At 58.1% G+C, this 57,671-nt stretch carries 53 protein-coding genes (2 of these 53 running past the window's edge); 20 read left to right on the forward strand and 33 right to left on the reverse strand.

The genetic code is table 11. The features are described from left to right. The 15 genes from FIL88_RS03420 to FIL88_RS03490 all read right to left on the reverse strand — a co-directional run. A protein-coding gene (locus FIL88_RS03420; protein ID WP_142852397.1) for a DegT/DnrJ/EryC1/StrS family aminotransferase crosses the window boundary here: on the reverse strand, positions 1–483 show its start. It extends 723 nt beyond the left edge of the window; only the first 483 of its 1,206 coding nucleotides appear in the window; its start codon is at positions 481–483; the stop codon falls past the left edge of the window. Between the two features lie 20 nt (positions 484–503). Beyond that, positions 504–1,628, reverse strand: coding sequence for a CDP-glucose 4,6-dehydratase (gene rfbG / locus FIL88_RS03425; RefSeq protein WP_142852398.1), 1,125 nt, complete (start codon positions 1,626–1,628; stop codon positions 504–506). An 8-nt stretch (positions 1,629–1,636) separates the two neighbouring features. Further along, positions 1,637–2,443, reverse strand: a complete 807-nt coding sequence (gene rfbF / locus FIL88_RS03430) for a glucose-1-phosphate cytidylyltransferase (RefSeq protein ID WP_142852399.1) — start codon at positions 2,441–2,443, stop codon at positions 1,637–1,639. 115 nt (positions 2,444–2,558) lie between these two features. After that, positions 2,559–4,211, reverse strand: a complete 1,653-nt coding sequence (locus FIL88_RS03435; RefSeq protein WP_142852400.1) for a DUF2029 domain-containing protein — start codon at positions 4,209–4,211, stop codon at positions 2,559–2,561. Further along, positions 4,208–4,636 (reverse strand): GtrA family protein, encoded by a 429-nt coding sequence (locus FIL88_RS03440; RefSeq protein ID WP_142852401.1) that lies wholly within the window; start codon positions 4,634–4,636, stop codon positions 4,208–4,210. The genes FIL88_RS03435 and FIL88_RS03440 overlap by 4 nt, the downstream gene beginning before the upstream one ends. Further along, entirely contained in the window at positions 4,633–5,862 is a 1,230-nt protein-coding gene (locus FIL88_RS03445; RefSeq protein ID WP_142852402.1) for a glycosyltransferase family 4 protein, read from the reverse strand. Before FIL88_RS03445 ends, FIL88_RS03440 begins: the two co-directional genes overlap by 4 nt. 5 nt (positions 5,863–5,867) lie before the next feature. Next, positions 5,868–7,961 carry a polysaccharide biosynthesis protein gene (locus tag FIL88_RS03450; RefSeq protein WP_185960828.1) on the reverse strand — a complete coding sequence of 698 codons (2,094 nt, stop codon included), beginning with the start codon at positions 7,959–7,961 and terminating at the stop codon, positions 5,868–5,870. 644 nt (positions 7,962–8,605) lie between these two features. Then, positions 8,606–9,463, reverse strand: coding sequence for a sulfotransferase family protein (locus FIL88_RS03455; RefSeq protein WP_142852404.1), 858 nt, complete (start codon positions 9,461–9,463; stop codon positions 8,606–8,608). Between the two features lie 12 nt (positions 9,464–9,475). Continuing rightward, positions 9,476–10,639 (reverse strand): glycosyltransferase family 4 protein, encoded by a 1,164-nt coding sequence (locus FIL88_RS03460; RefSeq protein WP_142852405.1) that lies wholly within the window; start codon positions 10,637–10,639, stop codon positions 9,476–9,478. Positions 10,640–10,655: 16 nt separating this feature from the next. Next, positions 10,656–11,885 (reverse strand): polysaccharide biosynthesis/export family protein, encoded by a 1,230-nt coding sequence (locus FIL88_RS03465; RefSeq protein ID WP_185960829.1) that lies wholly within the window; start codon positions 11,883–11,885, stop codon positions 10,656–10,658. Further along, a complete protein-coding gene (locus FIL88_RS03470) occupies positions 11,882–13,093 on the reverse strand; it encodes an O-antigen ligase family protein (protein ID WP_185960830.1) in 1,212 nt (403 codons plus the stop codon). The genes FIL88_RS03465 and FIL88_RS03470 overlap by 4 nt, the downstream gene beginning before the upstream one ends. Positions 13,094–13,209: 116 nt before the next feature. After that, on the reverse strand, positions 13,210–14,565 hold the full coding sequence (locus tag FIL88_RS03475) for a lipopolysaccharide biosynthesis protein (RefSeq protein ID WP_142852408.1): 1,356 nt from the start codon (positions 14,563–14,565) through the stop codon (positions 13,210–13,212). Further along, entirely contained in the window at positions 14,562–16,010 is a 1,449-nt protein-coding gene (locus FIL88_RS03480) for a pectate lyase family protein (protein WP_185960831.1), read from the reverse strand. Before FIL88_RS03480 ends, FIL88_RS03475 begins: the two co-directional genes overlap by 4 nt. Next, positions 15,970–17,841, reverse strand: coding sequence for a GumC family protein (locus FIL88_RS03485; protein ID WP_142852410.1), 1,872 nt, complete (start codon positions 17,839–17,841; stop codon positions 15,970–15,972). Before FIL88_RS03485 ends, FIL88_RS03480 begins: the two co-directional genes overlap by 41 nt. 171 nt (positions 17,842–18,012) lie before the next feature. Continuing rightward, positions 18,013–19,164: a glycosyltransferase gene (locus tag FIL88_RS03490; RefSeq protein ID WP_185960832.1), complete on the reverse strand. Its 1,152-nt coding sequence runs from the start codon at positions 19,162–19,164 to the stop codon at positions 18,013–18,015. A 199-nt stretch (positions 19,165–19,363) separates the two neighbouring features. On the opposite strand from FIL88_RS03490, the gene FIL88_RS03495 reads away from it, so the two are divergent. From FIL88_RS03495 to FIL88_RS03515, 5 genes are read left to right on the forward strand one after another with little or no spacing between them, the layout of a single operon-like run. Further along, positions 19,364–19,975, forward strand: coding sequence for a sugar transferase (locus FIL88_RS03495; protein ID WP_142852412.1), 612 nt, complete (start codon positions 19,364–19,366; stop codon positions 19,973–19,975). Then, positions 19,972–20,889, forward strand: a complete 918-nt coding sequence (locus FIL88_RS03500; RefSeq protein WP_142852413.1) for a methionyl-tRNA formyltransferase — start codon at positions 19,972–19,974, stop codon at positions 20,887–20,889. Before FIL88_RS03495 ends, FIL88_RS03500 begins: the two co-directional genes overlap by 4 nt. Further along, complete coding sequence (locus tag FIL88_RS03505; protein WP_142852414.1) at positions 20,886–21,590, forward strand: PIG-L deacetylase family protein; 705 nt, start codon at positions 20,886–20,888, stop codon at positions 21,588–21,590. Before FIL88_RS03500 ends, FIL88_RS03505 begins: the two co-directional genes overlap by 4 nt. 10 nt (positions 21,591–21,600) lie before the next feature. Then, positions 21,601–22,764 carry a DegT/DnrJ/EryC1/StrS aminotransferase family protein gene (locus FIL88_RS03510; protein ID WP_142852415.1) on the forward strand — a complete coding sequence of 388 codons (1,164 nt, stop codon included), beginning with the start codon at positions 21,601–21,603 and terminating at the stop codon, positions 22,762–22,764. A gap of 24 nt (positions 22,765–22,788) precedes the next feature. Next, positions 22,789–23,580 (forward strand): metallophosphoesterase, encoded by a 792-nt coding sequence (locus FIL88_RS03515; protein ID WP_142852416.1) that lies wholly within the window; start codon positions 22,789–22,791, stop codon positions 23,578–23,580. A 300-nt stretch (positions 23,581–23,880) separates the two neighbouring features. Here the strand turns inward: FIL88_RS03515 and FIL88_RS03520 are convergent, their stop codons facing one another. From FIL88_RS03520 to FIL88_RS03540, 5 genes are all read right to left on the reverse strand, one after another. After that, positions 23,881–24,735 (reverse strand): ferredoxin--NADP reductase, encoded by an 855-nt coding sequence (locus FIL88_RS03520; RefSeq protein ID WP_142852417.1) that lies wholly within the window; start codon positions 24,733–24,735, stop codon positions 23,881–23,883. Between the two features lie 68 nt (positions 24,736–24,803). Next, positions 24,804–25,214: a DUF934 domain-containing protein gene (locus FIL88_RS03525; RefSeq protein ID WP_142852418.1), complete on the reverse strand. Its 411-nt coding sequence runs from the start codon at positions 25,212–25,214 to the stop codon at positions 24,804–24,806. Next, entirely contained in the window at positions 25,211–25,951 is a 741-nt protein-coding gene (locus FIL88_RS03530) for a phosphoadenylyl-sulfate reductase (RefSeq protein WP_142852419.1), read from the reverse strand. Before FIL88_RS03530 ends, FIL88_RS03525 begins: the two co-directional genes overlap by 4 nt. Beyond that, positions 25,941–27,611, reverse strand: coding sequence for a nitrite/sulfite reductase (locus FIL88_RS03535; RefSeq protein WP_142852420.1), 1,671 nt, complete (start codon positions 27,609–27,611; stop codon positions 25,941–25,943). The genes FIL88_RS03530 and FIL88_RS03535 overlap by 11 nt, the downstream gene beginning before the upstream one ends. Next, positions 27,604–27,930, reverse strand: coding sequence for a DUF2849 domain-containing protein (locus FIL88_RS03540; RefSeq protein WP_142852421.1), 327 nt, complete (start codon positions 27,928–27,930; stop codon positions 27,604–27,606). Before FIL88_RS03540 ends, FIL88_RS03535 begins: the two co-directional genes overlap by 8 nt. A gap of 140 nt (positions 27,931–28,070) precedes the next feature. On the opposite strand from FIL88_RS03540, the gene FIL88_RS03545 reads away from it, so the two are divergent. After that, positions 28,071–28,532 (forward strand): Lrp/AsnC family transcriptional regulator, encoded by a 462-nt coding sequence (locus FIL88_RS03545; protein WP_142853437.1) that lies wholly within the window; start codon positions 28,071–28,073, stop codon positions 28,530–28,532. A gap of 91 nt (positions 28,533–28,623) precedes the next feature. Here the strand turns inward: FIL88_RS03545 and FIL88_RS03550 are convergent, their stop codons facing one another. Continuing rightward, positions 28,624–29,799 carry a cytochrome P450 gene (locus FIL88_RS03550; protein WP_142852422.1) on the reverse strand — a complete coding sequence of 392 codons (1,176 nt, stop codon included), beginning with the start codon at positions 29,797–29,799 and terminating at the stop codon, positions 28,624–28,626. 58 nt (positions 29,800–29,857) lie between these two features. Here FIL88_RS03550 and FIL88_RS03555 point away from each other — a divergent pair, with 58 nt between their 5' ends. The 5 genes from FIL88_RS03555 (at position 29,858) to FIL88_RS03575 (ending at position 36,236) form a co-directional block, all read left to right on the forward strand. After that, positions 29,858–31,600 (forward strand): sensor histidine kinase, encoded by a 1,743-nt coding sequence (locus FIL88_RS03555; protein WP_142852423.1) that lies wholly within the window; start codon positions 29,858–29,860, stop codon positions 31,598–31,600. After that, positions 31,597–32,838 carry a sigma-54-dependent transcriptional regulator gene (locus FIL88_RS03560; protein WP_142852424.1) on the forward strand — a complete coding sequence of 414 codons (1,242 nt, stop codon included), beginning with the start codon at positions 31,597–31,599 and terminating at the stop codon, positions 32,836–32,838. Before FIL88_RS03555 ends, FIL88_RS03560 begins: the two co-directional genes overlap by 4 nt. 231 nt (positions 32,839–33,069) lie before the next feature. Further along, positions 33,070–34,071 (forward strand): DctP family TRAP transporter solute-binding subunit, encoded by a 1,002-nt coding sequence (locus tag FIL88_RS03565; protein WP_142852425.1) that lies wholly within the window; start codon positions 33,070–33,072, stop codon positions 34,069–34,071. Positions 34,072–34,181: 110 nt separating this feature from the next. Beyond that, positions 34,182–34,841 carry a TRAP transporter small permease gene (locus FIL88_RS03570; protein ID WP_142852426.1) on the forward strand — a complete coding sequence of 220 codons (660 nt, stop codon included), beginning with the start codon at positions 34,182–34,184 and terminating at the stop codon, positions 34,839–34,841. 3 nt (positions 34,842–34,844) lie between these two features. After that, positions 34,845–36,236: a TRAP transporter large permease gene (locus tag FIL88_RS03575; RefSeq protein WP_142852427.1), complete on the forward strand. Its 1,392-nt coding sequence runs from the start codon at positions 34,845–34,847 to the stop codon at positions 36,234–36,236. A gap of 112 nt (positions 36,237–36,348) precedes the next feature. Here the strand turns inward: FIL88_RS03575 and FIL88_RS03580 are convergent, their stop codons facing one another. The 7 genes from FIL88_RS03580 to FIL88_RS03610 all read right to left on the reverse strand — a co-directional run bounded on the left by FIL88_RS03580 (position 36,349) and on the right by FIL88_RS03610 (position 43,278). Then, entirely contained in the window at positions 36,349–36,552 is a 204-nt protein-coding gene (locus FIL88_RS03580) for a YgaP family membrane protein (protein ID WP_142852428.1), read from the reverse strand. A 76-nt stretch (positions 36,553–36,628) separates the two neighbouring features. Beyond that, positions 36,629–37,288, reverse strand: a complete 660-nt coding sequence (locus tag FIL88_RS03585) for a Crp/Fnr family transcriptional regulator (protein WP_142852429.1) — start codon at positions 37,286–37,288, stop codon at positions 36,629–36,631. 25 nt (positions 37,289–37,313) lie between these two features. Then, on the reverse strand, positions 37,314–38,186 hold the full coding sequence (gene mmsB, locus FIL88_RS03590; protein WP_142852430.1) for a 3-hydroxyisobutyrate dehydrogenase: 873 nt from the start codon (positions 38,184–38,186) through the stop codon (positions 37,314–37,316). 10 nt (positions 38,187–38,196) lie between these two features. Next, positions 38,197–39,225 carry an enoyl-CoA hydratase/isomerase family protein gene (locus FIL88_RS03595; protein WP_142852431.1) on the reverse strand — a complete coding sequence of 343 codons (1,029 nt, stop codon included), beginning with the start codon at positions 39,223–39,225 and terminating at the stop codon, positions 38,197–38,199. Next, complete coding sequence (locus FIL88_RS03600; RefSeq protein WP_142852432.1) at positions 39,225–40,376, reverse strand: acyl-CoA dehydrogenase family protein; 1,152 nt, start codon at positions 40,374–40,376, stop codon at positions 39,225–39,227. The genes FIL88_RS03595 and FIL88_RS03600 overlap by 1 nt, the downstream gene beginning before the upstream one ends. Positions 40,377–40,514: 138 nt before the next feature. Further along, the gene (locus FIL88_RS03605; RefSeq protein ID WP_142852433.1) at positions 40,515–41,648 is read right to left on the reverse strand and encodes a carboxylate-amine ligase; all 1,134 of its coding nucleotides are present in this window, start codon (positions 41,646–41,648) and stop codon (positions 40,515–40,517) included. 130 nt (positions 41,649–41,778) lie between these two features. Further along, positions 41,779–43,278: a CoA-acylating methylmalonate-semialdehyde dehydrogenase gene (locus tag FIL88_RS03610; protein WP_142852434.1), complete on the reverse strand. Its 1,500-nt coding sequence runs from the start codon at positions 43,276–43,278 to the stop codon at positions 41,779–41,781. Between the two features lie 185 nt (positions 43,279–43,463). Here FIL88_RS03610 and FIL88_RS03615 point away from each other — a divergent pair, with 185 nt between their 5' ends. From FIL88_RS03615 to coaD, 3 genes are all read left to right on the forward strand, one after another. Further along, a complete protein-coding gene (locus FIL88_RS03615; RefSeq protein ID WP_246066599.1) occupies positions 43,464–44,360 on the forward strand; it encodes a LysR family transcriptional regulator in 897 nt (298 codons plus the stop codon). Between the two features lie 92 nt (positions 44,361–44,452). Beyond that, positions 44,453–44,887, forward strand: a complete 435-nt coding sequence (locus FIL88_RS03620; protein ID WP_142852436.1) for a CBS domain-containing protein — start codon at positions 44,453–44,455, stop codon at positions 44,885–44,887. A 148-nt stretch (positions 44,888–45,035) separates the two neighbouring features. Beyond that, the gene (gene coaD / locus FIL88_RS03625) at positions 45,036–45,527 is read left to right on the forward strand and encodes a pantetheine-phosphate adenylyltransferase (protein WP_142852437.1); all 492 of its coding nucleotides are present in this window, start codon (positions 45,036–45,038) and stop codon (positions 45,525–45,527) included. 4 nt (positions 45,528–45,531) lie between these two features. Here the strand turns inward: coaD and FIL88_RS03630 are convergent, their stop codons facing one another. Genes FIL88_RS03630 through iolD form a run of 4 tightly spaced genes read right to left on the reverse strand, consistent with a single transcriptional unit; the run spans position 45,532 to position 50,072 of the window. Then, the gene (locus FIL88_RS03630; RefSeq protein ID WP_142852438.1) at positions 45,532–46,362 is read right to left on the reverse strand and encodes a class II fructose-bisphosphate aldolase; all 831 of its coding nucleotides are present in this window, start codon (positions 46,360–46,362) and stop codon (positions 45,532–45,534) included. Then, entirely contained in the window at positions 46,359–47,201 is an 843-nt protein-coding gene (locus FIL88_RS03635) for a 5-deoxy-glucuronate isomerase (RefSeq protein ID WP_142852439.1), read from the reverse strand. Before FIL88_RS03635 ends, FIL88_RS03630 begins: the two co-directional genes overlap by 4 nt. A gap of 10 nt (positions 47,202–47,211) precedes the next feature. Next, positions 47,212–48,192: a 5-dehydro-2-deoxygluconokinase gene (iolC, locus tag FIL88_RS03640; protein WP_142852440.1), complete on the reverse strand. Its 981-nt coding sequence runs from the start codon at positions 48,190–48,192 to the stop codon at positions 47,212–47,214. Then, the gene (gene iolD, locus FIL88_RS03645; protein ID WP_142852441.1) at positions 48,192–50,072 is read right to left on the reverse strand and encodes a 3D-(3,5/4)-trihydroxycyclohexane-1,2-dione acylhydrolase (decyclizing); all 1,881 of its coding nucleotides are present in this window, start codon (positions 50,070–50,072) and stop codon (positions 48,192–48,194) included. The genes iolC and iolD overlap by 1 nt, the downstream gene beginning before the upstream one ends. Positions 50,073–50,187: 115 nt before the next feature. Here iolD and FIL88_RS03650 point away from each other — a divergent pair, with 115 nt between their 5' ends. From FIL88_RS03650 to FIL88_RS03665, 4 genes are all read left to right on the forward strand, one after another. Next, complete coding sequence (locus tag FIL88_RS03650) at positions 50,188–51,291, forward strand: Gfo/Idh/MocA family protein (RefSeq protein ID WP_142852442.1); 1,104 nt, start codon at positions 50,188–50,190, stop codon at positions 51,289–51,291. 20 nt (positions 51,292–51,311) lie between these two features. Further along, positions 51,312–52,205: a TIM barrel protein gene (locus FIL88_RS03655; RefSeq protein WP_142852443.1), complete on the forward strand. Its 894-nt coding sequence runs from the start codon at positions 51,312–51,314 to the stop codon at positions 52,203–52,205. 12 nt (positions 52,206–52,217) lie between these two features. Beyond that, positions 52,218–53,351, forward strand: coding sequence for a Gfo/Idh/MocA family protein (locus tag FIL88_RS03660; protein ID WP_142852444.1), 1,134 nt, complete (start codon positions 52,218–52,220; stop codon positions 53,349–53,351). A 179-nt stretch (positions 53,352–53,530) separates the two neighbouring features. Beyond that, entirely contained in the window at positions 53,531–54,901 is a 1,371-nt protein-coding gene (locus FIL88_RS03665; RefSeq protein WP_142852445.1) for a tryptophanase, read from the forward strand. A 5-nt stretch (positions 54,902–54,906) separates the two neighbouring features. Here the strand turns inward: FIL88_RS03665 and FIL88_RS03670 are convergent, their stop codons facing one another. After that, on the reverse strand, positions 54,907–55,908 hold the full coding sequence (locus FIL88_RS03670) for a LacI family DNA-binding transcriptional regulator (protein ID WP_142852446.1): 1,002 nt from the start codon (positions 55,906–55,908) through the stop codon (positions 54,907–54,909). 186 nt (positions 55,909–56,094) lie between these two features. On the opposite strand from FIL88_RS03670, the gene FIL88_RS03675 reads away from it, so the two are divergent. Together FIL88_RS03675 and FIL88_RS03680 are read left to right on the forward strand one after the other, a co-directional pair. After that, positions 56,095–57,045 carry a sugar ABC transporter substrate-binding protein gene (locus tag FIL88_RS03675; RefSeq protein ID WP_142852447.1) on the forward strand — a complete coding sequence of 317 codons (951 nt, stop codon included), beginning with the start codon at positions 56,095–56,097 and terminating at the stop codon, positions 57,043–57,045. An 80-nt stretch (positions 57,046–57,125) separates the two neighbouring features. After that, on the forward strand, positions 57,126–57,671 hold the beginning of the coding sequence (locus tag FIL88_RS03680) for an ABC transporter permease (protein ID WP_142852448.1). The gene runs 576 nt beyond the window's last position; the window shows 546 of its 1,122 coding nt (coding positions 1–546); its start codon is at positions 57,126–57,128; its stop codon lies beyond the right edge, outside the window.

A 57,671-nucleotide genomic window follows, 5' to 3' on the forward strand; every position in this document is an offset into this window, starting at 1 on the left:
GCCAATCGTGGCACCCAGCGTATCGGCGCTGTCCTCGATCACCTTCAGACCATGCGCATCCGCCAACTCGCGAATGCGGCGCCAGTCTGGCAAATTGCCGATCAGCGACGGGATCATCACGGCCGAAGTATTGGGCGTAATCATTCGCTCGATTGCGTCCACGTCGATGTTGTACGTGCCGGGGGCCACGTCCACGAAGGCGGGCACCAGCCCCTGACGCACCAGCGGCGCGACGGTGGTGGCGAACGTCAGGGCAGGGGTGATCACCTCGCTGCCCTTGGGCAGGTCCAGAATTTCGACCGCCAGATAATTGGCGCTGGATCCCGAGTTCACCATGATCCCGTGATTTTTTGCAAACAGCGCCGCGACACGTTCCTGCATTTTGCGCACGCGCGGGCCCATCTGGGTCGAGGTCTTCAGCACGTCGACAACGGCGTCGATCTCCTCCTGACCATGTACGGTCTGTCCGTAATTCACTCGCATATCAATCTCCTTCTCTGGCGCTATTGTGCGGCCAGCGATGTTGTGTCCTGAGATGCCCCCGACATCAGTGCGCCGTAATGCGCGATCTGGGACATGGTAAATTCTTTCATGTTTTCATTCGCTTGGTGGGCGCGATACCAATCGACCGTCATCTGAACCGCATGCGCCAGATCCAGTTGCGGTCGCCAGCCCAATTGGGTCTGTGCCTTGGTGCTGTCCAGTCGAAGCACGCCCGCCTCGTGCATCTTGGGATCGGCCTGACCGAATTCGAACTGCGGACCATTTGTCCCCCAGCTTTCTTGCATCTGCGCTGCAAGTTCCCGCACATTGACAGTGCCCGAGATATCGGGGCCAAAGTTCCACGGGCCCGCGAAGGGCGCGCCGTCGGTCAGCAGCCGCGCGGCCAGTGCCAGATAGCCGGAAAGAGGCTCTAGCACATGTTGCCAAGGTCGAATGCTGGCGGGGTTACGGATCTGTACGGGCTGGCCAGCGACGGTCGCGCGCACGATGTCCGGGATCAACCGATCCTCGCCCCAGTCACCACCACCAAACACGTTACCTGCCCGCACCGTTGCCAGTTGCGGGCCGTCTGCTGTGTTGAAGAACGAGCGTTGATAGGCTTGGGCCACAAGTTCGGTTGCACCTTTCGACGCACTGTAGGGATCAGAGCCACCCATCGGGTCATTCTCGCGATAGCCCCAGCTCCACTCGTTATTCTCGTAGCATTTGTCACTTGTGACGACGATTGCCGCTTTCAGCGACGGCATCGCGCGCGCCAGATCCAGCACATGCGCCGTGCCTGACACGTTGGTCGCGAAGGTTGCGGCTGGTTCGGCGTAGGACCGGCGCACGAAAGGTTGCGCGGCCATATGGATCATCAGATCGGCGTCGATATCGCGGGCCTGCATCAGCAAAGCTTCACGATCGCGAATGTCGATCAGGCGGCTGTCCATATTGCCTGTCAGCCCCGTCACATCACACAGGTTCGGGCCGGGATCGGGTGCAAGGGCTATGCCCGTCACACGCGCACCAAGCTGCATCAGCCAATGGCTGATCCAACCGCCCTTGAACCCGGTATGCCCGGTGACAAGGACGTGGCGGCCGTGGAATGTGCCGCCGAAATCAGAGGGAACAGCGCCGGACATTCTGCACCTCAAATCGCAAGGGCCGTGATGTCATTCGGCAGCTCTTCATTGAAGCGCATCCAAGGCGGCGTTTCCTCTTCGCACAGCTCGTTCAGCGTGTTGCGGTCGCGGATCGTGTCCATTGGATGCCAGAACCCGTCATGGCGATATGCCATCAACTCGCAATCCTGCGCCATTTGGGTCAGCGGAGACTGTTCCAGCGGCTCCATATCATCGACGAAATAGTCCATAACCTCGGGCTCAAAAACGAAGAAGCCCCCGTTGATCCAGGTGTCACGGCGGCGCACCTTCTCGGTGAAGGCCTCAACCCGATCGCCGGCAAGTTCGATGTTGCCGAAACGCGCTGGCGGCTGCACAGCGGTCACCGTGGCCAGCTTGCCATGCGATTTGTGGAAGTCGATCAGCGCGTTGATGTCGATATTGCCTACCCCATCGGAATAGGTGACCATGAACGGGCCGGGCTTCAGCCATTCTTTCAGACGACGAATGCGTCCGCTGGTCATGGTTTTCGGGCCGGTATCCACGACCGAGACATTCCAGCCGCCGGGGGCAACCGGAACCAGATCCATTTTCCCGCTGTCCAGCGACACGCTGATATTGTTGGCGATCAGGTGATAATTCGCGAAATACTGCTTTAGCGACAAGGATTTGTAACCTGCGGCCACGATGAAATCGTTGTGGCCGAACTGGCTGTAGATATCCATGACGCGGGTGATGATCGGGCGTCCTCCGACCTCGACCATGGGTTTCGGGATGGCGACAGTTTCTTCGGCCAGACGCGAGCCAAGTCCGCCTGCTAGCAAGATCGTTTGCATGGTTCGTTCCCCCCTTCGAATGATGTGTGAACGGTTGTGAAATGCGCCCCGATCAGTGCCACCCTAGGGACGCGGTTTTGAAAATTGATTGGTTGAAATGGTTGCAGGATGGGGGTCATTCTGAAATCTCCCCGGGTTGAAGAAAGACGCGACCCTTGCCGTAGCGATTGGTCAGACCGTCGATAGAAATTTCGCGATAGCCCTTTTCGATCGCGTAGTTCAGAAGCGGCGCCTCGAGCGCGGGTTCGTATCCCAGCACAAAGGCGGCGGGCGGTTCAAAATCGAACACCTCGGTGATCTGATCCGGTCCGGCCATAACGTAGTGCTGTGCAAGCTCTGGGTCCGTGTAGGGCGCGATGCGATAGGCAAATTGGCCAGTGGCAAGCTCGGGATAGATGTCCAGCCCGGCTTCGAGCGGATAGATCGGCAGCAGGGTTGCGACCTTACCGTTGACGATGCCGCGATCAGACATCGCTTTTGCAAGCGCGTTGCCCCCGGCATTCATACGTTCCGGGGTCGATGCGGTGACCCCCAGTGTTGTGCGCAGATCCGGGGCGAGCCAAGGCAGGGCGGTCAGGACACACAGCAGGGACGCAGCAGCAAGAACCGAACGCGTGAGTTCCTGATGCGGCCAAGGCACGCGGGCCAGCATCAACGCGGCCAGTACGGGCAACAGCACCAAGGGTGCCACGTAGTATTGTGAGAAACCGGGCGTGGGCAGGAAGCTCATCATCGCGGTTGTCAGAAGGGCCCCCAGCACGACCATGATCGGTGCAAGGGTGGTATGCGGATCCACGCGCTCGGGATCAGTAGGTGTCGAAAATGCCATCCATGCAAAGCACAGGATCACAAAACTTAGGATCAGCGGAACGCCTGAGAGCCAGATCCCATAGGCCAGATAGGCCTTTGCCCAAAGGCTCATGGCCAGATCGGGTTCGCTCAGGTGGTTGGCCTCCCAATAGTCGACGTGGGGACCGGTGTGGAACTGAACGATATGGGCTAGGAACAGCTGTGGGTCTGACAAAAGCAGCATGAATAGGGGCAATGCAGCCACAAGCCCCCCAAAAAGCACCGGCAAAGCGACACGGCGCACACGCAGCCGGAAGGGCAGCGCGGCGGGCAAGAGGAACGCGGCAACGGCTACCGGCGGGATAAAGGCAACTGCACTGACTTTGATGCCTGCCGCGATAGACAGGCATATGCCGGATGCAAACAGGCGCGAGCGACGCAATGTTTGATCTTTCAACTCGATCACGAACAGGCCCAGCCCGCCAAGTGCGAAGGGTAGTGGTAGCAAGTTGTTGGACGCGGCCATCCCAGGCTCGTTCATCAGCGGGTGACAGGTCAGGGTCGCGACGACGGCAAACAGAGCAAACCCTGTTGAACCTGACAGGCGCAGTGTAAGCCACCCCGTCACGCCCGCCAGCATAAGCCATACGGCGAAAACCCCGATACGGGCCGAGAACAGAAGCCCGCCAGCCCCGAAGAACAGATCGAAGACGCGGAAGTACCACGCAGAATAGGGTACGTGGTTATAGAACAGATCTTGATACAGAGACAGATCGCTGAGCAGGCGGGCAGGAGGGACGAACATCATCTCGTCCCTGCGCAGCCCATAGCCCATTAGGCGGCCATAGACAGCGGCCAGAAGAATGGCAAAGCCGATCACCAAGGCAATCTGTCCCATGCGGCGGGCGACTGGGTCGTCCAACGTTTTGCGTGGCATATGCGTGTCAGATGTGGATTTGAACAGATCGGTTACACTCATGCTGCACCTTTTCCGTTGTCGGACCCGCCGCGCAGTGCGGCCGAGACGAGTTTGAAGGACAAAAGAACCGTTGGGACCAAGGCGATGGCTTGTGCCAGATAGGCGCCTATGTCGAAGCCCATCAGCAGCTTCAGCAAACCGGCGTTGAACAGGTAAACCGCCACATAAGCCGCGACATATTGGGGGAAGCGACCGTAACCGCGGGTGCCAAAGACGAAACGTCCATGGGTCATGTGATTGAACACCACACCAATGGCGAATTGCAGGGCCAGCGCCGCTTGGGGATATGCGCCCGCGAAGACAAACGCAGCATAGATCGAATAGCCGAACCCGGTATTCACCACACCAGCCAAGACGAACCGCAAGAAGCGGTTGCCCTGATCTGGCGTTTCGCCCGAAGGCATCGGCGTCGCAGCGCGGATCATGATGCAAGCTCCGCAAATTCCAGCCCCTTGGGCAGTCTTGCCTCGGGGGTGAGCGGTTCGACCCCCATGTGCTGCATTAGGATCGAGTTCACCAGATGCACGTCAAAACGCTGGCACGCGTGAACACGTGCGGCTTTTCCCATTTTTACGGCAAGCCATGGTTCGTTGATGAAGATCTTCATCGTCTGCGCAAGGGCGTCAGCGTCCCCTTGAGGGAATACCAGACCAGACACGCCGTCTTGGGTGGCTTCGCCACAACCGGGGGCGTCTGTGGTGATCACAGCGCGTCCACTGGACATGGCCTCAAGGATCGACCGCGGGACGCCCTCACGCAGCTCGGTCGGCAAGACAAACACGCTGCATTTGGCCAGATACGGACGTACGTCGCGTGTCTCGCCCAGCCAGTTGACCAGTCCGCGCTTCTGCCAACCGGCAAACAGGGCGGGGTCGATGGCGTCAGGGTTGCTGTCTGCCGGTCCCAAAATGTCGATGTCACATTCATGCCCTTGGGCACGAAGAATTTCGGCGGCCTTGCCAAGGGTCAAAAGCCCCTTGCTGCGCAATAGCCGTCCAACGAATAGGAATCTTGTGCGCCCAGTGGGAATGGGCGTGTCGAAATAGCGGCGCGTGTCCACGCCAGAGCCGGGCACGTCATGCAGCGGCACGCGGTCGGGGATCAGATGAAAGCGGCGAATGTCACGCCGATCCGCCGAGTTATAGCAAAAAGCCCCATGAATGCGGCGCAGAGCAATCCGGTGCAGTAGGATCGACAGATCCCGAACGCGCTTGCGTCGTCCGCTCGGGTTCTCCTCCATGAAACTATAGCCAAGCCCAGTGAACAGCGCATAGCGATGCGGTACGCCCGCGATCTGCGCGGCGAGGCTGCCATAGATGTTTGGTTTCATGGTGTATGAGATCACAAGCTCGGGCTTTTCTCGACGAAAGAAGCGCACCAGTTCCCAGAGTGTTTTAAGATCGCGCAGCGGGTTGGTGCCTGTGCGGTCCATATAGATGGGACAGGGACGCACACCGATGTCCCGAAGCGTCCGTGCCGTTTCATCGTCGATATCTGCAGCAACAGCCAGTACTTCATAGCCATTCGCGGCCAGCCTGCGGATCAGATCGAGGCGGAAGTTCACCAAGGACCATCCAAGGCTTCCCAATACCACGGCCTTCTTCGGCGCGCTGGCAGCTGTCGCGTCATGTGTTTTTTTTGGCGCGCGCATGGTTTTTACTCGCCCGCCCACAGGCGCTGTGCGTTTGCGCTTTTATCGCCATTCTGCCGTTCTGGCCCCGCGACGGGCGCTGGGAAAGACGAACGATGGCGAATGATGCAGTGTACGTTTGCACGCTGGGACGTGTCCGCGTGATCTCCGTAACCGGGAACAAGGTCGATCAGCTGTCGACGCACAGCGGCTTCGTCGCCTGCACGCGCAGCGGTCTCAAGCGCTACTATGGCAGAGCGCAGCTGCGCCATCGGAACTCCGTCGGGCAGCGCGCTGTCGACGGATTCAATGCCACTGTCACGGCGCTCTTCGGCCTTGTCGAACAGCTCTTCAAACAGTTTCTCGCCGGGACGGATGCCGACAAAATCGATGTCGATATCGCGATAAGGCTCAAGCCCGGCCATGCGGATCATGCGTTCGGCCAGATCGACGATCTTGACTGGCTCACCCATGTCCAAAACGAAGATTTCGCCCAGACCGGAATTGCGCGCCAGACCTTTGGCCGCGGCCACAACGGTCAGTTGCACGGCCTCGCGGATAGTCATGAAAAAGCGTTCCATCCGGCGGTCGGTGACGGTCAGCGGGCCGCCCTCGGAAATCTGTTTTTGGAACAGTGGGATCAGCGACCCAGACGACCCCAGGACGTTCCCAAAGCGGACCGAGAAGAAACGCGTCTGCGTCGCATTTTCCTGACCTTGCTTCTGATAGGTGATGCGGTCCTGTGCTTGCGCATAGAACTCGGCCACGCGCTTGGTCGCGCCCATCACGTTGGTGGTGTTTACTGCCTTGTCGGTCGAGATCTGGACCATCGCGATGGCCCTCACGTCACGCGCGGCATCTGCCACGTTGCGGGTGCCGATGACATTGGTCAGAACGCCTTCGCAGGGGTTCAGTTCGACCATTGGCACATGCTTCAACGCAGCTGCGTTAAACACCAGTTCGGGCTTATAGCGCTGGAATACAGCCTGAACGCGCTGGGCATCGCGAATGCAGCCCACATGCACCTGACGGTTCACGTTGGGATAGTTCTTCCCAAGATCCATATCGACCGAGTATGCGTTGAATTCGCAATTGTCCAAAAGCACCAGAAGTGACGGATCGAAGGATGCAATCTGGCGCGACAGCTCGCTGCCGATCGAGCCGCCGGCGCCGGTGATCAGGACCCGACGACCTTCGATCATCTGACGCAGAAGCGAGCGCTCCACGGCCTTCTGTGGGCGGTTCAGGATCTCTTCGGGTTGAATGGCGCGCAGTTTGATTTCGTTGTCACCGACTTGATCTAGCACCGGATCAGCCAACCCCGGCAGGCGCGAGATTTTTACGCCGTTCGAAGTCGCCCAGGATAGCAGAGTGAAAATTCCCTTATTGTCGAAATGGGACACATCTTCAGTCAGCAGAAGCTGGCGAGCTCTCATTTCGCAGGATTCGATCGCCTCGATAGCTGCTTTGGGTTGACGGATCGATCCAAGGATTTGGGCATTGCGGAAATGCAACCCGGTCGAACCGGTTGCGTCGTCGATAATGCCAACCGGAACATAGGTCGAGCAGGTTCGGTCCAATGACCTTAAAAACAAATCGCAATTCGTACCGGTTCCAATCAATACCACCGGAATTTGCTGTTCGGCAATACGGTCTGCTTGCTTAGTGCGGCGCACAAGCTCGCGGTGGCGCGCAATAATGCGAAGCATGCCAGTGAATGGTATTGTTGCAAGAAACTGGATGATGAAGACCGCGAACGGAATCGGGGCCAATGCCTCAATCTGAGTAGCGATCAAAATCTGCGTGCTGATTGCCAGTAAGGCACCACGGGATATGACCATCACATCTCTCAGCGACGTGGATCGCGAATGCTGTCTGTAGAGCCCAATGCATGTGAACGTAACGAAGTTAATCACTCCGGCCAAAAGCATCATTGGTCCCATCACCGATGCCAATTCGTCGGTGACAGCGCCGCCATGTGACAGGCTGATCGCCGCAAAAACCGCTGCGGCCGCGGCGAAGATGTCACCTATTACCAGCTTACGGTTTGCATACAGCTCTTTCTTTTTCTGAGTAAGACAGAGCTTCAGTTTGTTTTTTATTCCATTACGAGCAGACATTCGTCCTTCCGCAGAAGACACGAGCCCCATTCCATCAAGCATTTTAAGAACCTTCCCCGGCTCTGAGATAAATACATTGTTCAAATTTCGTGACGCTCCAGGGGCGCACGACAGAAATTTATAGTTCTCGAGATGCTGAACAGGTTGATATTTTCCAACACGGGAGGCTGGAAAATATCAGCCCTTGAGTATTTCAAACAAATCGCTCAACATCTCACTTCACTCGTTACAAATGTGCCCTCACCACAAACCATTTACTGCGCCAAAATCTGGCAAACTCAAATCCGCACTAAAAAACGCGCGAACATACATTCGGGGCGGAGAGCACAATCACAAAGTCTTTGCTGTATGGAAACGGACCCACCCCTGGAAGAATCGATCGAGATCAAAACGTAACCCGTTTCCCTATGCTTTCATCATATCGCAAGGTCATCTTTATTTCTAATAAAATGTAGACACGTACTGTTTCTTTTCGGGAAACGGGCAGGAATTCCAGTAGGTTGGATCAGTTTCACTCGAGTTTTGGGCGAGTGATAGTGGTAAAGATCCTCTTTTGGTAGATGTGTCGAGTGAGGTATTATCTCTCAAGGGTAGAGCTTCTGCCCGGCGGGAGCCCAAAATGAGCCCTGAGAGAATCGGTTCGTTCATGCGTTGGACGTTGCAGGCCGGTCCCGTACATGTATCCATGGTGGTTGGAAGTTCGGTGCAAGTTCAATAAGAGTAGATTTTTCTGGCATATAGAAGACTTCGATCTCGCGTTTCAGGTCGTCTGGAAGAGCCGGATAGGTAAATGGCCTGGCGACAAGGCTGCGCATTGTGCTGAGAGGGGCCGTGTTCCTTACTGGATCCAAAAGTGGACGCAGAGGAGCCAACAGCCGCCGCAGAGATGTCGGTACCGCGGCTGCGTGTTTGTCCTTCACCTTTTCATGCAGGGGCGGGGTCAGCTGACCAGAGTATCCGATATGATCGGCGACCCACTGCAACTGGCGCTCTGGATGCGTAGCCACGTCGTCAAAGGCAAGAAGAAGGATCTGGTCTTGCGGAAACAGCGCGTAGAAACGTGTCAGGTGATGGCCATAGCGGCCGTCATTCAAGAACCGTTCGGTCGCAGCTTTCTGCGGGTCCAGATGGCGTCGAATGTCATCATCCACCTCCCCTCGCCGCAAGAGCATGCAGTAATCCGAATAGGCTCGTTGAACGGGATCGCGCATTTGTACGATCATTTTTACGCTGGGATAGGCGTTATGGATGCGAGCGGCGGCCTCTGGCTGAGTTAGATACGAGTTCGATTTTTCACCCACGATGTCGCCTGGGTTCGCGCCAGCAAACTGTGCGTTGAACCAGTCAAAACCCTTGTCATACTCACGCGAGAAGAAGTGCAGCTCGGGCGCCGGCATATAGATTCCGGGCGAGGCTGACAGAGATTTCTGTTCCCAAGTCGTGGCGCATTTGGCTGCGCCAATAATGAGGAAATCTACGGGGCGTGGGAGGGGCTTGGTCATTGGATAATTCCCTTACCCTGTAAGCATGTCGTAGACGGCGGTGGTTTTGGCCACGTGAACATCCAACCCATATTGCCCACGCACTTCCTGTTGCGCTGCTGTGGCAATGCGTACGCGTGTGGTCGGATGTTCGACCAAATCCCGCACCGGAGCTGAGAAGGCTTTGGGATCCCATGGGTCGACCAAAAAACCAGTCTCACCGTCTTCGATCGCTTCCGGGTTGCCGCCGTGGCGGGTCGCAACAACCGGCGTTCCTAAATGCATGGCTTCGATCAGCGTTCGGCCAAAAGGTTCGTCCAGCGCAGTGACCAATAGCGCGTCCACCCCGGCCATCGCGGGGGCAGGCGGATCGCGAAAGCCCATCATGTGCAGGTTTGCTGACACGCCAAGCCCAGCGGCCCGATCAAGGCAGGCCTGATCCAGCCCTGATCCTTCGGTTTCGACCCGCCCGAAGATCAGCCCATGCACGGGGCGGTTGGGCATTGCATCCCGCACAGCTTTTACAGCGTCAACGAAATGCAGCGGGCGTTTGCGATCATTCAAGACGCCGAAATAGGCCAGCAGAACGCTGTCTTCGGGCACGCCAAGCTCGACACACAGCGCTTTGTGGCACGCCGCGTGGTTGGGGATGTCGGGATCCAAGTCAAATGGGCTGTGCACAACCTGAAACCGGTCTTCGATGGACCGAAGCGGTTTCTCGGGGCGCGAGAATTCGGACACGGACAGGATACGATCTGCCAGCAGCGGGGCGATGTAATTCGCCCCTTTTGCATCCGGCCCTTGGCGGTGGTGCCAGATAAGCTCGCACCCGGCCAGCTTGGCGGGCAGGCTCCAAGATCCGTGCATCCGCCCATCATTCGTATGCACAATGTCGATCCGGTTGCGCTTTAGATAGCGCACCATCTGCGGGACCGAGCGCAGAAGAAACCCCGGCATCGATGCATCCTGAGGGCTGCGGCTGTGCTTGGGGGCGATGATGCGCGGGGTGTCCAGCACCTCGTATGACAATCCCATTTCCGAGATATACGCGCCCAACGCGCCGGCCTCGCGGTGCAGGGCGATGACTGGTTCGTATCGGTCCGGGTCCAGGTTTCGGATCAGACCCAATGCCGACACATGGCTGCCCCCGATGGTGGCGCCTCCGACAAAGGGATAGAAGATGCGAAGTTTTGTCATGGGTTACCTAAAGAATTTATTGAGAGTTGGTGGGCAATGCTGCCGATCGTGACACTTCAATTGTGTCACCAGACATCAGGCTATCGGTCGGCGCGACGACCAGAGTAACGGGGGTGCCGTCCACCACGCGGGTCACGCGGTATTCAGTCGTTGTGTCCGCAAAGGGGTCAGGAACGGCAAGTCCGCTTGCGACGGCTTGGGCGCGCAGGGCTTCAGCGGTGGCAAGGCGAATGTCCAGACGGGCCAAGTCGCGATCGACGTGGTTAAGCTGTTCAAGCGTTCGGGCGCGAGCATCATCGGTCAGCGCAAGCGTATCGCGTTCTGCAAGGTTGAGCTGTTGGCGCGCGGTTAGACGGGCGATTTCAAGTTGCAACCGTTTGCTTTCAAGATCGTTCAATGTGGTGGTCAAGGCTGTGACGCGCGTATTCACCGTCAGCCCGCGCTCTTTCAGTGAACTGACCTTGGTAAGTTCTTCTGTGGTGCTTTCTATCTGTTCCGAACGCAGGGCGATCTGGGCGGTCATCCGGTCAATCTGTTCGCGCAAAACTTCTTGCAGATCACGCAAACGCTCTTCTTGGGCGGCGCGCGCTTTGCGGGTTGCTTCCCAAATATCGGCCTCGATCCCACGAGGGCGCGGGCGAATTGATGCTGTGTCGCTGTCGTCTGCCCGGTTCAGGTCGTCCAGATCCGCAGCCAGCCGTACCCGTTCCGCGTTCAGTGCGGCGATCTCGATTTCAATACTACGTATTTCACCACCCAAACGCATGGTTTCCTGCACATATGCGCTGGTGTTTGCAGGCTGCAAGCGTACCAAGCCGCCGGCAAGCGCCAACGCCTGCTGCGGAGTGAGGCCAGGATGGAAGGCGTATGATCCGGGCGATGCGACCTCGCCCAATACAAAAACCGGTTGATGTCCGATGATCTCGACCCCGACGCGCGGCGCAGGCGAGATGCCGAGCTTGCGCTCGATCTCAAGCTCTATTTCGCGCGCAAGGCTTGGCGTGGTAAATCCACGTGCGGCAATGCTACCGACTAGGGGCAGGGATAAAACTCCCTCGTTCGAAATGTGATATTCCCCAGACAGGCCATCCAAAACAGTGAAGGTGTTTTGATCCCCGTCCCAGCGCAGAACGCGCAGCCGCAGTTCGTCCTGCGCCTGAAGTTGGTATTCAGCCGATCGGGCCGAGTCCGGGAACCACGCCAATGTGAGCATAAGGGTCAAGACAAGTGAAACCGTGCGGATCATGGGCGTACTCTTTTGCTGCGAAAGATGGAAATAGGCGGATTGGGCGCGCGTGGTTCGATCTGTTGCAGGCTGGCTGCGGTCAGCGAGAATAGAAGGATCCATGGCACGTTCCAAAAGCGCGCGAAGAAGGTGGGAAACATATTGAAGGCGGCGGCATAGATCAGCAGAACCACCAGTGTGATTGCCCAGACCATTCTGTTTGCCCTTTCGACAATTGCGGCCCAGATCAAGATAATGCCCGACAGAAAGAAGCCGATCAGCCCCAGCATCGATATCAGGCCGCCTTCGACAAAGGCGAGCAAATAGGCATTGTGAACCGCTGCATGGTGCGAACTGATCTCGCGAAATTGTTCGACGCCAAGGCCTAGCACGATGGTGTTTTTCATCACGGCGAAAGCCTCTTGCATCAATTGCGCGCGGTCCGAGAAGGTTCCAGCCTCGGACAGGTTGCGGTCTAGAAGCGGGTTCAACACGCGTTCCTGGAATACGGCGGGCATGAAGTTGTCGCCCAACAAAATCAACAGTCCAGCGACGGCGATAAATACGGCAGCCGAGATGGGCAGGTACTTGAAAGGGCCGACAATGGTGATCAACAGTGTGACGCCAAAGATCGTGGCCAGAAGTCCCGAGACTGATCCAGTCAGCATGATGCCATAGATCAGCGGGGGTAGGCACAGAAGCACTGTGCGCAGGCGAAACTCGCTCATTTTGTACAGGCCCAGCACCAACACGATTGCGATGCCGCCATGGACTGCGCATTCATTTTCGCGCTGGATCAATGATCGCATCCGGCCGGAACCCGAAACCAACATGTGATTGGGGTTATCGACGAAATGGACGACATAAGCGCCGAAGAGCATGACGAAGACGTATGACGCGACCAAGAGTTTCACCAAAGCAATGGTTTGGGCATAGGGGCGACCGCCAAGGACCATTGGCAGCACCAACAGGGAATAACCGTATTGGGCGAAGGTGTTGGGCAGGGCCATGGGGTTTCCATTAATGACCGAGCTGACGGTCAGGCCACCCATAAAGGCAAAGAAGGACATGAACCAGAACGCCGTTGCTGGCCCGAAGAACTTAAGGCTTAGTGTTCGGTTGGCCAGCATCAGGATGAATGCCATCAGCGCAACGATGTCCGAGGCGGTGACGTAAACCGAGCTAAGCTTCACATGATTCATCGGCGCCAGCACGACTGCTGCGGCCACCAAGAGCCCTGTGGGTGTCGCCAGGCCGGAACTGACCAAACCGAAGGGGTCCGCCTGAGACCTGCGTCTGCCCCTTGCGCGTCTGCGCATGGGCTGCATCTGTTCCCGCTGCGCTGTCATGATTGCACCTGAGTTTGAATCGCGGAAGGTTTGTCAGTCTTTGCGTCCAGCGTGCGGATCACCAGCCAGCCGCTTGCACCAAGCCACAGGGTGTTGCTTATCAGGTGACTAAGGGCTGCACCGTTGACGCCGAAGGTTACGACGAAGGGATAGATCAGGATGAAGAACAGGGCGGCGGTGGCCGCGCCAATCAACATCAGCTCGCGGTCTCGCCCAAGGCTAAGCAACACTGGACCAAGGATGACGCCTGCAAGGAAAAGTGCCACCGCCACGGCCTGAATGGACACGACCGGGGCCGCGGCGATGAAGGCTTCGCCAAAGGCAGCATTCAGGATCGGGCCGATATAGATCAGTGTGGGGATGACGCCTGCCAGAAGGATCGCGCAGAAGCCGATGCTGACCCACAGCGCTGTTTTGCGGATGCGGGCGAAGTCTCCGCTGGCGGCAAGGCGGCTGAGTTCTGGGAAGATCGCCTGTTTTATCGGGCGGCCAAGGCGGATGGCAGCGTCCCCGCATTTGCGCGCGATGTGATAATGCCCGACGAAAACCGGTGCGACCAACGCACCAAGGATCACCACGTCCAGTCTTTGCGTGGTTTGACGCAGGATCACGGCCAGATTGGAGTTCCACATGAAGCGCAGGAAACCCCGGTTTTGTCGCAGCGTGGAATGCAAGTTTCCAAAACGCGGTGTCTGCTCACGCTTGCGCATCTCGCGGTGGCCAAACAGAAAGGCGGTGACGCCCTCAGCAAGGCTGAACAGAATGAAAATAATGACGAAATGAAGCAGGTTGCCGCCAATCAACCAAGCGATGGCTGACAGTCCCAAGCGCATGAATGCGGTCGCGGTGTCGATTTTGGCGAGCTGATCAAAGCGATCATAGAGGCGCAGAAGTGCTACTCCGGTGGCGCGCAAAGACAGCACAACGGCGATCGCGCCGAGCGACAAAAGATGTGCGGCGCTGCCCTCAAGCCCAATGGTTCCAGAGATAAGCGGGGCGAGAAGAAGGATTAATGTCGCAGCGGCAAGCCCTCCTAATACGTCCACCACGATTGACAGGCCCACAAGTCGTTCAAATCGTGTGCTATCGTGTTCTTCCATTGCCGAACTGCCATACTGGATCATCGCCTGCCATGGCTCGATATGGACGAGCCGCGCATTAATTCTGGCGAAGGCCTCAATCAAAGCCAATGCGCCTAATTCCGCTGCGCCAAGTGCGCGCGCGGAAATGGCCAAGGACACCATGCCCAGAACCGCAATCACAATCTGCGAGGAAAAGATCCATTTCAGATTGCGGAGCAGGCGTAGGGCGATTTGGTCGCGTGGCAGAAACTGGCGCAAGCGCTGGATCATGTAATATCTCCGGCAAGTTTGGCCAGCCAGGTTTCTATATGGCTAAGGGTGCTTCCAGATGGGCGTGCCCATGGGTTGTTCGGTTGATTGCGTGACAATCCAGGGGTCACATCCTCATAGAGATCGGGCAGTCCATCGCCATCGCTGTCAGCCTGCGCATTCCGGACCGGAAGGACAGGCCAGCCGCCAACTTCCTCGGGTGTGTTTATCACACGGCCGAAGCATTTCAGCGTGTCGTCGATGACCCGCTTGTCCAGTGCGTCCAAATGGATTTCGCCGGGCAGTCGATCACCTGCATGTCTCAACACATTCAGCAATGTGTGTTTTGCTTTGTTCAGTGGAGCAGAGAACGGGCCCGATGTGGTAGGGATTCGGCGTGCCTTGGCGGTCGGATTCAAGACGGCAAAACTGCGCTGGTTGCAGCCGGTCGCAGCTCCGGTAATGTTGTCGAACGCCATGATGGAAACCCGCCGTTTTCGTTTCCATTCGAAGACTTGAACCGCCTCGGGTTTTTGGCCCGAGGTGCTAGGGCCACTTAGCGCGACGTTGCCGCCATAGATGATCTTTACATCTCCCAACAGGTCATAGAACTCGCCGAACTGACTGATTGGGTTGTAAAAGACGTTGTTCAATACTTCGATTTGTCCCACATCCGTGCCCTTGATATCGGGCATCCGGTCGCGGTGATGGGCGAATAGGTTGCGTGCAATGGTGATGCGTCCGCAAATGTTGCTCTTACCCTCGTGCGAACAGATCAATGCTCCCTTAGAGTGCTTACCCTTCGGATGGGTGCTGCGGTCTAGACTTAGCGCCAGAATGCTGTCTGCCAGAGTAATATTCGCAACCTTGCCACCAGAGACATGGACATTGAATGTCTCGTCCGTTGCAAATTGCATCGAGAGGTTGCCCAGATAGATCTTGGTCGAATCCTCGACAGTGATGGCATCCACATTGGCCGAAGGCGTAATGCTTGGGCCGGGGCGGATCTTCAGAAACCGGACAACGACCTCGCGCGAATTCTTGATGATCAAAGGTGTCACAACCGACCCACGATTGCGTAGTTGGATGCCCTTTGCGGGGGCGGTTTGCCCCGCGATGTAAATATTCGAGCCCACGCGAATTGGGCTGTCCAACATGATCGTTCCGGACACGTGAAAAATGCAGACACGCGGCTTTCCACCATTGTTGGCGCAGGCGCGCAGGCTGCCCGGGCCGCTATCGGCCAGTGTCGTCACTGCAACGACGTCGCCGCCTTTCCATGCCAGCGCTTTCGCACCAAACCCCAGCGCGCCGGGAAAGGCGATGTCCTGGGCCTGAGTCGGGATTGCGGCTGCGAATACACCAAAGCAAGCAGCAGATATCGTGGCAAGGGGGCGATGTCTCGGCCCGTCACGCCGCGCGCGATTACGAATAATATCCTTCGCCGTAGTTATAATATTGAGCATACCCACCATACCCCAATTTTTGATGCCTGCGTGTATCAACGTCGTTGATCAACGTCGCCGTGATCGGCAGCCCATCGCGTTTCAATCGTTCAACCGTATCCACCAGCACGTTCTCTGGCGTGCGACCCCAACGCACCACTTGCCAAATCTCGTCCGCCAGCACGCCAATCCGAACAGTATCGTCTACGACCAGAACCGGCGGCGTATCGACAATCACCAAGTCATAATTTTCTCGAATTTGTTTTCTCAATTCCGCCAGCTGTTGGCGTTGCTCTTTCAAGTTTGGAGTACTACGTACGTTCACGGACAGGAAATCCAATCCTTCGACAGGTTGACCGTCCAATGCGACTGGGGCCGGCGAAACTTTCCCCCCGATCACGTCCGAGAACTTTGCTGGCTTGCTTGTGACATCAAGCAGACGAGCCGCCGCTTCACGATGGCTGTCCATATCGATGATCAAAGTGCGCAAGCCATCCAAGGCGGCCGACACTCCAAGCGCGACTGTGACGGTGGACTTACCTTCGTGGGGCAGGCCAGAGGTTATCATCACAACCCAACCTTCGTTGCTGTCGTCAAACCACAATCCGGTGGCTCCGCGCACCGCCTGTGCGAACATCGTATGGGGCTTGGCGATCAAATACCGCGCAACACCCTTGCGGCGCATCGGCCCCGCAGCGCGCCCAATCCGAGGTAGAAAGCCGGCATTTGGTAGGCCTGAAAGCCGCATGGTCTGTGTTTCGTTCCACAGCCTCCGGTTCATGAGGTCCAAAATAAGTGCAACGATGAAGGCCAGAACAAGCCCGCCAACCGCTGCAATCACCAGCGAGGCTTTCTTGTTTGGCCACGAGGCGGAAACCGGGGGGCGTGCGACCGATACCTGACGGGCACCCTGCGAGACTAGATTGATCTGTGTCTCCAGCTCGTTCAATTTCTCGATTGCGGTCTGGTAGCGTAGGCGCTGCACTTCCAGCAGGCGTTCGCGGCGCATCTGAGCCAGCTCGGCGCGGGTGCGGTCCTGTAGCTCAGCTTCGACTGCGGCAAGCTCGGCTTGCAGGCGGGCGCTGTTCTCGGCGTTCTGATCCGCGTCTGATGTTTTCAAGAAAGTTGTCAGGTACTGCACCTGCGAGCGCAGGCGGTCAGGCAATTGCGCGTCATCCAGTTTGTTGTCCCGGATGAAATCGGCCAGTTCGACCTCGGCCAGTGTCAGCTCATCACCGATCGTTGTCACGCGCTCGCGCAGAAACACGATTGAACTTGTGACATTGTCGCGTTGTTCGGACAGGCTGTTTTCGATGTAGACAGCGGGGATCGCGTTGGCGATATCCGCCGCCAATGCGGGCGCATTTGCCGTGGCAACGATGTCGATGGCCAGACTTTCACCAGACCGAAACACTGAATACGACCCTTGGATCTTGTCCAGCACCTGTTCCTGATGCAGCGCGCTATCAATCGGTTGCCCATTCGATGTCAGCGATACAAAGCTCGGATCATCGTACAGGCCAAGGAACACAGCCAGCTGGTCAGCAAAGGCGCGCGATTTCAGGACATCCATCTCGGTTTCGATCACGGCACGTGACAGCTCGAAGCTTTCCAGTTGTGTATCCGTCTGGCGCACGCGTGTATCCGATCCGGTCAAAACCAGCGTCGCCCGTGCGGTAAAGCGCTCTTCCAGCCGGTCGACGACGAAGTAGGTTGCTGCGATCACGGCGGCCACGATCAATACGATCAGTCGAAGGTGGCGTCGCAGGATCAGCCAAAAGCCATCCAGCCCGATCCGATCGAAATCGTTCGAGCTGCCGTCGTCGCTTCCAATTTGCGCGTCGATCTTCATGCACTAAACTCCATTCGGGTCACATCTGTTTCCGAATGGCGAAAACATGATGACGACTTCTCTGGGAACTCGCCACATAACCCCTATCAACTTCTTGTATCCGCCTTGCGGCGGGCCACCCAAAATCATCCGCTTCCCATTTATCCCCCGGGAAGGGACAGCTATAAAATCTTAACTCTGCGACGAAATCTTTGCAGAGGTTGCACGCCCATAGGCGGCGTAATGACGGTCGACATAAATGTCTGTCGAAAAATTATCAGTCACGCGTTCACGCGCAAGTTTCCCTAAGGTTGCCCTAGCGATGGGGCCTTCGTCAATGAGTTCCGCGACTGCAAGTGCTTGTTTTTCCGGCTGGGCGGGTGGAACGACACGCCCGGTGTCGCCCACAAGCTGCGCACAATCACCGACATCTGTGACCACGCAAGGCACCTCGGCCGCCATCGCCTCCGAGACGGCCAGTGGAAAGGCTTCACCCCAGGCCGACGACAGTAGGAAGATGTCAAAACCGGGCACGATGCGGTGAATATCCGGGCGTGTATCGATGATGCTGACCCGGTTTGTGATGCCCAGATCCTGCGCTGTTTGCTCGGCCAGACTGCCGCGATGCCCTTCACCCACCAGCACCGCATGCACGTCATGCCCCATCTCGACCAGTTGCGCAGTGGCTTTCGCGATGGCGACGTGATCTTTCATCGGGTGATTGCGGGCCACATTCCCAATGATCAGGCGCTCATCCGGAATGTCGGCGATGCCACCCAAACGCGCGCGGGCAGCGGGATCGGGCCGGAAGATTTCGGTGTCGACGGCGTTCGCGATCAGTTCGACCCGGTCGGGGTAGAAACCAATCGCCTCGTGCTGTTCTTGCGAAACGCGCGAGCAATAGGTGATCAGTTCGATCTTTCGCGACAGTGCCGCCATCATGCGCACCACCATCCGGGTCGAGCGCTTTTCGTTATTGATGTCCTGAAGTGAGTGATGCACCGCCCAGACCTGCGCGGCGCGCTTGCGTTTTGGCAGCAGTTTCAGCCCCGCCCAAGCCGCCAAACAACCATGATACATCCAGCCGTGGACTACATCCGGGCGCGCGTCGCGCAGCAGCCGACGAAGGCGTAAAAGCGCAGCGAAAGTGATCCGACCGGGACGTAGCCCAAGGTCGGTCACCTCAACCCCCAGCGCTTCGATTTGCGAAGCAACCGCACCAGGGGGCACCAGCGATATCACGGAATGAGACTGCGCGCCGTCCTTCAGAGCAGATAAATATCTATGCAACATAATTTGAGCGCCGCCAACATCCGTGGTTGTGACGACATGAATAACTTTCATGGGGGAAGCTTGCATGGAATCTGAATGTCTGGCAAGCTTCAATCATTGCGTATGTGCATGTTGGGGCGGGATTTTCTGGTTCAAAGCCATTTTGGCGTCGCGTGGGGTATTTTGACCCGTTTCTGATGCGACCAGTCTGCTTCGATGTGTTCTGACTTATATTTCTGCCCGCTTTGGGCCCTTGATTGCTGGACACATAATGAATCGATTGCTCGAGATTCTGATCTGCCTGTGCATGCTTGTCATCGCCATACCCTTATGTGCGGTAACCTACTTGATTGTGGTCCGTGTGCTTGGCCGCCCGGTCATGTTTCACCAGACCCGTGCAGGGAAGGGTGGGGTGCCCTTTGAGGTTGTGAAATTTCGCACTCTGACCGATGACCGGGACGCCCACGGTGTGTGGCTTCCTGATGAAGAGCGCCTGACCCCGCCCGGAAAATTCCTGCGACGCATGCGCTTCGACGAGCTTCCGCAATTGTTCATCATCCTTGCAGGACGTATGGCACTGGTTGGGCCGCGCCCGTTGATGGTCGAGACGATCGAGGGGTTCGGACCCGAGGGCGTCATCCGCGGCTCGGTGCGCCCGGGCCTGACCGGCTGGTCTCAGGTCAGCGGCAATACGGCGCTGTCTGATGACGAGAAACTGCAACTGGATCTTTGGTATGTGGCGCATCGCTCGACCGCGCTGGACTTTCGGATCCTTGCCGAGACCTTCGGTGTTGCGCTGTTCGGGGAACACCGGCGCGAGGACCGGATTGCGGCCGCGCAAACATGGGGCGCCGCGCCGGCAAACACACAGGTCCGCGCATGAAGATTGTGTTGGTGGGGGCGGTCGAAAGCACGCAGATTGCGTTGCAAGAGCTGTGTACGGCAGGATTTGCGCCCGAGATGGTCGTGACCTTGCCGCCTGAACTGGCACATCGCCACTCGGATTTTGTGGATGTCGTACCTTTGGCGAAGCAGCATGGTTGCGCTGTGCATTTCACCCGCAAAAGTGACGGGGCCGAAACGATTGACGCCATTCGCAGGCTGGACCCGGATCTTGTTCTGGTGATCGGCTGGTCTCAGCTATGTGGACCAGAATTTCGTGCGGTGCCAAAACTGGGCTGCATCGGGTTCCATCCCTCGGATTTACCGAAATTGCGGGGCAGGGCGGTGCTGCCCTGGACGATTCTGTTGCAGGAAAAGACCATTGGGGCCTCGCTGTTTTGGCTGGCCGACGGGGCGGACACAGGGGACATCGCGGCCAAAGCGCAGTTCGAGGTCGACCCAGACACCATCACTGCGCGGGCGCTCTATGATAAGCATATGCGGGTGCTGGCTGATATGCTGCCGCAGCTTATCAAGCGCATTGCTGCGGGTGACGTGCCGCGCCAACCGCAAAGTGACGACGGCGCCAGCACCTGCGCGCTTCGCCGGCCCGAGGATGGGGTGATCGACTGGAATTGGCCTGCTGCCGATATCCACCGTCTGATCCGCGCCGCAGGTCCGCCCTATCCGGGGGCTTTCACCTTCGCGGCTGACGGATCCAAGCTGGTTCTGACGGATGTGCGCCACACGCCCCGAAAGGGCTATTACATCGGCATTCCCGGTCAGGTACAGGATATTGATGGCCGGATGTTCACCGTCTTTTGCGGTGATGGGAACTGTATTGATATTCTGGATTGGACCGGGGCGGAGGCGCCCCCGAAATTACATACGAAACTTGGAAAGAGTACGACATGAGCACGTTGGCATCTTCGGCTTTTGGGGGTGACCCCAAAGCCCCGGTTTTGGTGGTGGCCCCGCACCCTGATGACGAGGTTCTGGGTGTTGGCGGCACCATCGCGCGGCTGGCGGATGAAGGGCGCGAGGTGCATGTGGCGGTCGTAACAAAAGGCAGCGCGCCGCTGTACACGGACCAGATGATCGAGGCCGTTCGCGCCGAAGCCCGCGCCGCCCATGATCATCTGGGCGTGACCAAGACCCATTGGCTGGATTTCCCTGCCGCCGAACTGGCAGAACACCCCCATGGCGGGCTGAATGCGGGCCTCGGAAAGCTGGTACGGGATTTGGCGCCGGGACTGATTTTCGTAACCCATCCGGGCGATATCCACATGGATCACCAGCTGTCTTTCCTGTCCACGCTTGTAGCCAGCCGCCCGCATCAGAATGATTATCCGACGACGATCATGGCATACGAAACGCTTTCGGAAACCAACTGGAATGCGCCCTATCTGACGCCCGCTTTTGTGCCGAATGTGTTCATCGATGTGTCCGAGACACTGGAACGTAAGCTGGAAGCCTTCCAGATGTTCGCAAGTCAGGTGAAAGAGCCGCCGCACGAGCGCTCGGTCAACGCCTTGCACGCGCTGGCAACCCTGCGCGGCGCAACCGTGCACCGCCATGCGGCCGAGGGCTTTGTCCTTGTACGCAGCGTGATCTGAGGAGGTATTGATGTCCAGCTGGCCCGTTTTTGATGAAGAACAAATTACCGCCGTGACCGAGGTTTTGCGCTCGGGCAAGGTCAACGCATGGACCGGCCCCGATGTGCGGGCCTTCGAGGTAGAGTTTGCCGATTGGTTCGGCGTCCCGCATGCCATTGCGATGGCGAACGGCACGGTCACTCTGGACGCGGCGCTGCATGTGCTGGGTCTGTCTGAAGGCGACGAGGTGATCGTCACACCCCGCAGTTTTATCGCCTCGGCCAGTTCCGTTTCGCTAAAAGGCGGCGTGCCGGTGTTCGCGGATGTCGATCCGGACAGCCAGAACATCACCGCCGACACCATCGCGCCTTTGATTACGCCGCGCACCAAGGGGATCGTCCCGGTGCATCTGGGCGGCTGGCCCTGCGATATGGTCGCGATCATGGAATTGGCGCGTGCGCATGATCTGTGGGTGATCGAGGATTGCGCGCAGGCCCACGGAGCGATGATCGGCGACCAACATGTGGGCAGCTTCGGGACATTTGGCTCGTTTTCTTTCTGTCAGGACAAGATCATGACCACGGGCGGCGAGGGCGGCATGCTGACCACCACCGACCGGGATCTTTGGTCCAAGGCGTGGAGCTTTAAGGATCACGGCAAGGACTATGATGTGGTGCTCAACACCGAGCACCCTCCGGGCTTTCGTTGGCTGCACGGGGTCGGACCGGGCACAAATTTGCGTATGACCGGACCGTCAGCGGCCATCGGTCGGGTGCAGCTAAAGCGACTGGTGGATTGGCGTGGACAGCGTACCGAAAACGCAGACATCTTGGCGTGCGCCTTGTCTGATCTGGATGCGGTACGGGTGCCCGACTTGCCTGACGGCCTGACCCATGCCTATTACCGGTTTTATGCATTCGTACGCCCTGAGGCGTTGAAGAATGACTGGAGCCGTGATCGTATCATTTCCGAGGTCTCGGGCGCTGGGTTTCCGATTTTTTCGGGCAGTTGCAGCGAGATTTACCGAGAGGGCACCTTTACACGCTATGGTTTGGGGCCAGATGCACCACTTCCGGTCGCGCGCGCGCTTGGTGACACTAGCCTGTGTTTTTTGGTGGACCCGACTTGGATCAAGGAACGTACTTGTGACTTGGCAGATTGTTTGCGGCAGGTGATAGGGGACGCGACTCGCTAAGGAGTGAATGGGGAAAGGGGTGAAATGGGGAAGCTTCTGAACAGCCTGCTTCGGAAATTTGGGGGCAATGCAAAGTTCAATGCGCCATTGGCGCCGGATCAACCATTTCTGGTGATCGGTGACATTCACGGCTGCTTTGATGCGCTATGTTCGGCCTTGGATCGGATAGCGTCGGAATCTGAATTGATGGGACAACCGCTTGTTTTCGTTGGTGACTATCTGGACCGCGGTCCGCAAAGCTCGGGCGTGCTGCGTCGTCTTATGGCCTTGCAGGCGTCAGGTGAGCGCGATGTCATCTGTCTGCGCGGAAATCATGAACAGCTGCTTCTGAACTTCCTGGAAAACCCGGCTCTTCATGCACCTGTTTGGTTCGCGAATGGGGGTGTCGAGGCGCTGAGAAGCTTCGGTATTCGGGCGTCGAAGCAGGATATGCGCGGGGATCGTGTGCTGATGCTGAGTGCGCGTTTGAAGCAAGAGATGGGGGCGGATTCCTTGGCTTTCTTGCAGGGGCTGCCGCATATTTGGCAGACTGGAAATGTTGCCGTGTCCCATGCCGGTGCTGATCCGGGAAAGCCACTGGATATGCAAGAGGAACAGGTGCTTATCTGGGGTCATCCCGCCTTCACGTCGCAGCCGCGTAAGGACGGTATCTGGATGGTGCATGGCCACACGATCGTGCCACAAGTTGTTGCGCAAGATGGACGGATTTCAGTGGATACCGGCGCGTTTCAAACAGGCGTGCTACCTGTGGTATCTGTGTCCCGCGATGGGGTGCGCGTTGTGGGCCAAGAGGACAGACTGCAGATTGTGACGTAGAGGAAGTCAAATTTGCAAGACCGCCGGCCAGGGAAAAGCCGAGCGCGGTCGGGAAACAGAGCTGAAAATTTGCAGGGGTACACAACACGTGTTTGGGCAGCGCTATACTGGCTTTTCGTTGACCGCCGATCAACGCACGGGATGGGTGTTGAACTGATCGGTTTGCTAACTTGATTGCGCATGCCCGGAACGGATCCTAGTATTGGATCAGCTCAACGCTGCTTCCGCCATAAATCTTATCTATCCTAGAGTTACCCCACCCGGTGAGGGTGGGGCGTTTTTGTAACGATGCCGGCAGGATCAGTCCAAGAACGCTTTCTCGACCACATATTGCGCAGGTTTCGAATTCGCGCCCTCTTGCAAACCGTATTCCTCGAACATCTCTTTCAGTTCCAGGTTAAAGGCCAGGTTACCACAGATCATCGCGCGGTCATGTTCAGGGTTCAAAGGCTCAACGCCCAGATCCTTGAACGCCTCGCCCGAGCGCATCAGGTCGGTGATGCGGCCCATCTTGGGGCTCTCTTCGCGGGTGGTGGTCGGGTAATACTTAATCTTCTTCCAGAAGCCTTCGCCAATCACTTCGTTCAGAAGCTCGTCTTCTTTCAGGTTTTCGATCAGGTTCGCACCATAGGTCAGCTCGCCCACTTCACGGCAGGTGTGGGTGATGATCACCTCGTCGTAATCCTCATAGGTCTGCGGTTCGCGCAGAAGCGAAGCGAAGGGCGCAAAGCCGGTACCTGTAGCGAAGAACCAGATGCGTTTGCCGGGGATCAGCGCGTCGTGCACCAAGGTTCCAACGGGTTTCGGACGCAGGATGATCTCGTCTCCAACCTGAAGGTGCTGCAGTTTCGAGGTCAACGGCCCGTCCGGCACTTTGATCGAGTAGAACTCCAGCTCTTCATCCCAGCTGGGCGAGGCAATCGAATAGGCGCGCAGAAGCGGCTTTTGCTTGCCGGTTTCCGGCTGTGGGTCGCCCATCAGCCCGATCATCACGAACTCGCCCGAACGGAAGCGCAGGCTGGCAGGGCGCGTGCAGCGGAACCTGAACAGGCGGTCGGTGTAATGTTCAACTTCAGTCACTGTCTGCGCGTCGGGCAGGGTCGGGACCGGTTTTACTTTGGTTTCAGCATCCATAACGGGCGTCACTTCATTCATAAGCGTCAGCAGGGCACAATGCCCCGCCCTTTCCTGTCAGTGTATATATGTGGGTAGCGAAGGCTGGTCTAGCCGGTCATCCGCGACCTATAGTCATAGGCCTTCCAGTCCGCCCGGAACTGCCATTCGGCTTCGGGTTGGCGTTGTGCCAACTCGTCCGAGATCTCGACCTCGTCAAAGCCTGACCGACGCGCCATCGCGTATTGGTCCGAGATCACGTGGCCATGGGCGCGCAGACGACCCGTGAAGCCAAGAAGGCGCAGTTGGCGACCCAAAGTGAAGCCGCGGCCATCTGCGAAAGACGGGAAGTCGATACGGATGGCAGGCACGCCGACCATCAGATCAGCCAGTGCCGCCGGATCCGTATCCGACGCAATGTGCAGCCCGCGCGTGTCATTGGCGGCGCGCTCGTCCGAGGTTGCGAACCCTTCGGTCCAATCGTCACGGGCAAAGCCGTTATCGGTTACAATCACGCTCATGCTTCTGCTCCTACGCGAACCATTTTTCCGTCGACAAAGTGAATGCCGCATTCCGTCTTCTCGGCCCCGCGCCAGCGTCCGGCGCGTGGGTCTTCACCGGGTTTAACCGCCGACGTACAGGGGGCACAGCCGATCGACGGGAAGCCGCGACTGACCAGCGGGTGCTTGGGCAGGCGGTTGTTGATCAGGTAATCCTGCACGTCTGACGCCGCCCAATGGGCCAGTGGATTGACCTTCAGTAGACCGTCTTCGGCCTCGAAGAACTCCAGGTCCACACGCTTGCCACCCTGAAAGCGTTTGCGTCCGGTGATCCAGCCGTCAAACCCGTCCAATGCACGGTCCAGCGGCTCGACCTTGCGGACAGCGCAGCAGGCATCGGTGTCTGCCAAATGCAGGATGTTGTCCGGGTCACGGGCGAACAGCTCTTCCGGGTCTGGATGCACAACGCGCACATCGGTCAGGCCCAGCTTCTCGGCCACCTCGACCTGATAGTCGAGGGTCTCTTGGAACAGCATTTGTGTGTCCAGAAAGATCACGGGCACGGTACGGTCGACCTTGGCGACCAAGTGCAGCAACACAACGCTTTCCGCACCAAAGCTGGACACCAGCGCAAGCGAGCCAATGGTGCTGTCCGACAGCGCCCGCTCCACGACCGAAGTCGCCGAATGGTGCTTGTAGCGTGCGTTCAGATCAGCCGCACGTTCCTCGGCAGGGGGAAGGGGGATTTCAAGCGGCATGGCTCTTATCCTCTTCCGGATAGAGGGCTGCCTTGAACGGCGCCTCGCCCAAGCGGCGGAAGGCGTCGATGAAACTCTCGCTTTCGTCCTCGCGGTGCTCAAGATAGGCGTGTACAAGGCGTTCTATGGCCGGGACGATCTGGTCATAGGCAAAGCCGGGGCCAGCCCGTTTTCCAATCACAGTGTCCGGGCCGGCGTCACCACCCAAGGTGATCTGATAGTTTTCGACGCCCGCACGATCCAGACCCAGAATGCCGATATGGCCCAGATGGTGGTGACCACAGGCGTTGATGCAGCCCGAGATCTTGATCTGCAGGTGGCCGATATCGTGTTCGATCTTCAACTCGTCGAAACGTTCGGCAATCTCTTGCGCGACGGGGATCGACCGCGCCGTGGCCAGCGCACAGTAATCCATGCCGGGGCAGGCGATGATGTCCGAGATCAGACCGGCATTGGCAGTCGCCATGCCGTGCGCACGCAGGGCCGTAAAGATCGCCGGCAGGTCCGAACGGTGGATATGTGGGAAGATCACGTTCTGCTCGTGGCTGATACGGATGTCGCTGTGGCCGTACTCTTCCGCCAGATCCGCAAGCACGCGCATTTGATCGGCGTTGGCATCGCCCGGCGTGGCCCCGTGGGCTTTCATCGAGATCGTGACGATCCCGTAGCCATCCGTGCGGTGGTCATCCACGTTGGTATCGCTCCACGACCGGAAGATCGGGTCGGCGTCACGGGCAGCGTGATAACCCGCAAGGTCCGCCGTCTTGAAGTCGGGTGCGGTAAAGTCAGCGGCGATACTGGCGAAATGCTCTTGATCCACGCCCGAGAACAGCGGGCGCAGCTGAGCAAAGCGGGCTTCGACCAGTTCATGGATCTTATCGATTCCGTTCTCCATCGTGGTGATCTTGATGCGCGCCTTATACTTGTTATCGCGGCGACCCAACGTGTTGTAGACGCTGACGATGGCTTCGACATATGGCAGCAGATCTTCGCGCGGCAGGAAGTCTTTCAGGACCTGACCCACAACCGGTGTACGGCCAAGGCCACCGCCGACGAGGATCTGATAGCCAACTTCCCCGGCTGCGTTCTTCACGATGCGAATGCCGATGTCATGCGCCTTGGTGACGGCGCGGTCAGCTTTCGATCCGGTCACCGCCAGCTTGAACTTGCGCGGCAGGAACTGGAATTCCGGGTGGTCGGTGGACCACTGACGCAGAAGCTCGGCTGTGGGGCGAGGATCTTCAACCTCGTCCGCGGCGGCACCGGCGAAGTGATCAGCCGTCACGTTGCGGATCGTGTTGCCCGAGGTCTGGATGGCGTGCATCCCAACATCGGCCAACGCGTCCAGCATATCAGGAATGTCCGACAGACGCGGCCAGTTGAACTGAATGTTCTGACGCGTGGTCCAATGTCCATAGCCCTTGTCCCAACGCTCGCCGATCATCGCCAGCTGGCGCATCTGGCTGGGGTTGAGCGAGCCATAAGGGATCGCGACCCGCAGCATATAGGCGTGCAGCTGCAGATAAACGCCATTCATCAGGCGCAACGGCTTGAACTCGTCTTCGGTCAGCGCGCCCGAGATGCGGCGGCCCACTTGTTCGCGGAACTGCGCCACGCGGTTGCGCACGAAGCTTTCGTCGAAATGGTTGTAATCATACATTGGCCACGGCCTCCGGTGCCGATTGCTGTGTCTGTTTGCCGTGGAAACGGTTCGACGGGCCGGTGGCGCGGAACGTTTCGCGGAAATGGGTGGGGGTCGGGCCGGTTGGGCCTGCGGCGGCGTCAGCCAGGTAAGGGCCAACGGCGATGCCGGGCTCGGCTGTGGCGTGTGCCAGCTGAGCGTTTGCCTCGGCCTCGTCCTCGATCAGCCATGCCATACACATGTCGCGCACCCATGACCCATCACGGGCCATATAGATCACGTCGCCTTCGATCAGGTCGTTCGCGGTTACCACTTTGGGGCTAAAAGGGCGGGGCATGGCATGTCCTTTCCGGTTGCTTTCGGGATGTATATAGGACATTTTCCCCATATTCCGCGAGGTGATGCGGGAAATAAGGAATGTTGTTTCGGTTTCTGCGTCAGTTGGAACGCTTGGACCAGAAGAAGGGAAAAAGCGGAATGTCTGTTCGGCTGGATGAGATCGACCGGAAAATCCTGCGCGAGCTACAGCGCGATGCAGGGCAGTCTTTGGATGTGATTGCCAAAAAGGTGGGGTCATCTAAGACCCCTGTTTGGAACCGGATTCGTAAAATGCGCGAAGGCGGTGTAATCGGTCAAAACACCATGGTGATGGATGCCGAAAGCCTTGGGTTCGAGGCCTGCTTTTTCGTTCTGATCCGCACATCCGAGCATGAAGCCGATTGGCAAGAGAAATTCCTGGCCGCCCTGCGTGCACGCCCTGAGGTGATGGAGGCGCATCGTCTGGCAGGCGAGATTGACTATATTCTAAAGGTCCGCGTCGAGAATGCCCGCGCCTATGACGAGTTCTATCAGGCGCTGATTTCCGAGGTGAAGATCTTCAATGTCACCGCGTTGTTGTCGATGGAAGAGATCAAGTTCTCGACCGAGTTGCCGATCTGATAGGCGTTCGGTGGCTCACGTTGTGAGCCTGGAGGGGCGTTGCCCCTCTGCACTGCGTGCATTCACCCCAGGATATTTTCGACAAGAAAAGCTAGCGCTTGACGATCAGTGAGGCGAGGCCGTGGAAGTGATAGACATTTCCAAATTCTGGTGGCGCGGCGATGGTTAGGTTCGGGCAGCGGTCGAATAAGATTGGTAAAGCGTGTTTCAGCTCGAGGCGAGCAAGAGGTGCGCCGATGCAGAAATGCGCGCCTGCGCCGAAGGCGGTGTTCTGTTTGATCTGCCGTGCGGGATCGAATTGGTTGGGATTGTCCCACATGTCGGGGTCGCGATTGGCCGCGCCAAGAAGTAGTCCGATTTCATCCCCGCGTTTGAAGTCATGCCCGTAAAGCGTTGTATCTTCATAGACATGGCGCGTGAACATATGCAGTGGCGGATCGTAGCGAAGCGTTTCTTCGATGGTTGCGTCGATGGCGTCTGGGCTTAGTGCGGTGGTGGGCGTGTTCTGTTCCAAGAGCGTTTTTACGGCGATGGCCATGGCGTGCACGGTGGCTTCGTGACCTGCATTCAACAGCAGGATACAGGTCGAAATCAGTTCGTCTGTAGACAGTTTTTCGCCTTCTTCTTCGGCTTGAATTAGCTCGGTGATCAGGTCGTCGCGGGGATCGCCACGGCGTTGGTCCACATAGTCGCGCATGAAGGCCACGAAGGCCTCGGTTGCAGCAATGGCCTCGTCTTCGACTGCACGGGTTCGGCGCGCTTGGTACATCGAGACCATGGCGTTCGACCAGTGCAACAGGTCATCGGCGCGCTCTTCGGGCACGCCAAGTAAGCGGCAGATGATGATCACCGGGATGCGGGTGGCGAAAGTGGGTAAGAGGTCGAACTCGCCTTCTGGAAAGGCGTCGATTAAGTCATGGGTCAGGACCTCGATTTCGGGGCCGAGTGTTGCAATCCGGCGCGACGTGAAGGCCCGCAGAACCAGCTTGCGCAGGCGTGTATGACGGGGGGCTTCCAGTTCCAGCATGGAATGGGCTTCGACCGCATAGAACGGGGCCAGATGATCGGGGAACGGGCGGGGTTCGACGGGCTCCCGGCCAAAGCGGCGATCCCGTAGCAAAGCGTTTACGGCCCGGAAACTAGCTGCCATCGGCAGTTCGTAGTCGTCCCAAAAGAACAGATCCCCATGGCTGCGGGCGCGGTCATAGAACGCATAGGGGTTTTGAGTGAATTCGGGTTCGGTCGGGGATTGGGTCAGTCGCTTCATGGGCGCATGTTCCTTAAACCCGCTGGTCAATGCAAGAGCCGTTTCCTATGCTGCCCTTATGTTGCGGTTTCTGCATACGAAATGGATTTTTCCCTTTCTTCTCGGGACGCTGGTCATCAGCGCCAGCGTCTGGGCCGTGGCGTGGCGCGCAGCCTTGCAGCCATTGGCGGACCAAGCCTCGTCCGAGCTTGAGCTGGCTTCGGACCAATTGACCCGGCATCTTTTTCGCTATCGCGAACTGGCAGTGGTGCTGGCGCGACATCCGGTGTTGAACGCACGTTTGACCGGCGAGTCGCCATCACCGCAAGAGGCTGACAGCCTGCTTCAGGCGATGGCCGATATGACCGGTGCGTATCAGCTGTTGCTGGTGGATCACACCGGGCGTGTCATGGGGGCGTCACATCGAACTGGTGTGCGGTTGGATCCGACCACCCCATTAATTTATCGCGCGCTGACCGGTGCGCTGGGCGTCGAGGCAAAGTTCCAGCCATTAGACAATGGGGGAATGCGTCGGGTGTATTCGTTTGCGGCCCCGGTAATGGGCGAACGGGGGCGGCATAAGGGCGTTGTGGTCGCCCGCACGGATCTGTTGGACTTTGAAGAGAACTGGCCATCGACGGCATCGGCATTGTTTTTCACGCTGAATAGCGAGCGTGTTTTCGTCTCGAACCGGTTGGATCTGGTCAGTGTGGCCCGCCCGGCCGAAAGGTTCCTGAACAGCAGCGCAAGTCACTGGACGGGGCACGAGGTCTGGACGGTCGAGGCCGGGCCGTATTTGCCGGATCGTGCCCTGCATCTGATGCGCGATTTGTCCACGGTTGGATTAAGTGGTGAGATCTTGTTGGATACCGCACCCGCCGAGCGCAGCGCGGCCTTGTTGGCTGCCATTTCTGCGGCGATCTGCCTTGGTGTCGGAGGGCTGTTGTTGGCTGTGGGCGAACGCCGCCGTGCATTGGATGAAAAACTGCGGATCGAGGCGGCCGCCAATGCGCGGCTCGAGGCACGGGTTGCCGAACGCACGCAGGCCTTATCGACCGCCAACGCGGATCTTCAGCGCGAGAACCGTGAACGGCGCGAGGCTGAAGCGGCACTGAAAAAGGCGCAAGATGATCTGGTGCAGGCTGGGAAGCTGTCGGCTCTTGGTCAGATGTCTGCGGGCATCAGTCACGAGTTGAACCAGCCCTTGATGGCGATACGGAGTTTTTCCGAGAACGCTACATTGTTTCTGGAACGCGGGCAGGAAGCTCAGGCAGGGCAAAACCTGACCCGGATTTCCGAGCTGGCACACCGCATGGGGCGGATCATCAAGAACCTGCGTGCTTTTTCGCGCAACGAAGCCGAGCCGATGGGAAAGGTTGACTTGGGGCATGTGGTGTCGACTGCGGTAGAGCTGACGGAACCACGGTTGAAGGCAGACCGGATTGCCTTGGAATGGGCACCACCGCGCACTCCTGTTTTTGCCACGGCGGGCGAGGTTCGGTTGTCGCAGGTGTTTGTCAACCTGATCAACAATGCAGCGGATGCGATGATGGATCAGGAAGAGCGCCTGATTCAGATCACAATTAGCGCGAGCGATACGCTGTCTGCGACCGTGCGCGACACGGGGCCGGGCATCAAAGATCCTGACCGAATTTTCGAACCCTTCTTTTCCACCAAGCAGGTGGGGCAGGATGGCATGGGGCTTGGCTTGTCGATCTCTTATGGTCTGGTGCAAAGCTTCGGGGGCGACATTCGGGGGCGCAATTGTAAGAACGGGGCGATGTTCACGGTCGAACTGCCCTATTGGAAGGATGCGGAATGACACAAACTGTGTTGTTGGTGGATGACGACATGATGGTGCGTGAGGCACTGGGGCAGTCGCTGGAATTGAACGGGCTTTGCGTGATCGCGGCTGGCAGTTATGTCGAGGCAAAGGATCATCTTCTTGCGGATTTCCCGGGGGTTGTGCTGTCGGATATTCGCATGCCGGGTAAGGATGGTTTTGCGCTGTTAAGCCATGCACAGGCTGTGGATGCAGAACTGCCTGTGATCCTGCTGACCGGGGAAGGGGATGTCCCCACAGCCGTGCGCGGCATGTCGGAAGGGGCATTTGATTTTCTGGAAAAACCTTGTGACCCCAAGACCTTGCTGTCTGTGATCGGGCGCGCATTGCAAACACGGCGCTTGGTGTTGGAAAACCGGGCACTGAAGGCAAAGGCAAAGATCGGAGACGCCGCAGCAAGGCTTTTGATCGGGGAAAGCATGCTTGCAGACGAGTTGCGCGCGCAGGTTCGGGCTGCAGCATCGACCAAGGCCGAGGTGCTGATTTGTGGCGAGCCGGGGTCGGGCACGTCCAAGGTGGCAGAGGTGTTGCATTTGCTTTCGGGCGACGCCACGCGGCCTTTTGTGAAACTGGCGGCGTCAGGTTTGACGGGCGAGGCTTTGCTGGCCGGTGTTGCGCGTGCCGAAGGTGGGACGTTGTTTCTGGACGAGGTCGGAGCGCTGGATGGGGCTGTGCAGTTTCAGCTGCTAGAGATGCTCGAGCACCCCGGAAACTGGCGTATGGTTGCGGGCAGCTATCGGGATCTGGATGCCGAGCAAGCCAACGGGCGTTTCAATGCCGACCTTTTTTACAAGTTGGATCTTCTGCGTATCCGCATTCCGGCGCTGCGTGAACGGAAAGACGATATTCCGCTGCTCTTCCGGCATTATGTCTCGATCTCGTCGGAACAGGCCGCCTTGACCCCGCCCGAGATTGGGCAAGACATCATTGCACAGCTTATGGCGCAGGATTGGCCCGGCAATGCGCGTGCTTTGATGAACGCGGCGATGCGTTTCTCTATGGGGTTGGGGCTGTCGCAGATGGACAGCGCGACGGACGATGGCGGGTTGGGTCTGGCCGAACAGATGGCGCAGGTGGAACGGTCGTTGTTGATGGACGCGTTGAAGCGGCATTCGGGCGCTGCGACGGCGGCTGCGAAAGAGCTGAAATTGCCGCGCAAGACGTTTTACGACAAGCTGACCCGCCACGGGATTCGGCCTGAAGCGTTTCGCGACTAAGTGTGCGGATATCCGCACATTAGGCGTGCGGATCTGTGTGGGAATCCGCCCACTTGACGTCGCGGGGCCATTTCCATTCTGCCTAACTTGTCGGCAGTGCGCTGAAAAATAACATGAAATTTAACCGTTAGCGCAATCTGCCTGTCTCCCCTTGGCGCTGTCACATTCCCGTGACCCTATTGGACAGTTGCCCGCATTCGGGCCAATTCTATCTGTCTGGGAGGACAAGCTATGAAATTTCTGACCGTTGCGGCCTCGGCTCTGGCCATCGCGACCTCTGTCACCACCGCGCAGGCAGCGTGCGACGAAGGCGAGATCGTCATCAAGTTCAGCCACGTGACCAACACCGACAAGCACCCCAAAGGGATTGCGGCCTCGCTCTTGGAACAGCGCGTCAATGACGAGATGAACGGCAAGGCCTGTATGGAGGTCTACCCGAACTCGACACTTTATAACGACAACCAGGTTCTGGAAGCGATGCTGCAAGGAGACGTGCAGATGGCTGCGCCGTCGCTGTCGAAATTCGAAGCCTTCACCAAGCAATTCCGCATCTTTGATCTGCCCTTCATGTTCAAAAACATGGACGCTGTGGATGCATTCCAGCAGTCGGAAACTGGTCAGGCGATGAAAGAGTCGATGACCCGCCGTGGCCTTCTGGGTCTGGCTTTCTGGCACAATGGCTTGAAGCAGTTTTCGGCCAACAAGCCGCTTGAGCTGCCGACTGACGCTGCTGGCTTGAAATTCCGCGTTCAGACCTCGGACGTTCTGGTTGCCCAGATGGAAGCAATCGGCGCATCGCCGCAGCCGATGGCGTTCTCGGAAGTTTACGGCGCGCTGCAGCAGAAGGTTGTGGACGGTCAGGAAAACACCTGGTCGAACATCTATGGCAAGAAGTTCTTCGAAGTGCAGGACGGCACCACCGAAACCAACCATGGCATCATCGACTATCTGGTCGTAACGAATGTGGACTGGTGGGAAGGTCTGCCCGCAGATGTGCGTGACCAACTGTCCACCATCATGAAAGAAGTCACCATGACCCGCAACGGCGAAGCCTTCGCAGTGAACGAAGCTGCCAAGCAAGCCGTGATCGATGCCGGCGGCGTTGTACGTCAGTTGACCGATGAACAACGTACCGCATGGGTTGAGGCCATGAAGCCAGTGTGGACTCAGTTCGAAGGTGATGTGGGCGCGGAAAACATCGCAGAAGCCCAGAAAATCAACGGCATGCACTAAGCATATCGGTCGGGGCGGGCAGTGGTCTGCCCCGACACCTCTTTCCACCGGCCCGGCCAGGCGTGATCCGCACTGTGCCGCGCGGCCCATCCTTCTGGAGAGGGACCACCATGAGTTCCAATACACATAATACCGAGGGTTTCGAGGAGACGGCGATTGCGTTGCTTCTTGGCCTGATGGTGATGATTACATTCGTGAACGTAGTTATGCGCTACGTGTTCAACAGCGCAATTATCTGGGGGCTGGAAGTCACCCTGATCCTGTTTGCCTGGCTTGTGTTGTTCGGCGTCAGTTATGGCGTGAAGGTCACGGCCCATCTTGGGGTCGATGCGCTGACCAATATGCTTCCAGCACGCACCCGCAGGGTTGTCGCGTTGATCGCCGCAGCGGTTTGCATCGTCTATGCCTTTCTGCTGATGAAAGGGGCATGGGATTACTGGGCGCCCTATGCTGCCCTTGACCGAACTTCGGGACGTTGGTTCCCCACCGGCTTTGAAAAAACCCGCGATCAGGCGTGGTACATCACCGATCAGGTGCCGATGCCCGAAATCCTGCGCTTTCTGGAAGGGCTGATCAATCAGGGCGAGACCTATGACAAGCTGCCTCGTGTTGTGCCCTATACCATTCTGCCTGTCGGGGTTGGATTGCTTCTTTTTCGGTTCGTGCAGGCCACAATGCGCATTTGGCGCGGCCAGCAGGATGCCCTGATCGTAAGCCACGAGGTCGAGGACGAAATCGACCAGCTTAAAGACCATCAGTGGGAGGAGTAACCCATGGACGTCATCTTCCTCTTTGCCATGGTCATTGGCCTTCTGATGATCGGTGTGCCGATCGCGGTTGCGCTGGGTATGAGCTCGATCACCTTTCTTCTGCTCTTCTCGGAAACGTCGCTGGCCTCGGTCGCGCAGAGTTTCTATCAGGCGCAGGCCGGGCACTACACGCTGCTTGCGATCCCGTTCTTCATTCTGGCCTCAAGCTTCATGTCGACGGGCGGGGTGGCAGCACGGATCATCCGGTTCTCGATCGCTTGTGTGGGACACTTCCGGGGCGGTTTGGCGATTGCGGGCGTCTTTGCCTGTATGCTGTTTGCTGCACTGTCCGGCTCGTCTCCGGCAACCGTTGTTGCCATCGGGACAATCGTCATCGCGGCGATGCGTCAGGTGGGATACACCAAGGACTTCGCCGCGGGCGTGATCTGTAACGCCGGTACGCTGGGCATCCTGATCCCGCCGTCGATTGTGATGGTGGTCTATGCTTCGGCCGTTGAAGTCTCGGTCGGTCGTATGTTCCTGGCAGGTGTGATTCCCGGCCTTATGGCGGGCTTTATGCTGATGGTTGCCATCTATGTGATCGCCACGATCAAGGACATGCCCAAGGGCGAGTTCGCTGGCTGGCGCGAGATCCTGTCCAGTTTCTCGGACGCGCTGTGGGGCTTGCTTCTGATCGTGATCATCATGGTCGGTATCTATGGCATTCCCGGTGTGACCGGTGCGCTGTTCACGCCGACGGAAGCGGCTGCTGTGGCATCCGTCTATGCTTTCATCGTGGCGTGTTTCGTGTATCGCGACATGGGGCCGCTGGCGGACGCGGGCGAGGGTAAAAAGACCCTGCTGCAGAAGCCTCAGGCGTTGATCACCGCGTTCTTCCACAAGGACACACGCGGCACCCTGTTCGAGGCTGGTCGCCTGACCATCACGCTGATGTTCATCATCGCCAACGCGCTGATCCTGAAACACGTCCTGACCGACGAACAAATTCCGCAGCAGATCGCCAATGCGATGCTGTCGGCGGGCTTTGGTAAGATCATGTTCTTGATCATCGTGAATGTGATCCTGCTGATCGGTGGTCAGTTCATGGAACCTTCGGGCCTGATCGTGATCGTAGCGCCGCTTGTGTTTCCGATTGCTATCGAACTGGGCGTTGACCCGATCCACCTTGGCATCATCATGGTGGTGAATATGGAAATCGGGATGATCACGCCACCTGTGGGTCTGAACCTGTTCGTGACGTCGGGCGTGGCAGGGATGCCGATGATGAAGGTTGTGAAGGCCGCAGCACCGTTCCTGGCTGTGCTCTTCGTCTTCCTGATCCTGATCACCTATGTGCCCTTCCTGTCTACATGGTTGCCAACCATGCTGATGGGGCCAGAGATCATCACGAAATAAATCGGGGCAGCGTTGCGCTGCCCCTTCGAAACAACAGCGCCGGGCCTTTTGGGGCCCGGCGTATACTATTCTACTCGCTACCTATTCCGGTATAGACCGCATTGGTTGCGAATTACTGAACGTTATTTTTCAGTTTGCAGGTATTGATGCCCAATAGGGTGTAAAGCCCGCAAAATCCCAATGCGCCTGTTGCCAGAGGTACGATACCGATCAGCGCCCAGATCGGGCCGCCTGCGAAAAAGTACCATCCCAACAGGGCAAGACCGATAATTATGCGTGCAATGCGATCCAGATGACCTGCGTTTTTCTTGAGCATGATGAACTCCTTTCATTTTCTAATCCGACACTAGGTCCATTAGGTTCGAAAGCTATGTGACGTGGTCACACAGACGCTAAAATGCCGCACCCTGCACAAGTTCATTCAGAGCCGACCGGTCCAGGATGATCACGACGCCGCGCTCATGTGCCACCGATCCTGACTGCGCCATCTTGTCCAACCTGCGCGAGATCACTTCGCGCGCAGTTCCAATCGCCGTCGCCATTTCGGCCTGCGTCATGTGCAAACAGCCATCCGGGCCAGAGCGATCCAGAATAAGGGCAGCCAATCTGGCCTCGACCGTCATGAAGGATACGTTTTCGATCAATTGCATCATGGATTGCATCCGTTCGGCAAATGCGCCGAAAACCAGACGTCGAAATCCGGGTGAGCTGTCCAAGAGCGCAAAGAACACGTCGCGCGGGATCAGAACAAGGCGGGCAAGGGTCTCGGCTGTGGCTTCGGCCGTGTAGGCGTCGCCACCCAACAGGCCCAGCGTGGACTGGATGCAGCTTTGTCCCGGCGCCACGCGATACAGCAGAATATCGCGTCCGTTGGGACCGATCAGATTTACGTCGACCTGCCCAGAGAGCATGACGACATAGCCTTTCACGGCTTCGCCGGGGCAGAACAGGATGGTCCCTTTGGGGACCTCCATCGGGGTAAGCGTGTCCAGAAGTGCGCGGGCTGGGGCGTCCAGCCCGGCAATCTCATCGGTGTGTTTGGTCCAACTCATATGCGCAAGCTAGACTGAACGCGCCTTAGCTGCGACCGCGTTTTTCAAACCGCGGCAACATGGCCGAGAAATCCATGCCCAGACCGCCTTCGTTCTCGACGAATTGCTTATAAAGGTCTGTCGCGGCCTGACCCATTGGAGTGTCCGCATCTGCGGCCTCGGCGGCTTGCTGGCTTAGACGCAGATCCTTCAGCATCAACTCGGCTGCAAAACCGGGTTGATAGTCATTGTCGGCAGGCGATGCAGGGCCAACACCCGGTGCAGGGCAATAGGCATTCATCGTCCAGCTATAGCCCGACGAGGTCGACACAACATCGAACATCTTCTGACGGTCCAGTCCCAGTTTGTCGGCCAGCGCAAACGCCTCGCAAGTGCCGATCATGGTGATGCCAAGGATCATGTTGTTGCAGATCTTGGCGGCTTGACCAGCGCCGCTGTCGCCACAATGCACGGCTTTCTGGCCCATAATGTCAAACAAGGGATCGGCTTTCGCAAAAGCATCAGCCGAGCCGCCCGCCATGAAGGTCAATGTGCCGCCAGAAGCCCCACCGACACCGCCTGATACAGGTGCGTCGACAGGCAGAAGGCCTGCGGCAGTGGCCTGTTCAGCCACAGCGCGCGCGCTTTCCACGTCCACGGTCGAGCAGTCGACAAAGGCTGCGCCCTTGTCCATCGCGGGGACGATTTCATTGGCGACGGCACGCAAGATCTGGCCGTTGGGCAGCATGGTTACAACCACGTCTTTGCCTGCCGCTGCTTCGGCACCTGATGCAGCCAGCGCCACGCCGTCGATCTCGACCGGAGCCATGTCAAACCCGGTGACCTCGTGACCGGCCTTGGCCAAGTTTGCAGCCATCGGGCCACCCATGTTGCCCAGTCCGATAAATCCGATTTTCATGAGCTTCTCCCTAGAATGTCAGTTGCTTGTCGCCCAAGGGGGCCAGCATGTGCTCGACCTCGGCTTGGGGCAGGTTGTCCATATCGTATTCCCAGTTCGGGTTGCGATCCTTGTCGATCACGGCGGCGCGAATGCCTTCGACCAGATCGGAATGTTCCAGCGCACGATAGACGAACCGGTATTCCAATTCGAGCGATGCGCGCACGTCACGCGTTCCCGCCATCCGATGCAGCATCTCGACCGTGCAGGCCATCGACAGGGGCGAGTTTCGGCCCAGAAGCTCTAGCGTGTTCTCGGAAAACTGGCTGTCCTCAGCGCGAAGCGAAGTGACAATCTCGCCCAGACTGCCGCCACCGAAATGGGCGTCGATCATCGGCTGCATGGCCGACAGGTTGCCGGGAATAGGTGGGACCTGTGCTTCGTCGATGTGGTTGGGGTCGCCGGTGCGGATCAGGTCCACCTTCAGCGCGTCCCATTCGGTTTGGGGGATCACATAATCGGCAAAGCCTGCGTGGATCGCATCGCCCGGCGCCAAACGTGCGCCGGTCATGCCGATATATTCGCCCAGTCTGCCCGGCGCATGGGCCAGGATCATTGATCCGCCCACATCCGGCACCAGCCCGATCCCGCATTCCGGCATCGCCATGCGCGAGGATCGCGCCATGATCCGGTGCGAGCCGTGACAGCCCACGCCGACGCCGCCACCCATGGTGAAGCCTTGCATGAAGCTGACCACGGGTTTGGGGAATTCAAACAGGCGCGCGTTCATACGGTATTCATCGCGCCAGAATTCCTGTGCGCGGGTGTGATCGCCCGATAGGCCGATCTCGTAAATTTCGCGGATGTCACCTCCGGCACAGAAGGCACGATCACCCTCGGCGTCGATCAGAATCAGCGCCACGTCGTCATCACCAGCCCATTTGATCAGGGCCGCGTCGATCTCAAGACACATGTCATAGCTAAGAGCGTTCAGCGCATCCGGGCGGGTCAACGTGATCCGCCCCGCTTTGCCTTCTTTACGGATAGAGATGTCAGACATTAGCCGCGGTCACGCTCGGCCAACAGTTGACGGCCCACGATCAGGCGCATGATCTCGTTCGTGCCTTCCAGAATCTGGTGCACACGCAGGTCACGCACGATCTTCTCGATGCCGTAATCGGACAGATAGCCATAGCCGCCATGCAGTTGCAGACAGCCATTGGCGACCTCGAAGGACGCATCCGTCACCATCAGCTTGGCCATCGCGCAGAACTTGGACGCATCATGCGCGCCATTGTCCAGCTTCCACGCTGCCTGACGCAGGAAGGTGCGCGCGGCTTGAAGCTTGGTCTCATACTCGGCCAGACGGAATTGCAGCGCTTGGAACTGGTCAATGGTTTTGCCAAACGCCTTACGTTCGCCCATATATTGCAGGGTCAGATCCAGAGCTTTCTGTGCTCCGCCAAGAGCACCGGCAGAGATATTCAGACGTCCACCGTCCAGACCTGCCATAGCATAGACAAAGCCTTTGCCTTCTTCACCCAGCAGATTCTCATGCGGCACGGTACAATCGTCGAATTGCACCTGAGAGGTCGGCTGCGCTTTCCACCCCATCTTACGTTCATTCGCGCCAAAGCTCAGACCCTGCGTGCCAGCTTCGACGATCACGGTCGAAATGCCTTTGGGGCCGTCTTCGCCAGTGCGGCACATGGTGACGTACACGTCTGAATAGTTGCCGCCCGAGATGAAGGCCTTGTTACCGTTCAACACGTATCCTTCGTTGGTTTTTTCGGCGCGAGCCTTCAGCGCGGCTGCGTCCGATCCCGAGCCCGGTTCGGTCAAGCAATAGCTGAACACTTTCTCCATTGAGCAGAGCGCCGGAAGCCACTTTTGCTTGTCTTCTTCCTTACCGAATTTGTCGATCATGCCGCCACACATGTTGTGGATCGACAAGAAAGACCCAATTGCCGGATCGGCCATGGCAAGCGCTTCGAAAATCAGCGTGGCATCAAGGCGCGATAGGCCAGACCCGCCGTATTCTTCAGAGACATAGATGCCGCCAAACCCAAGCTCGGCGAGCTGCGGCCACAGCTCTTTCGGGATGGTGCCTTCGGCCTCCCACTTCTCGGAATTGGGTGCGATATTTTCTTCGCCAAAGCTTTTTGCCATGTCGAAAATGAGGGTCTGTTCCTCGGTCAGCGCGAAATCCATCTGGTCCTCCCGTCCACGTGTCTGGGCGTAACTTAGGGCGCAATCCTTACAGGAGTTTTTCAGGCCCTGTAACCTTCCGCCGTATCCTAAGAATTATCCGGGTCTAACCCATCGAAAAACCACGTAGAAATACTGTGTCTATAGCCCATCATGGAACGCGTCGACCAGATGACGAACCACGTCGCGCAACGCTTCTTCTTTCGGTTTTTCAGCCTGAAGGCTGTCATGAAAGACGGCACGTTGACGGTCGGAAGCGGTGCCGCCTGACAGAATGGTGCGGGCGTGTTCGACCTCGGCCTGACAGCCCAAGACTTCCGCGTCCTCGGCAGTCAATTCGATCATCTCGTCCAGCAAGGCGTCAAAGCCCACGATCTCGCCCTGACCGAAGTCGATTAAGCCGCCCGTCACACCATAGCGCTGGGCGCGCCAGCGGTTTTCGCCGACAAGGAAATTATCGTACATCCGCCAGCGTTGGTTCTTGGCTTTCAAACGCCATAGCATGCGCGTCAAACATTGGATCAATGCGGCCAGCGACAGCGTGTCTTCCATGCGCGGCTGTACATCGCAAATCCGCGCCTCGATGGTTGGGAAGCGGGCTGATGGGCGCAGATCCCACCAGATTTTCGAACTGTCTTCGATCACTCCGATATCCACCAGCGCCTGAACCGAGCGTTCATATTCTGACCAGCTTCCAAGCTGCGGGGGCAATCCGGTGCGGGGCAGGTTGTCAAACACGGTCAACCGGTACGAGGCCAATCCCGTGTCTTCCCCCTGCCAAAAAGGAGAGCTGGCGGACATCGCCAGCAGATGCGGCAGGAAATAGGTCAACTGATTTACAAGGTCGATCCGCGTGTCTGGATCGGGGATGCCCACATGCACATGCATCCCGCAAATCAACATGCGCCGCACCACGCCCGCCAGATCCCGGCGCAGGTCATTATAGCGATCCTTGTCTACGTGATGTTGATCTTTCCAATCTGCGAATGGATGGCACGAGGCCGCAATCGGGGCCAGGCCATAAATCTTCGCATTCTTTGAAACACAGGCGCGCAGCCGTTTCAGATCGTCGCGGGCTTCGGATACATCTGCGCAAACGCGGGTTCCGATCTCGATCTGGCATTGCAGATATTCAGGGCTGACTTGGCCCTCCAACTCGGCGCGGCAGGCCTCCATCATCTCATCTGGGGCTTCGCGCAGGGCAAGGCTGTCGCGATCGATCAACAGGTATTCTTCCTCGATCCCGATCGAGAATGTGGGGGCTTGTCGGGCCATGGCCTGTCCTCCTGTCTGCATCGCGCAAGACCACTTTGGCAAGAGAATGTCGAATGGACAAGCGGGCAGGCCTGAAACGAAAAACGCCCCGGCGGAGGGCCGGGGCGTTTCGTGAAAACCAAATCAGGTCTTAGTCCATGGCTTTGAAGTTGAACTCGCCACCTTCTTTGATGCCCGACGGCCAGCGCTGGGTCACGGTCTTGGTGCGCGTGTAGAACTTGAACGCGTCCGGGCCGTGTTGGTTCAGGTCGCCAAAGCCCGACTTCTTCCATCCGCCGAAAGTGTGATAGGCCAGCGGAACCGGGATCGGAACGTTGATGCCGACCATGCCGATATTGATCCGGTTGGCGAAATCACGTGCGGTGTCACCATCACGGGTGAAGATCGCGGTGCCGTTGCCGTATTCGTGATCCATGGCGTGGCCGATGGCTTCCTCATAGCTTTCAGCGCGCACCATCGACAGAACAGGGCCAAAGATTTCCTGCTTGTAGATGTCCATATCGGTGGTGACGTTGTCGAAAAGGTGCGGGCCAACAAAGAAGCCGTCCTCATAGCCCTGAAGACTGAAGTCGCGGTTGTCGACAACCAGATCAGCACCCTGTTCTACGCCCGAGTTGATCAGGCGCAGGATGTTTTCCTTGGCAGCCGAGGTCACAACGGGGCCGTAATCCACGTCATCGCCTGCGGTGTAAGGTGCGACTTTCAGCTTTTCAATGCGCGGCACAAGGGCGTCACGCAGCTTGTCAGCGGTTTCGTTACCCACTGGCACAGCAACCGAGATCGCCATGCAGCGCTCGCCAGCTGCGCCGAAACCAGCACCGATCAGCGCGTCTGCCGCCTGTTCGATATCGGCGTCGGGCATGATGATCATGTGGTTTTTCGCACCGCCGAAGCACTGTGCGCGTTTGCCGTTGGCGGTAGCACGCGAGTAGATGTAATGCGCAATCGGGGTAGAACCGACGAAGGCAACGCCCTGAATGGTTTCGTTGTCCAGAATGGCATCAACCGAGTCTTTGTCGCCGTTCACGACCTGCAGTACGCCATCGGGCAGGCCAGCTTCTTTGCACAGCTGGGCCAGCATCAGTGGAACCGAGGGGTCGCGCTCGGACGGTTTCAGGATCATCGCGTTGCCTGCGGCCAGTGCCGGACCCATGCCCCACAGTGGGATCATGGCAGGGAAGTTGAAGGGCGTGATCGACGCCACAACGCCCAAAGGCTGACGCATGGAATACATGTCGATACCGGGGCCAGCGGAGTCGGTGAATTCGCCCTTCATCATCTGGGCTGCACCGATGCAGTATTCGATCACTTCCAGACCACGCTGAACGTCGCCTTTTGCGTCGGGGATGGTTTTGCCATGCTCGCGCGACAGGGCTTCAGCCAGCTTGTCCATGTCACGGTTCAGAAGGCCAACCAGCGCCATCATCACACGGCCGCGTTTTTGCGGGTTGGTTGCGCCCCAAGCTTTCTGGGCTTCGGCGGCTTTGGCGACGGCGTCGTCCAGCTCGGCTTTGGTGGCCAGGGCAACCTGTGCCTGTACTTCGCCGGTGGCGGGGTTAAAGACGTCGGCAGTGCGGCCGGACGTCCCGTCGACCATCTGGCCGTTGATCCAGTGTCCAAGTTTCTGCATGGTAGTTCTCCCATTATTCGGGGGCAGGATAGTCTTGCAGAATTGCCGGGAAAAGGGGTAGTTTTCCAAAAGCGTTTTGCAATTTTGCAAGATGCGGGCGCGGGGACGAGATGTGGCAGGGGCTTCGCCCCTCGGCCTTACGGCCTCACCCCAGGATATTTGAAACAAGAAAAAGAGGGGCGGCTTTGGACTGGGATGATCTGAAAGTGTTTCTTGCGGTGGCGCGCGGGGAAAGCCTGTCGCGTGCTGGGCGTGTGTTGAAGCGGGATGCAGCAACCGTTGGGCGGCGGGTGTCCAAGCTTGAGGCGGATCTTGGGCTGCCGTTGTTCACGAAATCTCCGCAAGGATATGCGCTGACGGATGCTGGGTTGCGGCTGATGGCCCATGCCGAGCGCGTTGAACAGGCGGTGATGTCCGGTGTGGACGAGCTGGCAGGGCAGTCAGGGCAATTGTCTGGGCAGGTGCGGATCGGGGCGACAGATGGGGTGGCCAGCTTCATCCTGCCGCAGGTCTGTGCTGCCATTCAGCGCGATCATCCTGAGTTGGAGTTGCAGATCGTCGCGCTTCCGCGTGTGATCAACCTGTCCAAGCGCGAGGCCGATATGGCGATCACGGTGTCGCCACCGCAGACGGGCCGGATCACAGTGCAGAAAATTACAGACTATCATCTTCATCTTGCGGCGACGCATGATTATCTGGCGCAAGCATCGCCTTTGGACAGTTTGGCTGATCTGCGCAATCACCCGGTGGTGGGATATATTCAGGATATGATTTCCTATCCTGAGCTGGATTTCCTTGAGGATCTGGGGGTCGAAAAAACGGCCTTGGCATCTAACCTTGTGTCGGTGCAGCTGGGACTTGTGAAGCAAGGTGGTGGCGTGGGCGTTACGCATGACTTCATTTTGCCCTCGGCACCCGAATTGAAGCGGGTTCTGATCGATGAGCTTTCGATCCGGCGCTCGTTTTATCTGGTGCGCCATGAAGGCGATGCACGCATGGAGCGGTTCGCGCGGGTGGGGGAAGAGCTATTGCGCGGAATTCGGGACGAGGTGGCCCGCCTGGAAGGAATGGTCCGGGATTAGTGCTGCAAGTGCAAAGAGTTCTTGACATTTTGTTGCGCGAAAGGCGACGCTGGGGACAGAAAAATACAATACATTCAGACAGGAGGGCACCCATGCTCATTCACCAGATCCTCAAAGACAAAAACCTCGAGGGTGTTGCGACGGTCAAGCCGGGTAGCAAGGTGGCGGCCGCAGCACAGCTTCTGTCCGAGAAAAAAATTGGTGCGGTGATCGTGTCTAACGATGGGGTTCATCCGGCGGGCATCCTGTCCGAGCGTGACATTGTATCCGAGCTGGGTAAAGTCGGCACGGGCTGTCTGGATCAGCCGGTGGATGACCTGATGACTGCGAAGCTGATTACCTGCGCGCCGGGCGACCGAGCCATTCAGGTGCTGCAAACCATGACCGAGGGCCGTTTCCGCCACATGCCGGTGATGGAAGGTGACGAGATGGTTGGTTTGGTGTCTATCGGCGACGTGGTCAAAGCCCGTTTGGAAGAGCTGTCCCAGCAGGCGGATGCGCTGAAAAACATGATTATGGGCTACTAGATCTTGGACCCGCGTTTCGGGTTTGCCTTTCGCTTGTGTCTTAAGCCAAGCTCGGAACGCTTTACGTAGGAATACGCTGCACTGCGGAAAAAGCTTGCATTTGGGTGTGTCATAATGTTGCGTGCGCCCACTGTAAGGAGACCAGATCATGCGCATCGGATTGTACCCCGGAACCTTCGACCCGATTACTTTGGGGCATACAGACATCATTCGTCGCGCCTGTGCGCTGGTGGATCGTCTGGTGATTGGCGTTGCAATCAATACCGGCAAGGGACCGTTGTTTTCGTTGGAAGAACGCGTGGCGATGGTCGAAGCGGAATGTGCCAAGCTGTCCGCCGAAACCGGGACCGAGATCGTGGCCCACCCCTTTCAGAACCTTCTGATCGATTGCGCCCACGATGTCGGCGCGCAGATCATCATTCGCGGCCTGCGCGCTGTGACGGATTTCGAGTATGAATATCAGATGGTTGGCATGAATCGTGCGATGGATGACAGTGTTGAAACCGTGTTTCTGATGGCCGAGGCACGATATCAGGCGATCGCGTCCAAGCTGGTGAAAGAAATCGCAAAGCTGGGCGGCGACGTCAGCAATTTCGTTCCTGCTGATGTTCAGGAAAAGCTTCTGGCGAAGATCGGCTAGGCGCCTATTCTGGTTTGAACGCGCGTAGGACCTGTCGGGCAACCGCGACCACGGGATCATGTGTTTCTTTCAAAATCTGCACCCGGTCAAACCGGTCAGGATCGGACGTGACCGCATCTCGCAATGCGTTGCCAAATGCCATCCGAAGCTCGGTTCCGATGTTGAACTTGCAGATTTTGGACCCGCGCGCCAATGCAGTCCGCTGCGCCACAGGGACGCCGGAACCGCCGTGGATCACCAATGGCGTTTCGGTTAGGGCCTCGATCGCGCGGATGCGGGGTTCGTCCAGACCGCCTTCTTTGTCCTGTTGCAAATGTACGTTCCCGACCGAGATTGCCATGGCGTCCACCCCGGTCTCGCGGGCGAATTGCGCGGCCTCTTCCGGGTCCGTTCCGGCAGAGCCTTCGCCGCCTGAATATCCAACAAAGCCGATCTCGCCCTCGCAGGACACGCCTGCGGCATGGGCCATTTCAGCAATGGCGGCAGTTTCGTCGATGTTTTGCTGAAGTGGTTTGCGGGATCCGTCGAACATCACAGATGTAAAGCCGCTGTCGATGGCAATGCGACAGTCCTCGGCCGTATAGCCATGGTCCAGATGGGCCACGACGGGAACCGAGGCACCTTCGGCCAAGTGGCGGAACATCTTGCCCAGAATGGGCAGGGGTGTGTGTTCGCGGCAGGATGGCCCGGCTTGCAGAATGACCGGGCAGTTTTCTGCCTCGGCTGCTGCGACATAGGCGCGCATGTCCTCCCATCCCAGGGTTACAAGGCCAGCTACGGCATAGCCATCGCGCAGCGCTGGTTGCACGACGTCTTTCAATGTCACCAATGTCATTTGAACTTCGCCACCATGTCCATGATGCCGGGGATTGTGTGCAATTGCTCGGCATGTGTGGGTTGGAAATATTGCTTCAACGAGCGCTGAGACTGCCCGCCCAGAATGGTGAAATAGTACATTTCATATCCGGGCAGCACCGCGCAGGGGTGATAGCCTTTGTCGATGCAGATGGTTGAGCCATCCATGATGTGATAGGCGTCGCCCGGCTTGTTGTCTTCGCGCTGAAGCATCTGAAGGCCCGAGCCATAATTCGGTTTGAACCGGAAGTTATAGGTCTCGTCATGGCGGGTTTCGTCGGGCAGGCGGTCGGTATCATGTTTGTGCGAGGGGAAGCCGGACCAGCCGCCTTGCCCTACGGTGAACAGCTCGCTGACCAGAAGGCGGCCAACCTTGTCATGCTGGTTCGCGCCTAGGATGTGCTTGATTTTACGGTGCGTTTTCGTGTCGTCCGAGCCATATTGCACCAGATCCAACTGGCTTTCGCGCACGTCGAAGGGTTCCAGCACTTTGTCGTATTTTGCGCCTGCAATGAAGGTCTCGGTCTCGTCCGTGATACAGGTTAGCCGCACCTTGGCGCCGACGGGAACATAGACGCCCTCGGGCTCGCCCCCCCAAACGTCACCAACGCGATTGCCAAGGTGTTCGAACACGGCCCCTTCCACATCAACATCAACCGTCCCTGTGGCAGGTACCACGCAGGTCTCGTATCCGGGCACGGTGTATTCAAACACTTCGCCTTTCTTCAGTTTCACGATGTTGAAATAAGTCAGCGGCACCAGATCGTGATCTGCATCCACGATGGGTTTGTTCTGATTGTCGTGTGGGGCGATATGCATGGGGTGTCCTTTAGTTACCTGTCTCGCCGGGATGAGCGTTTAGGAACTCATCAAGCTCGGCTGTGGTGGGCATGGCATTGGCGCAGCCGGGTTTGCTGACCACGATCGAGGCGCAGGCCGAGCCACGTCGTACTGCGTCGGTGATCGAATGCCCTTGCGCGACAGAGGCCAGAAAGCCTGACAAGAAGCTGTCGCCTGCGCCGTTGGGTTTTACGGCGGTGACCGGATAGATGCCGGTGCGGATTTCCTGCCCGTCAGTCAGCGTGATCGCACCTTCATGGCCCATCTTGTAGATCACCATGCGGCCTTGCGCGGCCAACTCGCGGGCTTTGTCCAAGCCTTTCTCGATGCCGCCGGCCATAAACCCGAATTCTTCGTCATTGCCGACGATCAGATCGCTTGCTTCGCCCGCGCGGGTCAGGACCTCGGCGGCGATCTCCGGCGAGGGCCAGCTATAGGGGCGATAGTCGATGTCGAAGACCACAGGCAGCCCTGCCGCGCGTGCGTTGTCAAAGGCGCGGAACGTGGCCGAGCGTGAAGGCTCGGCGGCAAAGACCGTGCCTGCGGTGATCAGGGCCGAGAATTGGGTGTAATCCACCGCATTCATGTCGTCGGACGAGACCTGAAAATCGGCAGCGCCGTTGCGATAAATGACGTTCTGGAAATCCTCGATGCAGCTTTCATAAACCGCGAGCGAAGTGCGGGCCTCGCCCCCCACGGCACGGACATAGGTGGCATCCACGCCATAATCGCCCAGCTTGTTCACGCAGAACCGCCCAACTGCGTCGTCTGACACGGAGGTCACCAGCGACGCCGATGCGCCCAGTTTGACCAGTCCAACGCAGATATTGGCGGATGATCCGCCAAGGTCGGCGCGAAAGACCTGAGCCACTTCGCTTTTGGTGCCAATCGGGTCGGCATACATATCCATCCCCGCGCGTCCGAAGACGACGAAGCGGTTGCCTTTGATCCCGTCGATAAGCGCGCTCATTACACGCCCTTCCGTTGCTTGTCGCGCGAGGCTTCCCAATCCACATGCGCCGCACGCACGCGGTCGCTGTCGGTGATGTGGGGGGTGCCGACCTCCCACCAGGCGTGGCCTTCGGTGGTCCAGCCCTCATAGGGGTCGACATCCATCACGATCACATAGGTTTTGTCAGACGCTTTCGCGCGCTTGAAGGCCTCGCCCAGTTCGGCAGGGTTTGAGACTTTCTCGGCCTCGGCGCCCATGGATGCCGCGTGGGCCACGAAATCGACCCCGAAGGGTTCCGGCACGGTTGGGCAATCGGCGATCAGGTTGTTGAAGCTTTCATTGCCCGTGTTGTTTTGCAGCTTGTTGATGACGGCAAAACCACCATTGTCCAGCAGCATGACAATCATCTTCTTGCGGCTCAGAACGCTGGAATAGATGTCTGAATTCAACATCATATACGATCCGTCGCCGCAGAATGTGATGGTGTCCTGATCAGGCTCACGTTCCATCTGCGCGATGCGGGCGCCCCATGCGCCTGCAAGCTCGTACCCCATGCACGAGAAGCCAAATTCTACGTCCACGGTGCCCTGATCCAGCGTGCGCCAGTTGGCGGTGACTTCGGCGGGCAGACCGCCCGCAGCCGCCACCACGCGGTCACGCTTGTCGCACAGCGCGTTCACAACGCCGATGGCCTGCGCATAGGAATTGGGGCGATTGCCGTAGGACACATTGTCTTCCACATAGGCGTCCCATTTCTGGCGCTCAGCTTGCGCGAAACCTACCCAATCCGCGGGCGCGGCATAATCCAGATCCGCGTCCAGCGCGCCCAGTGACAGTTTCGCATCGCCCACCACAGGCAGCGACATGTGCTTGCCCGCGTCATGACGTGCCGTGTTGATCGAGATAAAGCGTGCATCCTTGGCGAAAGCTGTCCACGACCCGGTTGTAAAATCCTGCAACCGCGTGCCGACGGCGACGATGACGTCGGCTTTCGCGGCAATCGCGTTGGCGCTGTCGGATCCGGTCACGCCAATCGGGCCGATGTTCAGCGGATGGGTGGCCAGCATGTTGGCGCGGCCCGCAATGGTCTCGACCACCGGAATTTGATGTGCTTCGGCAAATCCGGTCAACTCGTCCACAGCGCGCGAGTACTGCACGCCTCCGCCAGCGATGATCATTGGGCGTTCGGCTGTTTTCAGCAGAGCAATCGCGTCTGCGATTTCAGCTGCGTCAGGGGTCTGACGGCGAATACGATGCACTTTCTTCTCAAAGAACACAGCGGGATAGTCATAGGTCCAGCCCTGAACATCCTGCGGCAGCCCAAGGAAAGCCGGACCGCAATCGGCGGGGTCCAGCATGGTGGCGATCGCATTGGGCAGCGATTGAATGATCTGCGCCGGGTGGGTGATCCGATCCCAATAGCGCACGACAGGTTTGAACGCGTCATTTACGCCGAAAGTCGGATCGTTGAAGTTCTCCATCTGCTGAAGCACCGGATCGGGCAGGCGGGTCAGGAAGGTGTCGCCACACAGAAGCAGCATCGGCAGACGGTTCGCATGGGCTAGGCCAGCCGCCGTCACAAGGTTCGAGGTGCCGGGTCCCGCCGATGCGGTGCAGAACATAAAGCGCTGGCGTAGCCATTGCTTGGCATAGCCTGCGGCAGCAAAGCCCATGCTTTGTTCATTCTGACCGCGATACAGCGGCAGTTCATCCTGCACATTATACAGTGCTTCACCCAGACAGGTCACATTGCCATGACCGAAGATGCCGAACCCACCGCCACACAGGCGCAGCTCTTCGCCGTCGATCTCGATATACTGGTTGGAAAGCCATTTGATAATGGCCTGTGCCGTGGTCAGCGTGATGGTGTCCGAGGCGGAGGTTGCGGGGGATGTCATAAGCGTCTGGCCCTTTGGATGTGCGTCGCTGCGGCGATTGCCGCTTGCGGGAATTCGATTCTCAGGATACAAGTTTTGCAACCGGTTGCAAACTGATTTACGACAAGAGGGCACAATGACCGAGATTGGCATCGGCATTATTGGGGGTGGCTATATGGGTAAGGCCCATGCCGTTGCTATGTCTGCGGTGGGGGCTGTGTTCGACACAGCGCTGCGCCCGCGGCTTGAAATGGTCTGTGCCACCACACCAGAAAGCGCCGAGACATATCGCAAGGCCTATGGCTTTGCCCGTGGCACGGATGATTGGCGCGCGCTGGTCAATGACCCAGCCGTCGAGGCTGTGGTGATCGCGTCCCCTCAATCAACGCATCGCGCTGTGGCCGAAGCAGCCATCGCGCTGGGCAAGCCTGTCTTCTGCGAGAAACCTCTTGGTGCTTCGCTTGACGACAGCGCCGCTATGGTCGCTGCGGCCGAGGGTGCGGGCGTCGTGAATATGGTGGGCTTCAATTATATACGCACCCCCGCCAGCCAATATGCGCGCAAGCTGATTTCTGACGGGGTGATTGGTGACGTCACGTGGTTCCGGGGTGAGCATACCGAGGACTTTCTGGCCGATCCCGAAACCCCCGCCACGTGGCGGACCAGTGGTATGGCCAACGGAACGATGGGTGATCTGGCCCCGCATATGGTCAACGCAGCGCTTGCCCTGCTTGGCCCCATCACCCGCGTGATGGCCGAGGTCGAAACTGTGCATACTGAACGTCCTGGCGGTGCGGTAACCAACGACGATCACGCCCAAATGATGTGCCGGTTCGAAAGCGGCACGATGGGGCAGATGTATTTCAGCCGCATCGCGACGGGCCGCAAGATGGGCTATGCTTACGAGGTGACGGGCACCAAAGGCGCGATCCGTTTTGATCAGGAAGATCAGAATGCGCTGTGGCTGTACCGGCGCGAGGGCGATGCAGCGACGCAGGGATTCACCAAGATCCTGACCGGTCCGGCACATCCCGACTATGAACCCTTCTGTCAGGGGCCGGGGCATGGCACCGGCTATCAGGATCAGATCATCATCGAGGCGCGCGACTTTCTTGCCGCTATCGAGACCAAGGAAAACCGCTGGCCGACCTTCCGGGATGGGCACGAAGTCAACCGCGTGATTGCGGCGGCTCTTGCCTCGGATCAGGCGGGTGGCTGGCAGGACATCAAAAACTTCTGAAGCTTTGAAAGGCGACCTAAGTGACCATTAGAATTGGTAATGCACCCTGTTCGTGGGGTGTTGAATTTGCAGATGATGCACGCAACCCGACGTGGCAGACCGTGCTGAAAGAATGCGCCGAGGCGGGCTATAAGGGGATCGAGCTGGGCCCGGTTGGGTTCATGCCCGAAGACCCGGCGATCCTTGGCGATGCGCTGGCCGAAAACGATCTTCAACTGATCGGCGGGGTCGTGTTTCGCTCCTATCACGACCCTGACGCGTGGGACGATGTGCTGGACGCAACCCACCGCACGGCGAAGGCTCTGAAGGCGCATGGGGCTGAACATCTGGTGTTGATCGACTCGATCAGTCCGCGCCGCGCGCCGACCGCTGGTCGTGCCTCGGAAGCCGAGCAGATGGATAAGGCCGAATGGACCGCCTATCGCAACCGTATCGCGGAATCCGCGCGTATCGGGGCCGAGGAATACGGCCTGACCGTCGGTATCCACGCCCATGCCGCTGGTTTCATGGATTTCGAACCCGAACTGGAACGTTTGTTGGACGAAGTGGATGAGAAGATCCTGAAAATCTGCTTTGACACCGGTCACCATTCGTATGCGGGCTTCGATCCCGCCGCCTTCATGAAGCGGCATATGGATCGTATCTCCTATATGCATTTTAAAGACATCAACCCCAAAGTTAAGGCCAACGTAATCGCCAACCGCACCGGGTTCTATGATGCCTGCGGGCAAGGTATTTTCTGCAAACTGGGCCAAGGCGATGTGGATTTTCCTGCCGTGCGCCAACTGCTGATTGATGCCGGCTTCGAAGGCTGGTGCACGGTCGAACAAGACATTGACCCCACGCTGGACAACACGCCCATGGAAGATAATCGCGACAACCGCGAATATCTTGAAAGCATCGGTTTTAAGTAAGGAGACCTCATCATGACAAAATTGAAATGGGGTATGATTGGTGGCGGCGAAGGCAGCCAGATTGGCCCGGCACACCGTCTGGGCGCGCTTGCCGATGGGCGGTTCGAATTCACCGCTGGCGCTTTGGATCACCGTCCTGACGTGGGCCGGGAATATGCACAGCGTCTGGGGATCGCCACAGATCGTGCCTATGGCGACTGGACCGAGATGCTGGCCGGCGAAAAGGACCGCGACGACCGGATTGATCTGGTCACGGTTGCCACTCCGAACTCGACCCACTTCGAGATCACGAAATCCTTCCTTGAGGCGGGCTTTAACGTGTTGTGCGAAAAGCCCATGACCATGACGGTCGAGGAAGGCGAAGAGATTGTCAAAGTGGCCGAGAAATCGGGCAAGATCTGCGCCGTAAACTATTGCTATTCGGCCTATCCGATGGTCCGGCAGGCGCGCGCGATGGTGCGGGCGGGCGAGATCGGCAAGGTGCGTCTGGTTGTCACGAATTTCAGCCATGGCCATCATGGCGACGCCACAGATGCGGACAATCCACGCGTGCGGTGGCGCTATGATCCGGCCATGGCGGGCGTGTCGGGGCAGTTCGCAGATTGCGGCATCCATGCGCTGCATATGGCCAGCTTTATTGCGGATGACGAGGTCGAAACCCTGTCTGCCGATTTCGCCTCGACCATTGCCTCGCGTGAATTGGAAGACGACGCCATGGTCAATTTCCGCATGGAGGGTGGCACGGTTGGGCGTCTTTGGACCTCATCCGTTGCAATCGGGCGTCAGCACGGGTTCGACATTCAGGTGTTTGGCGAAACCGGCGGTCTGCGCTGGGCGTCCGAGCAGCCGAACCAGTTGATCTATACCCCTGTCGGTGGCCGCACGCAGATCATTGAAAAGGGCGAGGGTGGATTGCATGAAGATGCGCAACGCCTAAGCCGCGTTGCGATTGCGCATCCTGAGGGCTTCCCGCTGGCCGTGGCAAACATCTATTGCGATTTGGCGGATGCCATTTCTGGCGAGGTTCGTGACGGATTGCCGAACGCGGCGGATGGTGTGCGCTCGATGGCGGCTGTGCATACGGCGGTGGCCTCGGCCAAAGATGGGGGTGCGTGGCTGGACGCGCGTCCGTCGATTTTCCGCTAAGTCAAATGGGCGCGAAAACCGTTTGATTTTCGCGCCCAGCTCTGCATTTTAGGCAGTGCAACAGATTGGGCGCTGAGCGCGGTCCGGCAACAGGCAGGGCAACCGCGGCGCTTCGGCCCCATCGTGTTACATGTTGCCGCGAACCATCCGGGGTCGAACCTTTTTTGAAGGAGCCCCAGATGAAAACCATCATCGAACCCTTTCGCATCAAAGCCGTCGAACCGATCCGCATGACCACGCGCGACGAGCGCCGTGTGCTGTTGAAAGATGCGCAGTACAACCTTTTTGCATTGAAGTCGGATGACGTGCTGATCGACCTGCTGACCGACAGCGGTACTGGCGCCATGAGCGCGGCCCAATGGGCGGCTGTGATGCAAGGCGATGAAAGCTATGCCGGGTCACCGTCATTCTATCGCTTTGAAGCTGCGGTGAAAAACCTGATGCCGTTCCGGCATGTGATCCCGACGCACCAAGGGCGCGCAGCCGAGGCGATCCTGTTTTCGATCCTTGGCGGGGCGGGGAAGAACATCCCGTCCAATACGCATTTCGATACCACTCGCGGGAACATCGAAGCCTCTGGCGCACATGGGCATGACCTTGTCATCGCTGAAGGGAAAGATCCCGCCAGCGATCACCCGTTCAAGGGCAACATGGATCTGGACCGGCTTGATGCTTATCTGCAAGAACACGGCGACAGCGTGCCCTGTGTGATGCTGACCATCACCAATAATGCCGGCGGTGGGCAGCCCGTCAGTCTTGAAAACATCCGCGGCACTGCTGCGTTGGCGAAGAAATACGGAAAGCCGTTCTTCATTGACGGATGCCGCTTCGCCGAGAATGCTTGGTTTATCAAGACCCGTGAAGCGGGGCAGGGCGATCGCTCGATCCCCGAGATCGTGCGCGATTGTTTTGCGGATGCGGATGGCATGACGATGAGCGCCAAAAAGGACGCATTTGGCAATATCGGCGGGTGGCTTGCGCTGAATGACGACGATCTGGCCGACGAAGCGCGTACCCATCTGATCCGCACCGAAGGCTTCCCGACCTATGGTGGCTTGTCGGGTCGCGATCTGGACGCTTTGGCGCAGGGCCTGTCGGAAATCGTCGACGAGGATTACCTTCGCTATCGCATCCGCACCAACGCCTATATCATCGAGCGTCTGGATGCGTTGGGTGTGCCGGTTGTGAAACCTGCGGGCGGGCATGCGGTGTTTGTCGATGCACGCGCTTGGCTGTCGCATATTCCGCCGACGGCCTATCCCGGTCAAGCGCTGGCGGTCGCCCTGTATGAGCTTGGCGGGATCCGCAGCTGCGAGATCGGAACGGTGATGTTTGGCCGCCAGCCTGACGGCTCCGAGGTTCCGGCGGCGATGGATCTTGTGCGCCTTGCAATCCCGCGCCGCACCTATACGCAAAGCCATGCGGATTACATGATCGAAGTGTTCGAGGAGCTGGCAGCAATCAAGGACACGCTGACCGGGTTCACGATCACGAAAGAGCCAAAGCAACTGCGTCACTTCACCTGTGCGTTCTCGCCTTTGGGCGCGTAGGCCGCTTAGGGAAGGGCGGGGCGCAATGTGCCCCGCTCGATCACCGAGCACGGGAAGATCCGTGCCTCGGGATAGCGGTCGGGTTCGTTCAGCATGGTGACCATAAGCTCAATCGATGAGCTGACAATTTGTCGGATGGGTTGGTGAATTGTGGTCAAATCGATGTTTTCCCACTGTGACATCTCCATGTCGTTCAGGCCGATCACGCCAATGTCGTCGGGGACGCGAAGACCTTGATCTTGGATTGCTGACAATGCGCCGATGGACAAGACGTCATCGCCGCAGAAATACGCTTGGGCAGGGTTGTCCGACAAAAGGTGCAGCATTTCTTCGCGACCAGCTTCGAACGAATAGGCGCGGGCGAATGATACGGTGGCGTCGATGCCTTTATGGCGCGCGATCTCGTCCATGAAACCTTCATTCCGGTCCTGCGTGGATGTGGCCGATGCAGGGCCGCCCATAAATCCCACCTTGCTGTATCCCCGTGCGACCAAAGTTCGTGCAGCCATGCGACCGCATTCGACGTTATCGATGCCAACCACATGAACTTGCGGGGATGAAGAATAGCGCCCAAAGCTGTGGACCACGGGGACGCCCGCGTCCCGGAACGCCTTTGCGAAGCTCGGCAATAGGGTCGACGAGGCGACAACCACACCATCCACCGAATATTGCCGCAGCATTCTGACCGAGTTTTCGGGATCGGTTTCATCCGTCAAATTGACCAGAAGGGGGCGCAGTCCGCGCTCTTGCAGGCCGCGGGTGAACAGGTCGAATACCTCAAGGAAGATCGGGTTGTGGAAGTTGTTCGATACCAGTCCGATCAGTTTTGTGCGGCCCGTCGTCAGCGACGAGGCAAGGGCGTTGGGGCTGTAGCCAAGCTCGCGTGCGGCCTTTTCTACCTTGCGCCGCATCTTGTCGGACACAGATGCGCCATCGGTAAAGGTGCGCGACACAGCAGACCGGGAAACCCCAGCGCGTTCAGCGACATCTTTCAGTGTGGCGGCCATTTCCTTGTCCTATCCGATCTTTTGTTTGGATCTTCATATAATGATTTCGCGATGGCTTCATCCTGAAATATCGCGCGCAGTTTTGCAACCGGTTGCAAAACTGCGCGCGATGTGATTAACTTTGAGTCGGAGGGCGGGCTGTAATCCGCCTCGTCACCAATATTCGGTGAAATCTGGGAGGAAATTATGAATTCACTAATGAAGAAACTTGCTCTTGCCACTGCCGTTGCTGCCGCACCATTGATGGCAGCGACGACAGCGTCGGCAGATGGTGAGAAATATATTCTGGTCAGCCACGCACCTGACAGCGACAGCTGGTGGAACACCATCAAGAACGGCATCGCGCTGGCCGGTGATCAGATGGGCGTTGAAGTTGAATACCGCAACCCGCCCACCGGCGACCTTGCCGATATGGCGCGGATCATCGAACAGGCGGCGGCCTCGGGTCCGAATGGCATCATCACCACCCTGTCGGACTATGATGTGCTGTCCGGTCCGATTCAGGCTGCGGTCGACAGCGGCGTTGACGTGATCATCATGAACTCGGGCACGCCAGAGCAGGCGCGCGAAGTGGGGGCTTTGATGTATGTTGGTCAGCCCGAATATGATGCGGGTTACGCCGCTGGTCTGCGTGCCAAAGGCGACGGCGTTGGATCGTTCCTGTGCGTGAACCACTATATCTCGTCGCCCTCGTCGACCGAGCGTTGCCAAGGCTTCGCGGACGGTCTGGGTGTGGATCTGGGCAATCAGATGATCGACTCGGGTCAAGACCCGTCGGAAATCAAAAACAAGGTTCTGGCCTATCTGTCGGCCAACCCTGAAACCGATGCAGTTCTGACGCTGGGCCCAACATCGGCTGACCCGACGCTGCTGGCGCTGGATGAAAACGGCTTGGCCGGAGACATCTATTTCGGCACGTTTGATCTGGGCGAAGAGATCGTGAAGGGCATCAAGGCGGGCACCATCAACTGGGGCATCGACCAGCAACCTTTCCTGCAGGCCTATCTGCCGGTTGTCGTTCTGACGAACTATCACCGCTATGGTGTGCTTCCGGGCAACAACATCAACTCGGGTCCCGGTTTCGTGACCGCTGATGGTCTGGAACTGGTCGAGAAATTCGCAGGCGAATATCGCTAAACCTCTCCCAACTGGGCGGCCGACGGATACTGGCCGCCCTTTTTCCATCCTTTCTTATCTCTGCGGAAAGAGGCGCACACATGTCTGACGCACAAAACACCGCCACGGCGGACGAGCGTATCAAGTCCCGTTCGCGACTGCGCGAAGCGATGATCCGGCCCGAGCTGGGCGGTATGATCGGCACCGCCATCGTGTTCACCCTGTTCTTCTTGTTTGCTTTTGACAGCGGCATGTTCTCGTCGAAGGGCGTATTGAACTGGAGCCAAGTCTCGGCGCAGTTCATGATCATCGCTGTGGGCGCGTGTCTGTTGATGATCGCAGGCGAATTTGACCTGTCTGTCGGCTCGATGATCGGCTTTGCGGGCATGATGATTGCCATCTTTTCGGTCACTTTGGGCTGGCCCGTCTGGATGGCCATCATCGTGACCTTCATTCTGTGCACCGCCTTAGGCGCGGTGAACGGGTTCATTGTGATCCGCACGGGGCTGCCAAGCTTCATCGTGACGCTGGCTTTCCTGTTCATCCTGCGCGGCTTCACCATATATTTCCCGCAAACGATCGAGCGCAAAACCATCATCGGCGGCATCTCGGATGCGGCAGAAGGCGATTGGTTGGCTGGCGTGTTC

It is taken from the genome of Aliiroseovarius halocynthiae (assembly GCF_007004645.1).
Taxonomy (GTDB): Bacteria; Pseudomonadota; Alphaproteobacteria; order Rhodobacterales; family Rhodobacteraceae; genus Aliiroseovarius; species Aliiroseovarius halocynthiae.

Bases quoted from the DNA above. Each gene is read 5' to 3' on its own strand.
- rfbG (WP_142852398.1), bottom strand. From the start codon at position 1,628: ATGTCCGGCGCTGTTCCCTCTGATTTCGGCGGCACATTCCACGGCCGC.
- rfbF (WP_142852399.1), bottom strand. From the start codon at position 2,443: ATGCAAACGATCTTGCTAGCAGGCGGACTTGGCTCGCGTCTGGCCGAA.
- FIL88_RS03435 (WP_142852400.1), bottom strand. From the start codon at position 4,211: ATGAGTGTAACCGATCTGTTCAAATCCACATCTGACACGCATATGCCA.
- FIL88_RS03440 (WP_142852401.1), bottom strand. From the start codon at position 4,636: ATGATCCGCGCTGCGACGCCGATGCCTTCGGGCGAAACGCCAGATCAG.
- FIL88_RS03445 (WP_142852402.1), bottom strand. From the start codon at position 5,862: ATGCGCGCGCCAAAAAAAACACATGACGCGACAGCTGCCAGCGCGCCG.
- FIL88_RS03450 (WP_185960828.1), bottom strand. From the start codon at position 7,961: ATGTCTGCTCGTAATGGAATAAAAAACAAACTGAAGCTCTGTCTTACT.
- FIL88_RS03455 (WP_142852404.1), bottom strand. From the start codon at position 9,463: ATGACCAAGCCCCTCCCACGCCCCGTAGATTTCCTCATTATTGGCGCA.
- FIL88_RS03460 (WP_142852405.1), bottom strand. From the start codon at position 10,639: ATGACAAAACTTCGCATCTTCTATCCCTTTGTCGGAGGCGCCACCATC.
- FIL88_RS03465 (WP_185960829.1), bottom strand. From the start codon at position 11,885: ATGATCCGCACGGTTTCACTTGTCTTGACCCTTATGCTCACATTGGCG.
- FIL88_RS03475 (WP_142852408.1), bottom strand. From the start codon at position 14,565: ATGATCCAGCGCTTGCGCCAGTTTCTGCCACGCGACCAAATCGCCCTA.
- FIL88_RS03480 (WP_185960831.1), bottom strand. From the start codon at position 16,010: ATGCTCAATATTATAACTACGGCGAAGGATATTATTCGTAATCGCGCG.
- FIL88_RS03485 (WP_142852410.1), bottom strand. From the start codon at position 17,841: ATGAAGATCGACGCGCAAATTGGAAGCGACGACGGCAGCTCGAACGAT.
- FIL88_RS03490 (WP_185960832.1), bottom strand. From the start codon at position 19,164: ATGAAAGTTATTCATGTCGTCACAACCACGGATGTTGGCGGCGCTCAA.
- FIL88_RS03495 (WP_142852412.1), top strand. From the start codon at position 19,364: ATGAATCGATTGCTCGAGATTCTGATCTGCCTGTGCATGCTTGTCATC.
- FIL88_RS03500 (WP_142852413.1), top strand. From the start codon at position 19,972: ATGAAGATTGTGTTGGTGGGGGCGGTCGAAAGCACGCAGATTGCGTTG.
- FIL88_RS03505 (WP_142852414.1), top strand. From the start codon at position 20,886: ATGAGCACGTTGGCATCTTCGGCTTTTGGGGGTGACCCCAAAGCCCCG.
- FIL88_RS03510 (WP_142852415.1), top strand. From the start codon at position 21,601: ATGTCCAGCTGGCCCGTTTTTGATGAAGAACAAATTACCGCCGTGACC.
- FIL88_RS03515 (WP_142852416.1), top strand. From the start codon at position 22,789: ATGGGGAAGCTTCTGAACAGCCTGCTTCGGAAATTTGGGGGCAATGCA.
- FIL88_RS03520 (WP_142852417.1), bottom strand. From the start codon at position 24,735: ATGAATGAAGTGACGCCCGTTATGGATGCTGAAACCAAAGTAAAACCG.
- FIL88_RS03525 (WP_142852418.1), bottom strand. From the start codon at position 25,214: ATGAGCGTGATTGTAACCGATAACGGCTTTGCCCGTGACGATTGGACC.
- FIL88_RS03530 (WP_142852419.1), bottom strand. From the start codon at position 25,951: ATGCCGCTTGAAATCCCCCTTCCCCCTGCCGAGGAACGTGCGGCTGAT.
- FIL88_RS03535 (WP_142852420.1), bottom strand. From the start codon at position 27,611: ATGTATGATTACAACCATTTCGACGAAAGCTTCGTGCGCAACCGCGTG.
- FIL88_RS03540 (WP_142852421.1), bottom strand. From the start codon at position 27,930: ATGCCCCGCCCTTTTAGCCCCAAAGTGGTAACCGCGAACGACCTGATC.
- FIL88_RS03545 (WP_142853437.1), top strand. From the start codon at position 28,071: ATGTCTGTTCGGCTGGATGAGATCGACCGGAAAATCCTGCGCGAGCTA.
- FIL88_RS03550 (WP_142852422.1), bottom strand. From the start codon at position 29,799: ATGAAGCGACTGACCCAATCCCCGACCGAACCCGAATTCACTCAAAAC.
- FIL88_RS03555 (WP_142852423.1), top strand. From the start codon at position 29,858: ATGTTGCGGTTTCTGCATACGAAATGGATTTTTCCCTTTCTTCTCGGG.
- FIL88_RS03560 (WP_142852424.1), top strand. From the start codon at position 31,597: ATGACACAAACTGTGTTGTTGGTGGATGACGACATGATGGTGCGTGAG.
- FIL88_RS03565 (WP_142852425.1), top strand. From the start codon at position 33,070: ATGAAATTTCTGACCGTTGCGGCCTCGGCTCTGGCCATCGCGACCTCT.
- FIL88_RS03570 (WP_142852426.1), top strand. From the start codon at position 34,182: ATGAGTTCCAATACACATAATACCGAGGGTTTCGAGGAGACGGCGATT.
- FIL88_RS03575 (WP_142852427.1), top strand. From the start codon at position 34,845: ATGGACGTCATCTTCCTCTTTGCCATGGTCATTGGCCTTCTGATGATC.
- FIL88_RS03580 (WP_142852428.1), bottom strand. From the start codon at position 36,552: ATGCTCAAGAAAAACGCAGGTCATCTGGATCGCATTGCACGCATAATT.
- FIL88_RS03585 (WP_142852429.1), bottom strand. From the start codon at position 37,288: ATGAGTTGGACCAAACACACCGATGAGATTGCCGGGCTGGACGCCCCA.
- mmsB (WP_142852430.1), bottom strand. From the start codon at position 38,186: ATGAAAATCGGATTTATCGGACTGGGCAACATGGGTGGCCCGATGGCT.
- FIL88_RS03595 (WP_142852431.1), bottom strand. From the start codon at position 39,225: ATGTCTGACATCTCTATCCGTAAAGAAGGCAAAGCGGGGCGGATCACG.
- FIL88_RS03600 (WP_142852432.1), bottom strand. From the start codon at position 40,376: ATGGATTTCGCGCTGACCGAGGAACAGACCCTCATTTTCGACATGGCA.
- FIL88_RS03605 (WP_142852433.1), bottom strand. From the start codon at position 41,648: ATGGCCCGACAAGCCCCCACATTCTCGATCGGGATCGAGGAAGAATAC.
- FIL88_RS03610 (WP_142852434.1), bottom strand. From the start codon at position 43,278: ATGCAGAAACTTGGACACTGGATCAACGGCCAGATGGTCGACGGGACG.
- FIL88_RS03620 (WP_142852436.1), top strand. From the start codon at position 44,453: ATGCTCATTCACCAGATCCTCAAAGACAAAAACCTCGAGGGTGTTGCG.
- coaD (WP_142852437.1), top strand. From the start codon at position 45,036: ATGCGCATCGGATTGTACCCCGGAACCTTCGACCCGATTACTTTGGGG.
- FIL88_RS03630 (WP_142852438.1), bottom strand. From the start codon at position 46,362: ATGACATTGGTGACATTGAAAGACGTCGTGCAACCAGCGCTGCGCGAT.
- FIL88_RS03635 (WP_142852439.1), bottom strand. From the start codon at position 47,201: ATGCATATCGCCCCACACGACAATCAGAACAAACCCATCGTGGATGCA.
- iolC (WP_142852440.1), bottom strand. From the start codon at position 48,192: ATGAGCGCGCTTATCGACGGGATCAAAGGCAACCGCTTCGTCGTCTTC.
- iolD (WP_142852441.1), bottom strand. From the start codon at position 50,072: ATGACATCCCCCGCAACCTCCGCCTCGGACACCATCACGCTGACCACG.
- FIL88_RS03650 (WP_142852442.1), top strand. From the start codon at position 50,188: ATGACCGAGATTGGCATCGGCATTATTGGGGGTGGCTATATGGGTAAG.
- FIL88_RS03660 (WP_142852444.1), top strand. From the start codon at position 52,218: ATGACAAAATTGAAATGGGGTATGATTGGTGGCGGCGAAGGCAGCCAG.
- FIL88_RS03665 (WP_142852445.1), top strand. From the start codon at position 53,531: ATGAAAACCATCATCGAACCCTTTCGCATCAAAGCCGTCGAACCGATC.
- FIL88_RS03670 (WP_142852446.1), bottom strand. From the start codon at position 55,908: ATGGCCGCCACACTGAAAGATGTCGCTGAACGCGCTGGGGTTTCCCGG.
- FIL88_RS03675 (WP_142852447.1), top strand. From the start codon at position 56,095: ATGAATTCACTAATGAAGAAACTTGCTCTTGCCACTGCCGTTGCTGCC.